Below are 57,209 nucleotides of genomic sequence, written 5' to 3' on the forward strand. Positions count from 1 at the left end.
GCCTTGGCCAGGCTTATATCCAGGTCCAGCACTATATCATAAGGAATTTGATGGTTTTTGACTGTGGTTACGACATAATTAGGGCGGTCATAAAACATGGCGATAGCGATAATTTCCAGACCTTGTTGATGATAATCCTGATATAAACTTTTAAAAAAGGGGATTTCCTTGATGCAACTGGCGCAGTTGCTAGCCCAGAATGTAATTAGCACAACTTTAGTCTGTAAGTCCTTTAGGCGTATCGTCTTATTGCTTATTGTTTTAAAACTGACATCAGGGGCTAGTGCCGGTTTAGACAGACTGTGTGTATAGATGCCCGTTAGCAATATACATATACCCAGCGCAATCAATAGGGCTCTATTTCTGTTGTTCTTCATTAGCGGCATCATTTTGGTGTACTTGATAGGCATTACATAATGCTCTATACAATGGTTCGGGGTTTATTAATTTAGACGTGCCAGAGACCAGAAATGCGGCAGTCATTAAGGGAATAGACAGGTCGTGGCTATGGGTCATTTCCAGTACGACCACAAATGAGGTTAACGGTGATTGCAGCATACCCGCGAAATAAGCGGTAATGCTGAGTAAAATGATCACCGAGGTTGGCGCAATCGGAAACCAGTTCGCCAGGTTTGCACCTAGTCCCGCACCGGTTGCTATGGAAGGCACAAAAGTACCACTAGGAATACCGCTAAAAAAAGTAGCATCGGGGAGTCGCTATTTTTGCGAAAGCTTGTTTTGGGCATCCCAGCCCAAGCAAGCAGCAAAAACTTAACGCGACCACTTATGCCTCCGGCGGCCCCGATTCGTCCTCGTCACCTCGTCCCGACCCAACAAGGGGTCGGAACATAGGCTCCAAATGACTTGACGCCGTGTCGGATGGCCTTTTATTTTGTCTCCACCTTCGCTAACGCTCAGACTCCGACAAAATAACGGCCCTACGGCTATCGCGGACTAAAAATCATCACTTCGCTTAGGCTCCGTTTCCCTGATTTTCAGCGATAGTTGCCAGCATTTTATACAGTGGAAACAGCGGGTCTACTGTCGCTTCTTCCAGCAATATATTTTTGCCAGTTGATAGCCAGTGCCAAAACTTTCACCATGCGATACAAAACCGAGTAAGGCAATAACGCAGCCACATACAAAAGCAACCCTGACGATAGGGAAGCCTCTTTTTTTAATAAAATACTGGCCGCTGATGATGATCTTGCTAAAAATCCCACCGAGAAAGCCGCCAATAATGCCACATAGCGGAATTGCCAGCCAGCCTTCGCCCCAGGGTAAACTGAGTTGATTATCGGTAAAATAAATCGTGTGGTTTAAAATCGAATAGGCGGTCACACCGGAAAAAATAATGGCGGTTAACACCAATGTGCTTATGCGCTCTTCCAGTGTCCGCCCCATTTCCTCAATCGCGAACATAATGCCACCGAGAGGTGCACTAAACATGGCGGCAAACCCCGCAGCGCTTCCTGCCAGCAATAGACCTCTAGCCATATAATGCGCGGGAAATTTAAACGCTCTGCCGAGTGACCCCATTAAGGAGGCTCCAATATGAGTAGCAGGTCCGCCAAAACCGACCGATGCGCCTGATAATAAGCCCATAATCGGCAGGAAAGTTTTGCCGATGGCAATGCGCAATGAAACCAGTTTTAAACGTTCCGCCGCAGTATGCTGAAGTTCTAGTGCGGTTTTAACCTGGGGAATACCACTGCCTTGACTGCCAGGAAAAAAACGAAAGGTTATCCAGGCTGTCAGGGCGAGGCCAAACGGCGCAACGACAAAATTAAACCAGGCATGAACCAGGGAAGCAGAACGATAAAATTCAGAAGCCCACTCGCTGAGTAAAGTCATGGTTGAGATTAATAAACCAATGATGATTGCCCCTAACCAGAAAACCAGTCGCTGCTTCCAGGAGTTTAAGGAAAAAAAAGATTTGCTGTATTCAGACATAGGCAAAGAAATGGATTTATCAGTTTTATGATTATAGCAAAACTGGTAAACTGTAGTGTTTATTTGCCGCACTAGTGCAGCGCTTATTCTTCATCTGATGGATAAGGTTGCCGCATTAACATTTAAGGTAACTATTTTTCCTGGTTTATCCATCGATCAATAGTCGCTACTATAAAGCCAAGGGAAATTATTGAGTATGAAAAAGATTCTTATTTCCGATAAATTAGCCGATGCAGGGGTTAACTTTTTAAATGAACAAGAAGGCATACAGGTTCATATAGATACCGGTATGAGTCCAGCACAGTTATGCGAGACGATAGTTGATTATGACGCGCTATTAATTCGTAGCGATACTAAAGTCACAGATGAAGTGCTACGCGCTGGTAAAAACCTGAAACTAGTCGGGCGGGCAGGAATTGGTGTGGATAATGTCGATATTCCGGCTGCAACAGAGCAGGGGGTTATCGTGATGAATACTCCGGATGCAAATGCAACCACAACAGCTGAGCTGGCGATTGCGCATATGTTTTCCCTAAGCCGTAACTTACCCAAAGCAGATAAATCGATCCGTGAAGGAAAGTGGGAGAGATCGCAATTAGTAGGTGCGGAAGTATCACATAAAACTCTGGCTATTTTGGGCTTTGGTACGATAGGGCGTATTGTTGCACGGCGAGGAGCAGGGCTAGGTATGCATGTTATCGCCTATGATCCCTTTGTTGCCCCAGATATATTCGCTGAGTGCGGAGCAGCAATGGTCACGCTGGAAGAATTGGTGCAGCAGGCAGATTATTTAACCTTGCATTGCCCTTTACTGGAAAAAACACGCGGTGTGATTGGTGAGCAACAATTGGCGATGATGAAAAAATCCGCGATGATTATTAACTGCGCGAGGGGTGGGCTAATTGATGAAACGGCGCTTTATAATGCTTTGAAAAATGACGATATTGCGGGTGCGGCGCTGGACGTTTATGAAAATGAGCCGCCCAAAGATTCGCCACTATTAGAACTGGACAATATCGTTTTTACCCCGCACCTAGGCGCATCAACCAAAGAAGCGCAAGTAGCGGTCAGTGTCGAAATTGCGCGTCAGGCAGTGACTTTTCTTAACACAGGTGAGGCAGTAAATGCGCTGAACTTACCCCGTCTGTCTGCTGATGATCTTAGGAAATCAGCACCCTATATGGAGATAGCGACGAGCCTGGGTAAGGTGTTAGCTGGCTTGGCAACTAAACCGATAGAGCGGATTAAGGTGTCTCTATTAGGTAAAGCAGCGGAAGCCGAGGCACGTTCAGTTTCAGTCGCTGCTTTAGTGGGTTTGCTGCAAAGCCATGTATCAACGCCAGTCAATAGTGTTAGTGCAGAGAATATTGCCAAGCGTCAGGGCATCAGTTTAACTGAGTTAAAATCAGAAGAGATTTCAGGCTATCTGGCTTTAATTGAAGTGAAAGCCTATTGTGGCGATGAAGAGCTTACTTTATGTGGTACTTTGCTGGGTGATAAGCACCCTCGTATTGTGCATATCAATGAATACGAAATTGAAGTGGTTCCAGAAGGTGTGTTACTAGTCACGCAACATGCGGATAAACCAGGCGTTATTGCTGCAATCAGTACAGTATTAGGTAAGGCGAATATTAATATTTCACGGATGCAGGTAGGTGTCGCTGAGGATGGAAAACATGCAATGGCTGTGATCAGTGTGTCTGAAAAAATAGAAGATGAGCAGTTACAGGCACTTTGTGAGATAGCTGCAGTTGAGTCAGCGATACAAATTGAAATGTAAACTATTGTAGAGCGGACTTTAGTCCGCTATATACAGTTTGCTACTAATGGAGCATCAGCCAGAATGAAAACATGCAAAGCTAAAGCCTTACACCTGATTTTCCGGCTAACTGCGTGTGCATTTTATTGCGGACTAAAGTCCGCTCTACCCCATTTTTAAAAGGGCGGATATGAGTTCTGATATTATTTGTTTTGATTGTGATAGTACCTTAAGTGAAATAGAAGGTATTGATGTATTAGCTGAACGTGCGGGTTGCGGTGCAGAAATGGCAGCTTTAACTAATGCAGCCATGAATGGTGAGGTACCTTTGGAGTCTGTTTACGCGCAGCGCCTGAGTTTGATCAAACCTGATCGACAGGCTATAAAGTGGGTAGCTGATTTATACATAGAAGAAATAGTGCAGGGGGTAGAGCAGGTGTTTCAGCAATTACACGACGAAGGCCGGCAAGTCCATATTATCAGCGGTGGCTTGAAACAGGCCATTTTGCCACTGGCAGAAAAATTAAATGTTGTTCCTGAAAACGTACATGCAGTAGAAGTTCTATTTGCCAGTAATGGCGATTATCTGGACTTCAACCAGCAATCGCCTCTAGCGCGAAATGGCGGTAAAGCCGATATATGTACGCAACTGAATCCTGCTAATTTAAAAATGGCTATAGTGGGTGATGGAAATACCGATATGGAAGCCAAAAAAGCAGGCGCTTTTTGCATAGGTTTTGGCGGGGTAGTGGCACGAGAAATCGTCCGGAAGCAAGCAGATGTATTTGTTGAAGACTCCGATCTACAGGCTGTTTTAGCGTATTTGTTATAAAGTTAGCCTTCGCTGAAAATCATGGAAACGTAGCTTAGCGAAGTGGTGATTTTTAGTCCCTGATAGGCGACAGGGCAATTCGCTGATTCGACGTGTGCTAGCAGCACGCGAGAGGAGCAAGAATTGCATTCCGAATAGCCGTCCAGCCAGTGAGGTAGTAATGACGAAGCGGCTTTTGTGCGTAGTCGTTGCGGACGCAGGGCGTTCAGGGCATCTCCCATCCGCTGCGTAGGTGAACGAATTATGGCGACAGGAGTCCCGGAATTTCGTGAGGTAGCATGGCGCGCCTGGTCTTTACAAGTCTAATTTTACAGAAGAAACTGATGTTTTAAAAATATTGTCCGATTGATTGGATTGATATCACTCTACTCCCTTAAGTGACCATCTCCACAAGTTACTCACTTATAGGATGTCAGTTCTATCAGGCCCGGCCCGGCCCGGCCGGGCCGGGCCACGGACATCAATCTTGCCCGTTATTACCGCTCCTAAACCATAATTACCACCAGATAATTTTGTCGAAGCATTAATCAATGCCGATGCGGAATAAATTTGTTGTTCCAACCTTTGAGCTATGGTTATCCTTTGTCTGACGGAATTAACAGGTAGCATCATCTTCCCTTTTTAAAAGCGTTTAGGAACGTATGCTTTTAAGTGGAAGCAGCAATTGCGGGCTTAATTGCGGTAAAGTTCAGGGGTTGAGAAATATTTGCACAGATTAATGTTGAAGATATCAATGGAGTGCCATAACGCAAGGATATTACGGATGATTTCCGCCATTCAGGACTAAGGATGATCTGAGACAAAGTAAACTAATAAATCTTCTTGCGATAGTGTTCTGCTACTTCAAATTCATTATTTTTAAACAGGGGGTTTTAAAAGACCTGAAGTTTCCCAATAACTGAAGTTTCCCAATAATTATTTATGGTAAAATTGAAACTATGCTACAACTATAGTTTCTCAGATAAATAATTTCCAAATTTGGAGCGCTTAAACTTAGGCGGTAACAACGAAATCTTCCCGCAATTTTTGCATAACACAAATCACTTTACTGGCATCATGCATATAAGTGTTAAAAGTTTGCACAACTGAATCATGAAGATCTTCAAAAGTTTTAAAATACTTCATATGAGTCGAATCGCGTTTCGTATTTTTCCATAATTTCTCAATCGGATTAAAATCCGGCGAGAACGCAGGGAGACGTTCTACTGTCAAACGATCTACATTAGCTAACTTAAATTCCTTAATAACACCGCTTCCATGATACGGGGACACCATCTTCAATTAGAATAATCTTGCCTTTATAATAAGCCAGCAATTGTGTTAAAAACTCAACATAGCTTTCACCATTAAAACGCCCAGATGTTTCAGCGTGTTGTAATATCATTGGCTTATAACTCTCGATTAAGACGTTGTCGGCAATAGAATATATCGCTTCCATAAAAAGCTTCTGTGTTGGATATTTCTCATTTTTTAAGCTTTTAAGAATAGCTAAAAATTCTTGAGGCAGCCCAGCTTCTTTTAAAAGTCTAAGTGACTTTGGTTTTATCTCATAAGCCAATGATTCTCGGTATTGAAAACTCCCTCCTTCGAGTTCGATCGTACCAACCCTTTTCGAATCCCTGATGTTTTCACTGTGGGTTGCTCTCCTATTGGAGCCCAGGTTCGTGCCAATGAACCCCACATAGCAAATGACACCTCATCACCGAATAAAACGACACTCTTTTCTTCTACCGCCTTTTCCATAATGGCAGGCAATGTTTCTTCCAGCCACGTTTTTCTTTCAAGCTCGTACTTTTCTTCTTCTTGGCGATCAGTCACAAAACGAGCTTTTTGATAACTGAAGCCCAGTTTTTTCATTAGGCTTGATAAATAGTTCAAGTTATAACGAACTTCAAATTTTAACCAAATAAGCTCGGCAATCATCGCAGTATTCCATATTCCACAATGAAATCCATTGTCTTCTGGGCCTTTCTTTATCAACTCAACCAATTTATTTTTCTGGTCTTTAGTTAACTTTGACTTCCGACCACGTCCTTGATAGTGTTGCCCTATTAACCAACCGACACCTTTATGCATGAATGTTTTCAGCCAATTTATAATGGTTTTTTCACAGACTCACATTAGGCGTGCTATTTCTTTGATTCCCATGCATTCACTGAACCAGAGTAGAGCTTGAGTTAATCGATATAAACAAATATTACTTAGCTTGAGAGCTGTCGCCATATTTTTTTTTAGTCGGTCTACAATTGACTTTGAAAAAGTGAGGGATACCATTTTTGACTGTTTCCGTTAGTGTTGGGACGAAAATTATAAGTCAGTTTCCCCTCTGTCGTTTTTGTTTGTTCGGAAATTAATTTTCTGAAAGTCTATAGTTCCGCTATGTAGTCAATGACTTCTGTTGTAACATCCTTTAATACTTTTTTATCATTCCATACATCTTCAAAATTTTGGGCGTATTGCTGGGTTGTATCTAAATCATCCGTTTTGATGATTTGGTTTAAAATAGTATTGTCCTTTTGATAACCTAACCCAGCACTGGTGAATTCATTGATCCCCATATAAACAAAGTTACTTTCATCATTTTTTAATCTTAAATGAGGCTGTATGTATTGATTTACTGCATTTGTCTTGAAGGAAACCTTTTGTTCAATCCATTTTTTACATTCTTGTGCAATGGCTTTTCCTGTGAGTTCATTTTTTAAGTTTATCTCAAAATCAGAACCACTGATTGCTTTTTTTCGATGATTAGAATTGATTTGAAACTGTCTTTGCTCTCTTTTGTTTTTATCTAGCTCTATAAAGGTAGGGTCGGTGAATATAAACCTTAGCTGCTTAATTTTATCGAGTTCTTTTTTTAATGCTGCATACCCATAGATAGAGAATATACCTGCTGCAATATCAACTTTACTACCCGTAGTAATGGTTTTCTTAAAGTCATCGCCAACTTTATCGGTCTTGTTATTAAAACTTTCTATCACAGTGAATAATGTCCTGTTTAATTTCCATCGACAAAGGTATTATCCTATATCACTATCACCAAGATAGCGGTAAATACTATATTTTGAAAGGATGTATGCTTTCAAAATTTGCCTGATATTCTCATATTTGACATGCTAATAAACGGCAAAGGGTCGTTTGTAGGTTATACTCGATGTTCAAGTTTTTTAACTGATTGATTTTATTGATAATTTTACTGACAAAGAAAGCATCAACATCATTGTAAATCAATCACTTATAAAACAAAGCCGGAAAAATTTACTTTTCTTAGCCCAGTTATAGCTGAAAACTTGAACATCGAGTTATAGGATCTTAACCCATCTTCGTCACTTTCATCTTTCTAAGCCATTGATTCATCGGTTTAAGCGATTTTTTGTCGAAAAATTCTCTTTAAAATCAATGGTGTTTTTTTTGAAAGTTTTGTAGTGCCATTTATATTATTTTTGTCGATAAATTCATTGACTTTTGTCAAAAAAATCATCATTATTTGAGTGTAATTTACATGCGACAAAAATACTCTAAAAAATCCAACGTTTTATACAAAAACACAAAATCTGTAGTGCCAACTGGCTACTTTTTAAAATTTCAACCAATTGATTTATAACAACTACATCATCAATAGTGACGAAGATGGGTTAATAAACCAATATTTCTAATCTCATCGGCTCCACTCCGACTTTTATGAGTAAAAAACCACGTTCTAAGAACGTGGTTTTGATTGCACCCTAGAAGGCTAGTCCATTGCCGCCTATTATTAATTTTACGTCTTAATTTAGGACTCTAAGTCCTTTTCTATTTTCTCTTGAAACTTTACATACTGAAGTTTCCCAATAATTATTTATGGTAAAATTGAAACTATGCTACAACTATATGAAAAAAATAGTCTTTTCATTCGCTGTCAGCCCCGGACGGGCTGATAGTCTCCAGAAGGCGCAGGGAAATTTGCCAATCCGAAGTGCGCGATAGCGCGCGAGGGAGGCTAAAATTTTATCCCGAATAGCCGTAGAGCCATTTGTGGTAGCCATGACTGAGCTGCTTTGTACTCAGTCTGTGGCGGACGCAGGGCGGCTGGAGCATCTCCTATTCGCTGCGTAGGTGAACGAATTACGGCGACAGGAGTCCCGGAATTTCGTGAGGTAGCATGGCGCGCCTGCGTTTCAAATGCTATTGCCTAAGGGGAATTAAGTAGGGGTTTGCTATAAACATGGCAAAACCACCTAAAATAAACCTCGATACACCAGCATTGTGTATTTCAGCTACTCAATAATTGGGAAACTTCAGTTTATGTGGATTAGATAGCTTCAGTAGAAAACCCAGCAAGAAAAGTTATGGAAAATGAATTGAAAAAGACCCATCAGTATCATCTGGATTCCTTGCGGGGTATTGCAGCACTTGTTGTTGTTCTTACGCACTATATTGGCGCTTTTTTCCCTTATTCTGTTGTTGGCAAGCAGGGAGAGTATCAGCAGCATTATCTATTCGAAGACCTGTTTTTTTATCCGCCGCTTGGCCTGATGACTGCCGGGCATATGGCTGTGTGCCTATTTTTTATTCTGAGCGGTTACGTTCTTAGCTATAATTATCTGGGTGAAGCGAGGAATGTTAAGAAATTAACTGGGGCAATATTAAAACGCCCGATTAGATTGGCAGGCGTAGTTTTATGCACTCTCATTATAAGCGCATTTCTTTGGCGTGGAGGATTGTACTTTAATGAGCAACTTGCTGATGTAAGTTCGTCAAAACCTTGGTTCTTCAGTCTATGGAAAGGACACTTATCAATCAAAGAGTTTCTGATTAATATCAGCAGTTCACTGTTTGAAAAGGCAGCAAAATACAATGTTTCTCTCTGGACCATTCAGGTAGAATTATATGGATCAATACTGGTATTTTTAACGTTATTTTTTTGCAGTAATTTTAAATACAGATGGCTGATTTTTGCTGCCTTAATTCTGATTTTAGTAAAAAGTTTTTATCAGGGTTTTTTTTTAGGAATATTGATTGCCGACCTTGTTAAACATAAACCGATCTGCCTGTCGGTAAGGTTAAAGAAAAATATGGCTTTCTTCTTTGGGGGAGCATTTCTTTATCTCGGTGGATACCCGCACTACGCAAATATTGAATATATAAATAGCACTGTGTATCATTTTTTACCCGCTGATACGGGATATGACGGTGGTTATCCTATGCTTGCGGCCCTTTTTCTGTTTTGCTTTATCTGTTTGCACGATAAGGTAAAAATATTGCTCAATATGCGGTTGTTGAAATACCTGGGGGAAATATCTTATGGCGTCTATGGTGTGCATATTTTAGTTATTGGCTCATTGTCTGCCTGGCTATTTTTGAACTTGTATAAATATATAGGCTATATTCCTTCATTTTTTGTTGTCCTTAGCTCGGGTCTATTTGTCATAATATGTTTAGCTCACTTAATCACTGTTTATGTGGATAAGCCAGCCATCAAGCTTGCTAATTTCGTCGCTAGAATATTCGTAGAATATTTCTATTTGTTGTTACTGAAGTGCAAAACGTTTATTTGATTTTTTAGCATTTCACCTATCTGGATAAAATATGCCAGAGAAAATTGTTATTTATGGATTGAGTGCATTTTCTGAAATGATGTACCATAACTTTACTCGATATAGCCAAACGACTGTTGTTGCTTTTTGTGTGGATGAGGAATATATGCGAGAGACAGAATTTTGTGGCCTCCCCGTGGTTTCTTTTCAGCAGGTGACAGAGCTGTACCCAGTCGAGCAATATGAAATGTTTGTTGCGATTGGCTTTAGTCGTATGCGTAACCGTGCCTTAATGTTTGACAAAGCCAAGGTTAAAGGTTATTCACTGGTGAATTTTATTAGTCCAAAAGCCATCATTCGTGAAGATCTGATTATTGGGGAAAATAATGTAATTCAATCCAGTGTCGATATTGATATGTTCGTCACTATTGGCAATAACAATGTGTTTTGGACAAGTTCTATTCTTGGGCACAATTTAGTCGTTGGCAATCATAATTACGTGTCGGGTAACTGTGGCTTGGGTGGCAACTGTGTTATTCAGGCGCGCCATGCTACCTCACGAAATTCCGGGACTCCTGTCGCCATAATTCGTTCACCTACGCAGCGGATGGGAGATGCCCTGAACGCCCTGCGTCCGCAACGACTACGCACAAAAGCCGCTTCGTCATTACTACCTAACTGGCTGGACGGCTATTCGGAATGCAATTCTTGCCTCCCTCGCGCGCTACTAGCGCACTTCGGATCAGCGAATTGCCCTGTCGCCTACCAGGGACTAAAAATCATCACTCCGCTTAGGCTCCGTTTCCCTGATTTTAAGCGATTGCCTACGATAGAAAGGATATTATGATGGCTGACAATTTGCCGAATCATGTGTACTCCTGCGATTATTGTTAAAAGCGTTTAAATAAATTTGCCAGGGAATATAGAGTCCGTAATAATCCCTGACACAACCACTCTGTCTTTACTCTCTGTTCTTGCCTTGTCTAAAGCTTTACTGGCCTTATTAAGTAAATTAAGTTTAACTTTAGCAGGTTTTAGCTAAGTACTACCAGAAGTTTTGTAAATAGCAATACCAATGGAAATTGTCAATGTAACTAAAAATTCTGCTGCGCTGAACTGTATCTCTTTCACAGTCTGTCTAATACTTTGCGCAATCTCCTGCGCCTGTCCCTGATCAGTATTTGCCAGCAGCACGATAAATATTTCTCCCGTATAACGCACTAAAATATCATTATTGTCTAGCTGTGCGCGAAAACAGCAGCCACCGCTATTAAAACCTGGTCAGCTACTGCACGACCATATTCATCATTTAGCTGCTGAAAACCATCTATGCCTAGATAAAAACAGGATAATGGCTCGGTTGCACTATGCGCCCGGATAATTTCGTCATCCAGGCGCTGCTCCAGAAAGTGACGATTATTCACCCCGGTCAAGCTATCAACCATGCTGTTGCGGGTGAGCGCCTCAAAATTCAATTGATTCTCCAGGCAAACCCCGACTACAGCGCTCATATATTCAATATAGTCAGTTGCCATTGAGTCCTCAAATTGTTGCGGGTCTATGCTACCCATATTCAATGTCCCCAGATATTTTCCTCGACGTAACAATGGAATAATGGCAATGCTAGCCGGTTTACGTTTATCGTAGGCAAAAAAATCAGCACATTTTGCGGTTTTATAACTGCCTACGTAGGGTCTGGATGATAGCCCGAAAGTTGCTTGTAAAAGCTTATCATCAGGTAAAATAATCAACTGTGGCTTACTCAGTAAATCAAAACCACCTTCCTGTAGGAAATATTCCAGCTCTCCCTTTGCATCAATAAGACATAAGCCAATATAATCAAGGTTAAAAAGGTCTTGAGCGGTTAAAATATAGTCAAGCATTTCCACCAGAGATTCATGCTTGAGCAGCTCCTTTTCAAACACTTGAAACCGCTGTAATGTAGAGCTATTAGCATGTACACTTCCTAACATACTCTCAAGCTGGCTTTGCAGGGTCATTAAGTCCGATGTTAGACCTTCTTCCAAAATAAATTCCCGACATTTAAAAGCGGTAAATACAAGACTACCAGTTTCAGCAAAAAACGTAAAATATAAATCAAATGACAGAGTCAATAGCACAGCAAATTGCGGCATTACGCCAGCAAATTCATGCGCATAACAATGCCTACTACACCCGGGATGCGCCTACTGTCACCGATGCAGAGTATGACAGACAAATCAGATTACTACGCGAGTTAGAGGAAAAATATCCAGAATATGCAGCAACGGATTCCCCCAGCCTTTCAGTCGGTGGACCGGTGTTATCTTCTTTTAGCAAAATACGCCATGAAATACCTATGCTATCACTGGGTAATGTTTATTCGGAAACTGAACTTAATGAGTTTATCGAGCGTATCCATAATCGCCTGAACAGCACGCAAGAACTGACTTTTTGCGTAGAGCCTAAACTAGATGGACTTGCTATCAGCCTGTTATATGAACATGGTAAACTAACTAGGGCAGCTACTCGAGGTGATGGCAGCATAGGCGAAGATGTCACGCATAATGTTAAAACCATTACTAATATCCCGCATACACTACAAGGCGATAATATCCCGGAACGGCTGGAGGTGCGTGGCGAGGTTATTATGCCAATTGCCGATTTTCTTGCGTTTAATCAACAGGCAACAAACAATGACAGTAAGAGCTTTGTAAACCCAAGAAATGCGGCGGCGGGAAGCCTGCGCCAACTCGACTCGAATATTACCGCGCAAAGACCGCTGGCCTTTTATAGTTATGGTATCGGCATTATAGAAGGCGGCAGCCTAGCTGATAGCCATTATCAGAGATTACAGCAATTAAAAGAATGGGGCTTACCTCTAACGGCTGAAGTCACACTACAAAAAGGCGCAAAGGGCTGTCTTGCCGCTTACCAACAGCTATTAGAAAAACGCCCCACATTAAACTACGAAATAGATGGGATCGTTTATAAAATTGATGCAATTGCATTACAGGAGCAACTAGGCTTTGTTGCTCGCGCCCCCCGCTGGGCAACCGCACATAAATTTCCTGCCCAGGAAGAACAGACAACACTACTCGATGTAGAGTTTCAGGTAGGCAGAACCGGAGCCATAACCCCGGTTGCGATACTGCAACCGGTATTTGTCGGCGGAGTAACTGTCAGTCGCGCAAGCCTGCATAATGCCGACGAGATAGCGCGGCTAGAATTAAAAATTGGACACACCGTTATTATCAGACGCGCGGCGGATGTTATTCCACAAATAGTTAAAGCGATAGCTGATACCAAGACAGGCAGCGAAACACAAAAAGACATTATCTTTCCAGTTAAATGTCCCGTCTGCGACTCTGAAATTGAGCGCATAGAAGGCGAAGCCATCGCCCGCTGTACGGGTGGTTTATATTGTGCTGCCCAGCGCAAACAGGCAATAAAATACTTTGCTTCGCGCAAAGCCATGAATATAGACGGGCTAGGAGTGAAAGTCGTCGAACAATTAGTCGATGAACATTTGATCAATACTCCAGCTGATTTGTTTACCCTCACAGCCGAACAACTTATCCCACTTGAACGCATAGGGGCTAAAAAAGCCGAAAAACTGCTCAATGCGATACAGCAATGCAAACAAACCACACTGGCAAAATTCATCCTGGCACTCGGCATACGCGAAGTAGGCGATGCGACAGCAAAGAACCTGGCAGAACATTTTCTAACCCTGGATGCGATACAAAATGCCTCTATAGAAGATCTTGAACAGGTCGATGATGTCGGTGCTATAGTCGCAAAGCATATCGTGACATTTTTTCGCCAGCCGCATAACCTGGAAGTCATTCATGCCCTTCTGGCAGCAGGAATACAATGGCCTGAAGTTCAGGCAAAAGCCGAACAAAAATTGCCTCTGGCGGGTAAAACATTTGTCTTGACAGGAACCTTAGCCCACACCAGCAGAAATGATGCAAAACAGGCATTACAAGCTTTAGGGGCAAAGGTGTCTGGCAGTGTTTCTAAAAATACAGATTATGTTGTCGCAGGAGAGTCAGCCGGGTCTAAATTAAGTAAAGCCCAGGACTTGGATATTACCATTTTAAGCGAAGATGGCTTACTCAACATCTTGAAAGATAACCCTTAGATCAAAACAGCCATAAGCAGGCTAAGGTTTTTTTCCATTTACCTTAATAAACCTAAAAAAACCATCAATATCATGGTTATGCTCTAAAGCATAAGATTCACGTAATTCCCTTGTTTCTTTTAGAATTGGATCAGACCACATATTAGTTACTCCTCAAGTAATTCAGTTGGTGTGCAAATAATAGGTGGCTCAAAGCTCATTTCTCGGCACACTTGTTCAATTTTTGGACGCATTATTGCATTGGCAATATGCTTGCAGTTCCATGTGAGTAAGAACTCAACACCATGAGTAGCTGCTACCGCAACATGGAAAGCATCAATTTCAGCTTTTGTAGGTAATGAACCCTGAGAAATCAAAGATCTTGCCAGTTTCGCCGTTGTATCTAAGACTTCTAACTCAGCTATGCCTTCAATTGCAGCAAGTCGCTTTGCCGCTGCATTTTTATCTCCGCGAGATGCTTCAATAACTGAAGTTTCCCAATAATTATTTATGGTAAAATTGAAACTATGCTACAACTATATGAAAAAAATAGTCTTTTCATTCGTTTCAAATGCTATTGCCTAAGGGGAATTAAGTAGGGGTTTGCTATAAACATGGCAAAACCACCTAAAATAAACCTCGATACACCAGCATGGTGTATTTCAGCTACTCAATAATTGGGAAACTTCAGTTGAATATTAATGTAATGATCATAACTACCTGGCACCTGTTGGGTGAGTATACTCCGCTTTACGGTTTATGAATAAATCTGCGCACAAAATACTGCATCATAACTCTTGCCAATGGCTAAGGCCATTGTCTGCAAGTTCTACCTTGTCTTTCGCACTCAGATTTGTCACAAAATCCGTGCTCAACTGTGGTTTCCAGGATAATGAATCAGCGGCTTATTGAGCTAGAACAAAAAATAGGCGTATCACACTTAGCAAAGATTGATGAGCCATTTATTACCAATCAGGGGCTAGAGCGGGATGATTTATTACACCCGGTTATTTCCGGCAATAAATGGCGCAAACTAAAATATATTCTGCAACATGCGGTGTCACTCAATACCCGCAAGATTATTTCTATGGGGGTGGGCATATTCAAATCATCTGTATGCCCTGGCTTATGCGGGTCACGAATTAGGCATAGAAACTTTAGGCATCATCAGAGGCGAGCGCCCCGAGACGTTGAACCCCAGCTTAAGCGATATGCAGGCATGGGGAATGGCTTTGGAACTTGTCTCACGTAGCGATTATCGGCAACTCAGAACATATAAGCAAAATAATGCTTTCCCCGGATTAAGCCCTGGCGAATATTGGTTGCCTGAAGGAGGCGCGTTAAATCTGGCATTGCAAGAAGTTGCTGAATTAGTGGCAGAGATCGATATAGATTACGATGTGCTTTGCGTGCCCTGTGGTACAGCAACAACAATGGCAGGGCTTGTCAATGCAGTTGCCGGGCAGAAACAGGTGCATGGGTTTGCTGCCCTAAAGGGAGCAGGTTTCTTAAAGGATGAGCTAGATAATTTTTTAGCACACAGTGCTGGGAGTTCTTTCGACTGGAGTATACATTTACAGTATCATTTCGGTGGTTTTGCTAAAATAAGCTCTGAACTACTACACTTTATACAACAGTTTGAGCAAACGCATAATATAAAATTAGAGCCTGTGTATACAGGTAAAATGCTGTATGGAATTTATGACTTAATCAGGCTGGGCTATTTTAAGTCGGGACAAAAAATAATTGCTATACACACGGGGGGATTACAAGGCAATCGTGGCTTTGTATCTGTACCGATTTAGATGTAAATAAGGCACAAGAGTAGATAATACGATGGCTGAAAAAAAACAGACGGTAACAGAAATAGACTTAAGTGATCCCACTTTATATTACAACAGAGAGCTAAGCCTGTTAGAGTTTAACGACCGGGTTTTAGCGCAAGCAAAAGATGAAAATATTCCCTTATTAGAGCGCCTTAATTACTTGTGTATTTCCTGTTCTAACCTGGATGAGTTTTATGAAGTCAGAGTTGCCAGTGTTATCCAGATAGCGGAAATGGATCCCCATGTCACCGCGAATGATGGCCTGAACGCGCAGGAACAATTGCAGGTTATAGCTGTTAAGGTGCATGAGCTGGTCGCTGAGCAGTATCGGGTGCTGCATGAATTAATGATTCCGCAATTAGCGGCAGAAGATATCCGCTTTATTCGCCGTGCTGACTGGACTGAGCAACAGCAGCAATGGATAAAGACTTTTTTTCATGAAGAATTACAGCCGATTTTAACACCGGTAGGTCTGGATTCTGCACACCCATTTCCACGTATCTTAAATAAAAGTTTAAATTTTATTATTACCTTAACCGGGAAAGATGCCTTTGGCCGTAATAGTGGCCGTGCCATTTTACAGGCACCTAGAGCGCTGCCTAGAATTATTCCTCTGCCCGCTGATGAAACGGGTGGCGGGGAACATGATTTTGTGTTTTTATCCTCGATTATTCATGCCTTTATTGATCAATTATTTAATGGTATGAACGTGAAATGTTGTCATCAATTTCGTGTGACGCGTAATAGCGACCTGTATGTTGATGATGATGCGATAGATGATTTGCTGAATGCGGTAGAAGGCGAGCTGGCGATGCGTAATTATGGTGATGAAGTACGCCTTGAAATTGATGGCAAGTGTGCCGAGGATACGACTAACTTTTTAGCAGCGCGATTTGGTATTACGGATGATCAGGTTTTTTTAGTCAATGGCCCGGTGAATTTAAGTCGAGTTCAGGAGGTCGTTGCTTTAGTTAACCGTCCTGATTTAAAGTTCGGGCTTTATAAAGCATCGATACCGGCGCAATTATCACGTAATAAAAATTATTTTGATGCCATAAAAAAACAGGATATATTGCTACACCATCCTTATGAGTCATTCACACCCGTGGTGGAATTTATACGTCAGGCTGCAGTAGCCCCTGATGTCTTGGCAATAAAACAGACCTTGTATCGAACCAGTGTAGACTCACCTATTATCAATGCCTTGCTCAAGGCGGCGAGAGCGGGAAAAGAAGTCACTGTGGTCATCGAGTTACGTGCCCGGTTTGATGAAAAGGCTAATATTACCCTGGCTGCCAGATTACAAGATGCGGCAGTGAATGTTGTATATGGTGTCGTAGGTTATAAAACGCATGCCAAAATGTGTCTGGTAGTACGCAAAGAAGGCAAGAAGTTTAGGGACTATGTGCATTTAGGTACGGGAAACTATCACCCGAAAACAGCCCAGTTCTATACGGATTACGGCTTGTTCTCATCCAGTAAAGAACTAGGTGAAGATGTCAGAAAAGTTTTTGTGCAGCTAACCAGCCTGGGTAAAGTAATCAAGTTAAATAAACTGCTACAATCTCCGTTTACTCTGCATAAGGGGCTGCTTGCTAAAATTGAGCGTGAAATTGATTTTGCCAAAAAAGGCGAGCCTGCAAAACTCATTTTTAAAGTCAATTCCGTGGTCGAAGAGCAGGTGATTCAGGCACTCTACAGAGCGTCACAGGCTGGGGTTGAGGTTAGGCTTATTGTGCGTGGAATCTGTTCATTAAGACCGGGTATTAAAGGGGTATCTGATAATATTGAGGTGCGCTCGATTATTGGCCGCTTTCTTGAGCATACCCGGGTTTATACATTTGAAAATGGTGGCAGCCAAGAGGTTTATGCATCCAGTGCTGACTTGATGAACCGCAATATGTTCAGACGCGTAGAGATTGGTTTTCCAATAGAAAATAAGCGCTTAAAACAGCGGGTGCTGAGTGACCTGGAATGTTATTTGCGAGACAATTCCCAGGCCTGGATTATGCAAAGTGATGGCAGTTATATGCAGTGTGTGCCTAAAGGTGATGTTTTCCGTGTGCAAAATGAGCTAATGGAGCAGTATTGCGTGAAATAGCCAGTCTATCCCCGTATAAAGTAAAACTACTGTTATGATAGAAACCAGTGAAGAATATATTGACTGAAGTTTCCCAATAATTATTTATGGTAAAATTGAAACTATGCTACAACTATATGAAAAAATAGTCTTTTCATTCGTTTCAAATGCTATTGCCTAAGGGGAATTAAGTAGGGGTTTGCTATAAACATGGCAAAACCACCTAAAATAAACCTCGATACACCAGCATTGTGTATTTCAGCTACTCAATAATTGGGAAACTTCAGTTGCCTATATAAAACCCCATAAATTAGATAATATTATGCTGGCGTTGCATGGGATTAAAAAATTAACGGGAATCAGCGTATTAAAGAGCTTGAAGAAAGTTTAAAAAAAGAAGCACATCTGCCAGTGAAAAAAACATCTAAGTGGCAGAAAATGGTACAGGAAATTGAAGAAAAAGCATTTGATTTAGGTGATTATACGGATGTATTTAATCGGGATAGAGAGGAATTTAGACAATCAATTACCTTTGATGAATAAGTAAAAATGAAGTACCTATTCGATTCTAATGTTGTTTCCGACATCTATAACATTTCGTCCGTTAACCACGCTGTAGTTATAAAAAAATTACTTAGCTTGAAAGAAAATGATGAAATATTTGTTTCTATTTTAACGATATACGAATTTGAATATGCCTTTGCAAACTCACCAGAACATAAGAAGGTTGAATTACAGGCGACGATTCAGCAGATTCAGCAGATTCAGCAAGACTTTGTTGTTTTGCCATTGACTCCATCTGAAGCTAAGATTTTTGGTGATTTGAAAAAGCAATTTAAAGAATTAAGAAAAGCTAAACGGGAGACGCTTAAAAAGCATACTCTGGATTTAATGATAGCTGCCAGCGCAATAGGTCAGGGTATTGTTTTAGTCAGTGCTGATAAAATATATAAGGATATTCAGTTTCTTGATTCTGAGCTAAAGCTTGATTGTAGTTAAGGTATATCATACATGGTCACGGCTTACTAGAACTCAGTTGTTCCTTGCTAACTATCTTAGTTAATGACAGTGACTCCGCCGGTAACAAGAAAAATTTGTAAATAAGATATTAATGCCTCCCATATTAAAAACTCTCTTTATTATTCTAAGCTATCTATGTCTGTTTGCCTGCAATGAACAGGTGCTGAATAATCCATATCCCGCGTCAGCAGATAAAGGCCTGGCAGTTTTATATTCTTCTTTTTCTGAGCGTCCCCGGCACCTGGATCCGGCAAAGTCCCATAGTTCCAATGAATATGTTTTTATCGGCCAGATTTATGAGCCGCCGTTTCAGTACCATTACCTAAAACGTCCGTATGAGCTAGAGCTGTTAACCGCAACGCAAATGCCCGAAATTATTTACTTGGATAGTGCAGGCCAGGTTTTAGCGGAAGATACCCCGGCTGAACAAATCGCCTTTTCAGATTATATTATTGCTATTAAGCCGGATATCCAGTATCAGCCTCATGCTGCGCTAGCCAGGAAAAAGCAAGGTGGATATTTGTATCATCAGCTTACACCACAGCAATTATCCCGGATAACGCAGCTAAGTGATTTTACCCAGACCGGTACGCGTGAATTAACTGCGGCTGATTATGTACACCAAATAAAGCGCCTGGTACATCCTCAAATTTCCTCACCCATAGCCGAGCTGATGAAACAATATATTGCGGGTTTGAGCGATTATGCCCTAACCATAAAAGATCAGCCACGTACTGCGCTGAAAGATTTCGCGATTAGCGGTGTCGAGGTCATAGATAAATATCGCTACAAAATACGCATAAAAGGTAAGTATCCGCAATTTATCTATTGGCTGGCTATGCCATTTTTTGCGCCGATGCCGTGGGAGGCGGATGCCTTTTATAGCCAGCAAGGGTTGATTGATAAAAATATTACCCTGGACTGGCAGCCACTAGGCACAGGTCCTTTTATGCTGGAAGAAAATAACCCAAACCTGCAGATGGTGATGCTTAAAAATCCTAATTACCATGCCGCCTTTTACCCACATGAAGGTGAGCCAGGCGATAGGGAAAAGGGTTTGTTAGACGATGCGGGTAAGCGCTTACCCTTTATTGACAAAGCCGTTTATCGGCTGGAAAAAGAAACCATTCCTTACTGGAACAAATTTCTACAAGGGTATTATGATGCCTCGGGTATTGCATCCGATAGCTTTGACCAGGCGGTGCAATTTACCGGTGATGGTGAGCTAGGTCTAACGCCATCAATGTTGGATAAAGGCATGCAGTTACAAACCGCAGTAACCAGCTCTATCTTTTACATGGGCTTTAATATGCTGGACTCAGTGGTCGGTGGTGATAGCGAACGGGCACGTAAATTACGCCTGGCAATATCCATCGCTATCGATTATGAAGAATATATTTCTATTTTTATGAATGGACGAGGGGTCACAGCACAAGGGGTCATTCCACCCACAATCTTTGGCTTCAGTGAAGGAGAGCAGGGCATTAATACCTATGTTTATGACTGGGTTGGCGAACAGGCCCGACGTAAACCCTTACAGGAGGCCAGACATTTAATGCAAGAGGCAGGTTATGCAGAGGGTATCGATGCCTCAACCGGTGAAGCATTGATTTTATATCTGGATACAGCAGCCAGTGGTCCTGATGATAGAGCGCGACTAAACTGGTATCGTAAACAGTTTTCCAAGCTGGGTATACAACTGGTAATACGGGCAACGGATTACAACCGCTTCCAGCAGAAAATGCTCAATGGCAATGCGCAAATTTTTATGTGGGGCTGGAACGCGGACTACCCGGATCCGGAAAACTTCTTCTTCCTCTTATATGGTGCAAATGGCAAGGTTGAGCATGGGGGAGGAAATGCAGTAAATTATCAGAATAATGAGTTTGATCGCCTGTTTAAGCAAATGAGTAATATGGAAAATAGTCCAGAGCGCCGGGCGATGGTAGAAAAAATGCAGGAAATCATTCGCCATGATGCCCCCTGGGTGTATGGGTTTCATCCAAAAAGTTTTTCCTTATTTCATAGCTGGTATCATAATTTAAAGCCTAACTTAATGGCTAATAATAAACTAAAATACCAGCGTATAGACCCACGGCAACGCGAGCAACTAAGACAGCAATGGAACCAGCCAGTATTATGGCCGATTATCGGACTGGTTTTTCTTATGGTTTTGCTGGTTCTGCCGGCAGTACGCAGCTTTCAACGCCGTGCAAAAGAGACGATTAAGTAATGTTTAATTATATCCTGCGACGTTTTATCTATGCCTTTCCCTTATTACTAGGGGTCAATATCCTTACCTTTGTGCTGTTTTTTATCGTCAATAGCCCAGATGATATGGCGCGTATGCAACTAGGTCAGAAGCATGTTACCGAGCAGGCGATTGATAACTGGAAGCAGCAGCGTGGCTATGACTTGCCATTATTGTTTAATCCGACCAAGACTGGGCTGGATAAAATTAAAGCCACCATTTTTTACCAAAAATCCCTGCGCTTATTTGCCTTTGATTTTGGCATTTCAGATAGTGGCAGGAATATAGACCAGGATATACAGCAACGTATGTGGCCCAGTTTAGCAGTGGCTTTACCCTCGCTGATAGTCGGTTTAATTGTTAATATCAGCGTTGCCTTAATGATGGTGCTATTTCGGCAGAGCTATCTGGAATTTAGCATAATCGTGCTGTGTATTATTATTATGTCGATTTCTTCTTTATTCTATATTATTGGTGGGCAGTTTATTATCGGTAAATTACTGATGCTGGTGCCGATCTCTGGTTACGATACCGGGATCAATGCCTACAAATTCCTGATACTGCCCGTGCTTATCAGCGTAGTGTCTGGCGTAGGGGCAGGGGCGCGTTGGTACCGTACCTTATTCCTAGAAGAAATAGAGCAGGATTGTGTGCGTACTGCGCGGGCAAAAGGACTGACAGAAACACAGGTGCTTTTTAAACATGTACTAAAAAATGCCATGATTCCAATTCTTACGGGCGTGGTGGTTGTGCTGCCATTACTCTTTATGGGGAGCCTGATTACCGAGTCATTCTTTAGTATTCCAGGCTTAGGCAGTTATACGATAGATGCGATTAATAGCCAGGATTTTGCCATCGTTAGGGCCATGGTATTTCTAGGCTCTGTACTATATATCATAGGCTTATTGCTAACCGATATTTCCTACACACTGGTTGATCCGCGCGTGCGGTTGAGCTAGGCCAGGGCGGGATGTCTTGCTCTGAGCGGAAAAGGTGACACCATTTATAAGTTTTTAAAATCATAACCGAAAGCCCTTATTTCTGGTACCAATTCCCTGCTATCTCATAATCGAATAAATCAAACGGGAGCTAATGGAGCAACGATGAGCAGAGCTAGGAGCAAAGGGGGCATGGATCAAGGGGGGCAGAGTCGATTGATACAGCCTTTTTCTTTTAATAACTCAGAGCTCCTATCTCACTCCGCGCGACTTTGGCTCCTTTGATTTATTTGACATGCTAAATTACTAGGGCTATTGTATCTACAATTAGATATACGTAGAGAGAAGCTATCATGGAAACAGAAATAAAAAAATGGGGCAATAGTGCTGCTGCCAAGTAAAATTCTCGTTGCTGCTCGCATTAGCACCGGTAGTTCTATTTCAATCGAAGTAAAAGGTCGAAAAATCATTATAGAGGAAATTGCAGAGCCGAAAGCAAAGCGACTTAAATTTCCTTTTAGTGAACAAGCATTACTGGAAGGGCTAACTCCCGAATTAGCTCATGCTGATGAAACATATAGGAATAATTTTGTTATTTGAGTATCTGTCAGGCGTACATATTTCATGTCTTTAATAAAAATTTTGTGACGTAATACAGTCTTTATTCTTTATAAAATTCACGTTCTAATTGTTTGAGTGAAGAAGTTTCCAGGTTTTTTTCTGGCACGTACATCCCCCATAGCTGCCTGAGTTTCTTTATTGGGTAATGTAACATTAAAAGGTAAGCCTCGTTTAGCAACAATTAGGTTGGTAAAGATATTAACAGCTTCACTAAAGTTTAAGCCAAGATCAGCAAGGATTTGTTTTGCTTCTGCCAGTTTTTTTTGGTCTAAACGTAAGCTTGTTTGTGTTTTTGTACTCATATTGTAGAATCCTTGGGTAACATAAATATATAGCATACCATATGGGTTGCTATTTTCTCTAGAAAAGTATCTTCCCAAGGGAAACTCGGGAGCTTTAGCAAGATCAAGAAGGTAGGGGTCAGCCAGCTTGATTTAGTAGGTACAGCAAAACCATCCAGCCATTTTAAAGTGGTTTAGAATGTATACTTTAATTGACGCTTATATTCATCGAGCTGAAGTTTCCCAATAATTATTTATGGTAAAATTAAAACTATGCTACAACTATATGAAAAAATAGTCTTCTCATTCGTTTCAAATGCTATTGCCTAAGGGGAATTAAGTAGGGGTTTGCTATAAACATGTGCAAAAAACCACTAAGAATAAACCTCGATCACCAGCATGGTATTTCAGTCCAGCACCGCTCAATAATTGGTTAGGTTGGTAAAGATATTAACAGCTTCACTAAAGTTTAAAGCAAGATCAGCAAGGATTTGTTTTGCTTCTGCCAGTTTTTTTGGTCTAAACGTAAGCTTGTTTGTGTTTTGTACTCATATTGTAGAATCCTTGGGTAACATAAATATATAGCATACCATATGGGTTGCTATTTTCTCTAGAAAAGTATCTTCCCAAGGGAAACTCGGGAGCTTTAGCAAGATCAAGAAGGTAGGTCAGCCAGCTTGATTTATAGTAGTACAGCAACCATCCAGCCATTTTAAAGTGGTTTAGAATGTATACTTTAATTGACGCTTATATTCATCGAGCTGAAGTTTCCCAATAATTATTTATGGTAAAATTAAAACTATGCTACAACTATATGAAAAAATAGTCTTCTCATTCGTTTCAAATGCTATTGCCTACGCGCGTTGAATAGGCTTTAGTAATGCCTAAAACATAGTCAATATCTAAAGGCCCTACGCCTGTTCCCGTTGCTGCACCACCTGCTGTAGTATTGGAAGATGTAACATAGGGGTAAGTACCATGATCAATATCTAGCAATGCACCTTGCGCACCTTCAAATAATATATTACTGCCTTCAGACTGATAGCCATGTAATTTTTCGGAAACATCAATCAACATGGGTTTTATATGCTCGGCTAATTCCAGAGAATCGGCCAGCATGGTATCAAAATCAACTGCAGGTACTTTATAGTACTCAGTCAGCATAAAATTATGAAATGCTGTTAATTCGCGTAATCTTTCAGTGAATAGTTCAGTATTTAACAAATCTGCTGCGCGTATGCCACGCCGCGCAATTTTATCTTCGTAAGCTGGCCCAATTCCGCGCCCTGTCGTGCCTATCGCTTTTGCACCTTTAGCCACTTCCCGAGCCTGGTCTATGGCAACATGGATTGGCAATATCAGTGCGCATGCTTCACTAATTAATAGACGCTCACACACCGGAATGCCTGCTGCTTCCAGTATTTTAATTTCCTTAAGCAAGGCCTCAGGTGATAACACTACGCCATTGCCGATTAAACATTGTACGTCTTCACGCAGGACACCCGAAGGGACTAAATGTAAAACCGTCGTTTTGCCATCAATCACCAATGTATGTCCGGCGTTATGTCCACCTTGAAAGCGCACCACTGCTTTTGCCTGATCGGTTAGCAGATCTACTAACTTGCCTTTGCCTTCATCGCCCCATTGCGTGCCGATCACTACAACATTTTTACCCATAACAGTTCCAGATTAATTTAACGGGACAAGAACCCAGTTCTTATCAATTTTTTCTAATTTTTGCTGACCAGCAAACGGCTCTGCATTATCCTGCTGGCCAGATAACTGCTTGATGACTATGCACCCAGTCGCGCGTAGATCGCGTATTTTATCATCCAGCGTACGATCGCCGGGAGCGTATGGTGCGAAAACTTTAACCTGGTCATCTGCTACCTTATCCTGCTTAGTCAGTGCTGCCAGAACTTTTAGGTCTGCACTAAAGCCGGTTGCCGGTCTGGCATTGCCAAAAATTTGACCGATATTATCGTAACGTCCGCCACGCGCTATTTCCTTACCAACTTCAGGAACAATCGCGGCAAACACCATGCCTGTATGGTAATGATATCCACGCAATTCTGCCAGGTCGAAACTGATGGTTAATTCAGGATAGTAACTGTGCAGAATATCCGCTAGTTCTTCTAGTTGTGTGAGTGCCTTGTTAACACTTGCATCTACCGAAGCAAACACAGCTTTTGCTTTAGCTAATACCGATTTATCGCCATTTAATTTAGGTAATGCGAGAAACACTTTCTGTATGTCTGAGCTTACCGCATAGCTGTCTATAAGCTCACTCAATTCACAATTGGCCTTACGTTGCAAGACCTCGAATAATGCCAGCTCTTGCTCCTCAGTCAAATTCGCCTGTGCCACCAGTCCACGGTAAATACCCACATGACCTAAATCCAGATGCACATTTTTCAACCCCGCCATTGCCAGAACTTCCAGCATCAACTGAATCACCTCGGTATCACTATCTATACCGGAATGACCAAATAGTTCCGCGCCAATTTGCATCGGAATCCGGGTTTTATACAAAGCACCACCACGTGTATGCAGTGTCGTACCTTCATAGCAAAGCCGCGAAACTTGCTGATGACTTAAGCTATGCGCATCAATTCTTGCGACCTGTGGGGTCATATCCGCACGTATGCCTAACATTTCACCGCTAAGTTGATCAGTTAACTTAAAGGTCTGCAAGTTCAAGTCATGCGCTGATCCGGTAAGCAAGGAATCCAGATAGTCAATAAATGGCGGAACTACTTTTTCATAACCCCAACACTCGAATACATCAAGCAACTGTCGCCGTAAAAATTCCAGGCGTTGCGCATCTGCAGGCAAAATTTCTTCAACACCATCTGGCAGTAGCCAAGGGTCTCTTTGTAACATGATATTTATCCAGTTCACACAAAAACGCCCCATATAAATGGAGCGCTTATTCGATCAATTCAAGTCAGTTCAATTACTTCATCTTCTTGAAATATTTAAAGAAATCTGAATCTGGCTCAGTTACCATAAGATTTCCCGAATTAGCAAAGGTTTCTTTATATGCTGCCATGCTCCGATAAAAAGCATAAAACTCTATATCTTCTCCGTAAGCCTTAGCATAGATTTCAGATGCAGTCGCATCACCCTGTCCTTTAGCAACCTCAGCATCACGGTAGGCGTTCGCTAGAATAATTTCTTTCTGCTTATCCGCATCCGCACGGACACGCTCTGCTGCTTCTGAACCCTGAGATCTAAATTCACGAGCAACACGGGCACGCTCTGCTTCCATACGACTGTAAACTGATTGGCTGACCTCTTTAGGCAAATCAATACGTTTTACTTGTACATCCACAATTTCAATACCCAAATTGGCAGCGGCACTGGCTGTATTAGCAATCAATGCTTCACGTACAGCACGACGGTCAGTAGAAACCAGCTCTTTAATATCCCGCTTACTGAACTGACTACGGAATGCATCTTTAATAATTTGATCCAGACGCACATTAGCCTGATAAGTATCACCTGCCACCGAGGTATAAAACGTTGTGACATCGCCGATGCGCCATTTAACAAATGAATCAACAATCACATTCTTCTTTTCAGCAGTCAAGAACCGCTCTGGTGATGAATCCAGGGTTAAAATACGTGAATCAAATTTCTTAACATTATTAATGAAGGGCATTTTAAAATGTAAGCCGGGCTTATAGTCCGACTTCATAATTTCCCCAAATTTAAATTTTATGGATTTTTCTGTTTCGCTAACAGTAAAAACACTCATCATAATAACGGTAAAAACTACCCCAAGAGTAACTAAAATTTTATTTGCTGTCATGTTTAGCGCCCTCTCGGCATACGTCCACGACCTGTAGGCCGAGGTGTGTTATTGGGGTAAGGTTGCGTTACCGTTGGTGTAGACTGGTAAGTATTAACCAGTTTTTTCATTACCTTAGACTTACTACCCAATTTATCTAGCGGTAAATACATAAGATTATTACCACCTTTAACATCAACCATCACCATATCCGTACTAGACATCACCGACTCCAGGGTATCCAGATAAATACGCTTGCGAGTAACTTCCGGCGCTTTTTTATATTCTTTTAATATCTGCGTAAAACGACTCACATCCCCTTCCGCCGCTGAAATAATACGTGACTTATAACCTTCCGATTCCTGCATCAGTCTGGCTGCCGCTCCACGTGCCTTTGGCACGATATCATTGGCGTAGGCTTCTGCTTCATTAATCAGGCGCTGTTTATCTTCACGCGCTTTAATAGCATCTTCAAATGCACTTTGTACCTGGTCAGGTGGCTGCGCATCCTGTAGGTTCACACTGGTTATAATAATACCAGAATCATAAGAATCCATAACCCGCTGAATTTCAGTCTTAATATCAGCAACAATCTGACTACGACCTTCGGTTAACGCAAAGTCCATGGTATTTCCACCAATAACACCACGTTCAACACTTTCGGTCACCTGTTTTAAAGTTGCTGTCTGGTTAAGTATATTAAATAAATATTTTTTAGCATCACTCACCTGGTACTGAACCGCTAAACGTACATCAACAATATTTTCATCTTTAGTCAGCATTAGTGCTTCCTGGGCAACCGTTCCTTTACGGCCACCACCAGAACGATAACCAACCTCTAAAGAACGCACCTTGGAGATATTAACAATATCGACACTTTCAATCGGTGCTGGCAATTTCCAGTTCAAGCCAGGTTGCGTGGTCGTAGTATATTTGCCAAAGCGCAATTCAACACCGCGATTTCCCTCATCCACAACATAGAAACCACTCGCCAGCCAAAGTGCAATTGCACCCAGCGCTAAAAACCCCAGGCCTTTTAACGACGGTGAAGAGTCATTATCACCTCCGTCTGCGCCTTTATTACCACCAAACAAGCCGCCTAATTTATCCTGTAGCGAACGTATCGCCTCATCTAAATCGGGAGGACCATTGTCCTCATTACGCCCACTCCAAGGGTCTTTCTTCTTATCGCCACCCGGCTCATTCCAAGACATTCTCTAACTCCACGCTAATACTGCAAAAATGTTCAGCCCTTGCAGGCTATCAATATAATACTTATCTAAGTTCAACCCATTTTTCCAGGATAAAACTTTTTTCAACTGACTAATTATCCTAAAAAACGCATTGTTTAACAATGCTGGCTATACAACTTCTTCCACATCTATACCACCAAGGATGCCCATATATTGCTGATCAATTTCTATCAGCAAGTCCCAGCCTCCCAGTTCGGTAAAATCTTCGCGCATGATATTGGCTACTGAAAACAACTTGGCACGCACATCCCCCTGACTTGGCAGTAAATGGCATAAACGCGTCACTTTAGTTGCGGAGAAAAGCTCCGCCAGCGCCTGTAACAGCAAATCCATACCGGCTCCAGTTTTTGCCGATAAACAGACACGTACAGGTAAGCCCTGCTCATTACGGTCGATACGCGGTTTAAAGTCGTCCAGTAGATCTATTTTATTATATACTTCCAACTGTTGATTAGTATCCGCACCAATTTCTTTCAACACGCGATTCACTTCAGCAATCGTTTCTGCGCGATACTCATCATTGGCATCAATGATATGCAACAATAAATCAGCCTCTGTTGCTTCCTGCAATGTCGACTTAAATGCCGCAACTAATTCATGGGGTAAATGGCGTATAAAACCCACGGTATCAGCTAAGACAACTTCTGATGCGTTGGGTAATTTAAAGCGCCTTAAGGTTGGGTCCAGTGTCGCAAATAACTGATCCGCCGCATAAATATCTGCACCAGTCAGGCTATTAAATAAGGTAGACTTCCCGGCATTCGTATAACCCACCAAAGACAATCCGGGAATTTCCGAACGCTTACGCCGGGCGCGCCCCTGGTGTCGTTGCTTGACTACTTTTGCCAGACGACTTTGTACTAATTTAATTCTTGCGCCTACCTGACGCCTATCATCCTCTAGCTGGGTTTCCCCGGTACCACGCATCCCGATACCCCCTTTTTGTCTATCTAGGTGGGTCCATCCTCGGGTCAACCGTGAAGACAGGTGATTTAACTGTGCTAGCTCAACTTGCAATTTTCCATCATAGGATTTTGCGCGCAAGGCAAATATATCCAGAATCAAGCCATTACGGTCAACTACACGAAACTCTAATGCTGCTTCTAAATTTCGCTCCTGACTCGGCGTTAATACGTGATTAAACAGTACCAAATCGGCTTCTGTTTCTGCAATGACAGCTTTTAATTCTTCTAGCTTTCCCGAGCCTATAAAATACTTGGCATCGGGGTACTTGCGTGTGCCAGTTAACACATGCACGACTTCTGCGCCTGCTGAACTCGCTAATTCCTTTAATTCATTTAAATCTTCCTGGCCTGCATGTAGATTAATATGCACCAGTACAGCTCTTTCCCCTGATTCAGGACGATCAAACAAAATTAATCTCCCTGTCAAAACAGTTACTCAAATTATTCAACTCCAGTGTCTTTATTTAGCATAGTGACTGGCTTACCAGGCACTATTGTAGAAATGGCATGCTTATAAACCATCTGTACCATGGTGTTTTTTAGCATCACTACATACTGATCAAATGAATCAATGCGACCTTGCAATTTGATGCCATTAACTAAAAAAATATATACTGGTGTATGCTCTTTTCTGAGTGTGTTTAGAAAAGTATCCTGTAAATTTTGACTTTTTGGCATATGTCTCTCCCTATTATTATTGTTTTTTAATTAGCCTAAAGCTCGAATCCAGTCACAACTTCAGATGATACCTTACCGATAATTAGCCTGCTTTACAAGATATAAGGACGCAAAGCTGAAATTCAATACTAGTACAGCACCTATTTTGGGAAAATGGTTAGATAAATTAATATATTAATGCTAAATCATTAACTTAAAGGAACTCCTGTCCATCAAAGCAAAAAACAGCTGCTAGACTATTCTGGTTTTAATAAGCGTAATTGATGACTAGCTACGCTAACCCATCTTCGTCACTTTCATCTTTCTAAGCCATTGATTCATCGGTTTAAGCGATTTTTTGTCGAAAAATTCTCTTTAAAATCAATGGTGTTTTTTTTGAAAGTTTTGTAGTGCCATTTATGTTATTTTTGTCGATAAATTCATTGACTTTTGTCAAAAAAATCATCATTATTTGAGTGTAATTTACATGCGACAAAAATACTCTAAAAAATCCAACGTTTTATACAAAAACACAAAATCTGTAGTGCCAACTGGCTACTTTTTAAAATTTCAACCAATTGATTTATAACAACTACATCATCAATAGTGACGAAGATGGGCTAAATGCACCTAACACTTCCAATGCAGACGAACCGGCTAACAATATAATAGTATCTGCAAAACTCATAAATTGCAGCTGAAACTGACTATGATAAAGTCAGGCGCGCCATGCTACCTCACGAAATTCCGGGACTCCTGTCGCCGTAATTCGTTCACCTACGCAGCGAATAGGAGATGCTCCAGCCGCCCTGCGTCCGCCACAGACTGAGCACAAAGCAGCTCAGTCATGGCTACCACAAATGGCTCTACGGCTATTCGGGATAAAATTTTAGCCTCCCTCGCGCGCTATCGCGCACTTCGGATTGGCAAATTTCCCTGCGCCTTCTGGAGACTATCAGCCCGTCCGGGGCTGACAGCGAAGGCCAGCTGTGCTACAGGCGCGCCATGCTACCTCACGAAATTCCGGGACTCCTGTCGCCATAATTCGTTCACCTACGCAGCGGATGGGAGATGCCCTGAACGCCCTGCGTCCGCAACGACTACGCACAAAAGACGCTTCGTCATTACTACCTCACTGGCTGGACGGCTATTCGGAATGCAATTCTTGCTCCTCTCGCGTGCTGCTAGCACACGTCGAATCAGCAAATTGCCCTGTCGCCTATCAGGGACTAAAAATCACCACTTCGCTAAGCTCCATTTCCATGATTTTCAGCGATGGTGTGTTAATCATCAACAGTATTAAGCTAATCACACACCAGGCCACGACCCCTGATATAAAACCATACCAAAACCCTGTATAAAGAATCGGGGAGTCGCTATTTTTGCGAAAGCTTGTTTTGGGCATCCCAGCCCAAGCAAGCAGCAAAAACTTAACGCGACCACTTATGCCTCCGGCGGCCCCGATTCGTCCTCGTCACCTCGTCCCGACCCAACAAGGGGTCGGAACATAGGCTCCAAATGACTTGACGCCGTGTCGGATGGCCTTTTATTTTGTCTCCACCTTCGCTAACGCTCAGACTCCGACAAAACAACGACCCTACGGCTATCGCGGACTAAAAATCATCACTTCGCTTAGGCTACGTTTCCCTGATTTTCAGCGAAGGTAGACAGATAAATGCATTAGTTCCACCGACCAGCTTGGTAATGACCACTTCATCATGTCGCGTCTGCAATTCAGAACGGATAGTATTGCCAATAATAAACAACACCGCAATTGCCAGTAACACAGTCAAAATAAGCACTATACTATTTGCCATCTGCATGATCGCCTGTAATCGCGCCAGCCATTGCATATCTAGTTGTGCAAAATCAACCTCCGGCTCATATTGCAAAACCTCAAGCAAATGCTGGAGCTGATAGGCTTCGCTTAATGAGTCTTGTGGATAGACCTGAATAACCGCAGCAGGTAACGGGTTTTTCTCTAATGCATTCAAAGCAGCACCAAAGCCACTGTATTCGCGGAATTCTGCCAGTGCTTGTTGCCTGGAAATAACACTGACTTTAGCTACCCCTTCATTAGCCTGTATTTTAGCAGCCAATATTCTGGCTTGATCGTCGCTAATTTTATCCTGCAAAAACAAGGATATCTGCTTACCTGTCTGCAGGGAATCAACCAGTTGCTGCGCATTATTAACTAACACATAGAAGCTGCCCGCCAAGGCAATAGCTATCGCCATCACCGTAATTGCCATCGCCGAGGTAAAAGGCGCGCGTAACAGGCGAGATAAACTGGAAATCAGCGCTTGTCGCTGCAATTGCAACTGTGTCAGCGCACGACTTTCAGTGCCGCGCTTATTCGTTTTAGCGACTCTACTGGCCCTTGCTTGCGGCGCTTCTCTAACCTGTCTCATGATTGCTGCGGGAGCAGTCGCCCATAATCTAATTGCAAAACTCTATGCTGCATTTTTGTCACCAGCTCTATATCATGGGTAGCAATCAATACGGTCACGCCTACTTGCTTGAACTGCTCAAATAAATGCATAATTTCAGCAGATAATTCCGGATCCAGGTTTCCAGTAGGCTCATCCTCCAGAATCAATGCAGGCCGATTTACGACTGCTCGCGCTATACCGATACGCTGCTGCTCTCCTCCCGACAGAGCCAGCGGGTATCTATTTTCTTTGCCTAGCAAGCCTACCTTGTCTAATGCAGCGCGCACACGCCTGGCGACTTCATATGATCCTAAGCCAGAAACAACTAAAGGCAATGCGATATTATCAAATACTGTGCGGTCAAACAGCAATTTATAATCCTGGAAAATAAGCCCTAATTTGCGCCGTAAATATGGAATTTGCCGATCGGACAAGCGGTTCAGGTTTTGTCCATCTACCAGTAATTGGCCACGCGAACAGCGCTCAATGGCGGCAATCAATTTTAATAAGGTAATTTTTCCTGCGCCTGAATGACCGGTCAGAAATGCTATTTCTCCTTTCTGCAGATGAAAACTGACATCCAGCAAGGCATCGCCCGCATCCGCATAGCGCTTAAACACATGATCTACAGTGGGCATGATCTAATGCGCATCCTCACCAAATAATGCATCGATAAACTGCTCAGCATTAAAGTCCTGTAAGTCATGTATCCCCTCACCCACACCTAGAAAGCGAATCGGCACACCGATCTGCTTAGCCAGTGCAAAAATCATCCCGCCTTTGGCAGTACCATCTAGCTTGGTCAGTGCAATCCCAGTTAGCTCAACCGATTTATTAAAGTGCTCGGCTTGCGAAAGCGCATTTTGCCCTGTACCAGCATCCAGCACCAGCAAGACTTCATGCGGTGCTGTTTCGTCAACTTTCGCAGTGATGCGCTTGATTTTCTTCAACTCATCCATCAAATTGGATTTAGTATGCAAACGACCTGCCGTGTCGGCAATCAGTACATCAACTCCTTTTGCCTGTGCTGATTGCACAGCATCAAAAATAACCGAGGCTGAATCAGCACCTGTATGCTGCGCGACTACATGAATATGATTGCGCTCACCCCAGACTTGTAATTGCTCTACAGCCGCTGCTCTAAAAGTATCACCCGCAGCCAGCATAACGCTATGACCTTGCTGTTGTAATCTTTGCGCCAGCTTGCCAATGGTAGTGGTTTTCCCCACGCCATTAACACCTACTACTAAAATAACAAAGGGCCCCTGTTTTTCCGGAATCACCAGCGGCTGACTGACAGGTTCCAGTAATTCGCGTAATTGCTGTTTAAGCAATGTAGACAAGGCACTCACATCTTGCAATTGATGCTTCTCTACGCTTTCTTCCAGTCGAGCAATAATTTCTGTGGTGACATCCATGCCGACATCTGCCATTAACAGGCTGGTTTCTATCTCTTCCAGTAAGTCCTGATCAATTTTCCTATTGGCAAAAGTCATCACAGCAAGTGCCGAACCTAAACCTGTACGCGTCCTGCCTAATTGCGATTTTAAGCGTAGATACAGCGATTCAGGCTCAACTACTTCAGGTTCACGCTCAACCAAGTCCGCCTGATCGACTAGCTGTGTCGCACCGTCTTGTTCATCGACTGCTGTATAGCGTCTATAAAATCTTAGCGCAATCAGCGGCAGCATCAAAACTACTGCATTAACACTATGCAACACCACTAACCAGGTAGGCATTAACATTTTGACTATGCCAATACCTGCAGCAATCTGCAGCAATAATAATATGCTGATCGCGATGCCTGCCCTGCGTATTTGCTTAACAGGACTTTTAGTTGCAGACAGCATAATCCACGTCATTAGCGCAAAAACGACAATGGCTAAAATACGGTGCACCCAGTTTATAGCAACTTTTGCAGTAAATGATAAAGGTGCAAACAGGTTAAATGCATTCTGGTAATCAGCCTGCGGCCACCACGAATTTAAGCAGCGCGGAAAATCGCCACAAACTAAAGCTGCATTATTTGCAGCTAACCAGGCTCCCACAGCAACCTGCAGTAGCAAAAGCGCAGCCACGCCGGTTAGCAGCCACTGGCTGTTAGCATTGCTTTTTCTGATATATCCAGCTTGGCTTTTTAAGAACACAGCGTAAGCGATAAACAGACTTAATGCACTGAGTAGGTAAACTACTAAATGGTTCACTGCCTGGCTCGGCAGAAACTCTTGATGCATACTCAGCTGAATTTGCGCAGCCACTAAAGCAACCAACACCATAGTGTAGAGCACGATTTTAAGCCGGGCAGTTTTTAGCAAAAAGCTCGCCATTAACATTGCTGCGAGAAACAACAGCAAGTCAAAGGTACTGATATAGTGTATTAATCCGACCACATCATGCACGTTCAATGTGGTTTGGCTGAGCATTTCAGTCATCTGAGTATAACAACCGGAAATCTCAGTACAGGACATTGTATTGATATGGGTCACTCGCTGATATGTGCCTGATGCCGTCAATACCAACAGCAGCAACCCCACTAGAAAGGTAAATAATCTGAACATATCTGGCTACCCAATTTGAGAAATTCTAAGTAATTTTTTCAAATCACGCTTAACATCGTAGGGATCAAATCCTGGTGGATATTGCATCATAATATTTCCCAGTGGATCCATTAACAGCAAGCTGCCCTGCGCAATTTCCCCACCTAACTGTTGCCTGATTTTATTTGCCAGCGCAGCTGACGGCTGTACTTTTATCAAGCGGTCATCTGCATCCCACCAAGGCTGGAACCCGGGTTCTTGTTTTCCTTGCATAATAATAACCGCACGTCGGGTGCGTGTTAAGTCCTTATTCAGCATTAGACGTAATTGTTTAGTAGCATGAATTGCATCTACACAGACCTTGTGACACTGCTTGCCAGGAATAATATTCAGCATTACCCAATGACCACCTAACTCGCTAATGTTATCTTTGGAAAATTGATCCACCCCGGTGAAATCAGTGCGTTCCATGGTAATTACAGGAATAACCAAATCACCCTTATTAGTTGAACCCGGGCGAAAATCAGGGTCGGTCGTCAAGTACCAGGCAAACGAAAAAGGAATAATCGTCATTAAGGCCAGAATGATAATCGTACGATGGTTCTTCTGTATTTGCTTAGTCATGTTTCTTTGTTTTACAACTTATCCAAAGGATTAATAAAGTTAAAGTAGCTGCTAGCGCAAACCACTGAAATGCATAGGCAGTATGTTTCTCTGGAGGCATACGCGTATGAACATGCCATTCACGAACATAACCATATGGCTCTCCAGCTGCCAGCTGTAGCTGGTAATCTGCAATTGACCGGCCTAGTTTACTGGTGATTTTTTGCTGGTTTATAATTTGTAACTTGCTCGGCCAGCCTTCACTAGGCTGATCAGCACCTTTCAGTACCAGTCCCACTTGTGGGAATTCATTCAGCACCCCGGTAATTGCAATCATTTCTGTAGACGGTATAAAGTCTATCGCAGGCAGTTTGCTCCTGTCCTTATCCATCAACACCCAACCACGATTGACCAAAATAGTCGTTGGATCATGCGCTAGTATAAACGGCGTTAAAACCAGGTAACCCACTTTACCCTGGTGAATCTGGTTGTCTAATAATATCTGATGCTGGACATCGTAATGCCCCTTTGCAATCACTCGTCTATATCTTATCGGCTTATTGTCTGCTAATAATTGTCCGATGGGCTGCGGTTGTTTTTGCATCATGGCGGTTTGATTAGCCAAAAACTCGCGCTTTTCTTCGGCTCTGCTCAACTGCCAAAAACCCAGCCGCAATAATAAAGCAAGCAGCGCGATAAAACCTATCAGTGGTACGATTTTTATTTTACAGCGACTCACTTTACTCTCGGCTTCATGGCTAAATCATGATTCTAGTCCTGAATCATCAGATATTTTATGCTTATCTAATTTTTCTAGGATAATGTTGATTATGTATTAAGATATAAGCATTCTTGTTTACTACCTATCTTAACATTATGCTAAAAATTCTAATTATTCTGGTTTTTTTATCTATTATTGCCAGCCTGGGCATCGCATTGTTTCATTTAATAACTAACAAAGAAACCTCAGCGAAAACTGTTAAAGCGTTAACCTATCGAATCAGCATCTCTCTGGCTTTATTTATCTTACTGGCTATCGCACTTATGTCTGGACTTATCCAGCCTTCAGGAATAGGCATGCAGATGCAATTGCAAAAAGAGAAAATGGCTGAACAAAAGTAATCACAATAAACGGTTACTTATGGTTTCAAGTGCTGCACAGCATAAAATCTGCATTCTGCAGTTACCTTTAAGCCATCTGATAGCGGGATAAAGCCACGCTCTACAGCGGTTTATTTTGACAAAAAAAAAGCACTACCTGTTTGAGGCAGTGCTTTTTTTAGGCATAGCGGTTTGCTTACAGCAAATAAACAAAAATAAACAAGCCTAACCACACCACATCAACAAAATGCCAGTACCAGGCTGCAGCCTCAAAGACGAAGTGATTTTCCGGTGTAAAGTGACCTTTCCAGCTACGGAATAAAACGACCGTCAGCATGATTGCACCGATACATACGTGCGCACCGTGAAATCCCGTTAGCATAAAGAAGGTTGAGCCATAGATTCCGGAACCTAATGTAAGCCCCATCTCATGGTATGCCTCTTGATACTCGATCGCCTGAAACGCAACGAATAAAAACCCTAAAGTAACCGTTGCCGCTAGCCCTCTAATAAGCTCAGTGCGGTTTTTGGCTAATAATCCATGATGCGCCCAGGTACAGGTGAGACCACTAGACAATAGAATCAATGTATTCAGCAAAGGCAAACCAAGCGCCCCCATAGGTTCAAACTCGCCACCCACATTGCCTGGGCCATTTGTCGGCCAGACATAATCAAATGCAGGCCATAACATGCCTGACGAACGCCCTGGTCCGTCACCAATGCCCGCAAGCCAATCTAGTGACAGGTTACGTGTAAACCAGAGGGTGCCAAAAAACACGGCGAAAAACATGATTTCGGAAAAGATAAACCACATCATGCCCATACGGTAGGAAATTCCTACGTGATGGTTATACATACCCGATTCACTTTCATTAGCCTGCATGGTAAACCAGCCAGCCAGCATCAGTATAAAGATCACCAGCCCGAGTATCATGAAAGTAGAGCCTGCTGCATTACCATTCAGGTAATTTGCAAAGCCAGCTAAGGTGACCACCATTCCAGCAACTGCTGCAATCGGCCAGGTTGCCTTATGTGGAATGTAATATGCGCCTGTAGACATCATTATCCCCTATTTATATAGTAGTATCGTAATATGTAAGTCCAAATGTCAGTCTTTTATAGCGTGCAGGTAGAACAGGATCAACCACCAGCTGCACATCAAGGTGTCTGGTCTCGCCTGCTTCAAAAACCTGTGTTGCAAAACAAAAACACTTGGTATTTTTAACGTAGCTCACTGCAGGTCCCGGTGTGACACTGGGATTTGCCTTGGCAAGCATGCGTTTATCTGTTTTATTCCTTACTGTATAAGTCATGCTTATAACTTCACCAGGATGCACTTTTAGCTGGTACTTATCGGCTTTAAATTCTAGACCTGTACCAGATCCTATGGAAGTAATAAACTCAAAGCTAATTGCTCGCTGTGTATCAATTGTATAATTTAGGGCAGAAGATTCTTGCCTGGTTTTACCATTGATACCGGTTATCTCGCACAAAATATCGTACAAAGGTATCAAGGCCACTGCAAATAAAAACATCAGTAACACTAAAAAAAGCAAGGCACGTACTGTTTTTTTATTCCTCTGCTCTACATCCGGATTCACAAAGAAGTAGCTCTTATGACAGCAAAAACATAAATTGTAATCACTACAGCCGCTAAGGCGAGTGCAGTCAAAATATTTTTTGTTTTAGTCTTCATTATTTCATTTACTTTGCCTACTTTATACAAATAGGCAAAGTTTAGTCAACTCCCTAGAAATGTTCAGTTGGAATTTTTTCTGGTGGAGTATCAAAAGTATGGTATGGCACTGGAGATGGCAAACTCCATTCCAGACTATGTTTATGTGCATCTTCCCACACTTCATCACTCACTTTCTCACCAGTACCACCTTTTACTGTTTTATACATAATATACACAAACAGCAACTGACTAAATCCAAAGATAAAGGCACCAATACTGGATACCATATTCCAGTCAGCAAATTGTACAGCATAATCAGGGATACGACGCGGCATACCTGCTAAACCCAGGAAGTGTTGTGGAAAGAACAGGATATTAACCGAGATAGCAGATAACCAGAAATGGAATCTTGCCAATCTTTCATCATACATATGTCCAGTCCACTTAGGTACCCAGAAATACGCACCTGCCATAATGATAAATACGGAGGCTGGTACTAATGTGTAATGAAAATGCGCAACAATAAAATAGGTATCGTGATACTGAAAATCCACTGGTGCCAGCGCCATCATTAAACCAGTAAACCCGCCTAAGGTAAACAGCACAACGAATGCAATGGAAAACAGCATAGGTGTTTCAAAGGTCATCGACCCTTCCCACATGGTTGCTGTCCAGTTAAAGATTTTCACTCCAGTAGGAATCGCAATCAGCATGGTGGCATACATAAAGTACAACTCCCCGGCCATCGGCATCCCCACGGTAAACATATGATGCGCCCAGACGATAAACGACAAAAATGCAATTGCAGCTGTCGCATAAACCATTGAGCTATAGCCAAACAAAGGTTTGCGTGCAAATACAGGAATAATCGTAGAAGCAATACCGAAAGTAGGCAGAATCATCACATAAACTTCTGGATGTCCGAAGAACCAGAAAATATGTTGATAAAGTACTGGATCACCACCACCCGCCGCATCGAAAAAGCTGGTATCGAAAAAACGATCCGTCAATAGCATGGTTACCGCACCAGCGAACACTGGCATAATCGCGATCAACAAGAAAGCAGTAATTAACCAGGTCCAGACGAATAATGGCATTTTCATCAAGGTCATTTTCGGCGCACGCATATTGAAAATAGTCGCGATAATATTAATCGCTCCCATAATCGATGAGATACCCAGTAAATGCACGGAGAAAATTGCGAAAGGTAAAGCCGCACCGGTTTGCAATACTAAAGGTGGATATAAAGTCCAGCCCGATGCTGGCGCTCCACCTTCCATAAATAGTGTGCTAGCTAACATAAGTATTCCGGCAACTAATAACCAGAAGCTCATATTATTCATTCTTGGCAATGCCATATCTGGCGCACCAATCATCAGTGGAATCTGCCAGTTAGCAAAGCCCACGAAGGCTGGCATAACGGCACCAAATACCATCACCAATGCATGCATGGTAGTCATCGAGTTAAAGAACTGCGGGCTGACGAACTGCATTCCCGGCTCAAATAATTCAGCACGAATAATCAACGCCATGCTTCCACCGACAAAAAACATTGCCAATGCAAAGACTAGATAAAGCGTGCCTATATCTTTATGGTTAGTGGTAATTATCCACCTTAGAAAACCTTTTTCAGGTCCGTGATCATGATGATCATCGTGTTCATGTTCAGCTACAACAGCAGACATAATTAATACCTCTTAAAATACTATATAGAATTCGATGCAAAATACTTTTGACAATGAACTATCAATCGTCGTCATCGTCATATTCGGTAGCTGGAATTGCTCCTTGCAACGCTTTAATCGTTGCTGGTTGAATTGAATCACCAACAGAATTACCCAAGCCATTACGGATAAATGTGGATACCGCTGCAAAATCAACAGGATCTAACATTTGCCCAAAAGCAGGCATCATGCCTTTACCATTCAACATCAAATCAACTTGTGCATCCATATCACCTGTGACGAGTGCGCTACCAGTAATAGCAGGAAAAGTACCGGCTAAACCTGCACCATCTGCCATATGACATGAAGCACAGTTGTTTGTATACACGCTCTCGCCTTTTGCAATCAAATCTTCTGCTGACCATTCTTTATCAGCCGCACTTGCGTTCGCTACAGCTTGTTGTTTTTGCTCCACAACCCAGGCTTCATAATCCGGCTTTTCCATGGCGATCACAACAATCGGCATAAAACCATGATCTCTACCGCAAAGCTCAGTACACTGGCCACGATACGTTCCGGGCTTATCGACTGATGTCCATGCCTCATTGATATACCCAGGAATCGTATCTTTTTTCCAGCCTAAATCCGGCACCCACCAAGAATGAATAACATCTGCTGCTGTAAACAGAAAGCGAATTTTTGTGTTAATAGGAACTACTAATGGCTTATCAACTTCCAGTAGATAATTCGGTACGGTTCTGGGGTCTATACCAGAATTCAGCTGTCTGGCTTTATTGCTTGCCTCATCCAGACTACTGAAAAAACGCACCCCGCTATCCAGATATTCATATTCCCACTTCCATTGCCAGCCAGTGACCTTAATGGACATATCCGAATCTTTAGTATCATCCATTTCCAGCATAACTTTAGTTGCGGGAATGGCTAATAAAATCAAAATAACGGTAGGAATAATCGTCCAGATAATTTCTATCTTGGTACTTTCATGAAACAGTGATGCTTTATGCCCTCTAGACTTACGGTGAAAGTATATTGAGTAAAACATCGTACCGAATACAGCGATACCAATGACCACACACACCCAAAATACCAACATATGCAAGCCATAAACATCACGACTAATTGATGTTACACCCTCCATTAAGTTAAGGGTATAGTCCGCCTGAGCTGTTCCTAGACCGAAGGTCATCAGGGCCAGACCTGCGAATAATTGCTTTGTTTTCACCACGGAGAAGCCTCCTCTAATTAATAATAAGCTGATTGAATGCGCTAAAATCGTTGTGACTCGCCTTTATTCCCTTAGCAAAGCTAGCCTTAATATTGTTACCACAAAGAACTTGTTAATTCTAACTCATGAGCCACTCCTAAGCTAGGGATGTTTTGCTCTTTTTATGCTTGATGGTTTATAAGCCCCCGAATTCATATTTTAATTACATCACTAAATTTATCATCAGTGTTCCCCTATCAATTGATGCCGTGAAACTAACCTCGCCACAAGAGAGCTCATAAAGCACTGTAAAGACATTCCTGTTATTATTGCGTTTTGAACTGCCCGAATGGTATACGAGCTGATACGAGATATTCTTGCCTGGAAAAATAATGGATTCACAAAACGATCTCGTTTTTGAGCCTGTTGCTGCCTAATCTCCAGAGCCTCGCTATATTTTTTATCCGATGGATGAATCAATTCTGGCTGTTGTGTTTTTGAAATCTCTTCAAACACGCGCATTAAATTATAGCTCATTGCAGTCAGGCGCATTTGATTTTCAAGTGAGCGGGTATTGGAAGACCAAGCTTTAGTTTCCTTGAAATTACTTTTAGTGTTATTGAATGTCTTTTCAATCGTCCATCGCTTGAAATACAGCATGGCAATGGTTCCAGGGTTAATAGTCATTGGCAAGGTTGTCACAAACCGGTGAAGTTTTCCGGTTTCTGGATCACGGTAATCCACCACGTTAAATTTGATGCCCTTGTTTTCGTACACACTGTATGCTTCAACCCCTGTATTGATCTCATGGCGGGAGTCAAAAGGGATAGACTCAACCAGAGTCGCAATTGAATTTTCTTTTAGCATTGAAATCATGTAATTAGCATGTCGTTTCTGCCGATCACACCAGACAAAGTCGGTGACGGCTTTATCGTAGACATAGAGATGCTTCTGAGAGCTGTTATTTTCCTTGTTTTGCTTTCCAATATGATCTCGTAACACAGGTATTTCTTGATGCCTCTGAGTTCCGTTTGTCACCAGACAAAGAAATCTGAGCAACCCACTTCTGAGATTCAACGCGTAAATCCCCCCCGGCCGCATAAACTTTCCCCTTGCTGTTTTTTTCAGTATGGCAGGCATGATCAATAAAATGTCCATCCGCTGCTTCTATGGTGTATTCGTCAGGTTCTTGGAATTCTTTAAGATAATCAATGCCTTGCGATAGCAGTATTTCAGCGTGAAGATGATAGCTCTGCTGTTCAAATGCCTCAAGCATACTTGTTCGTCTATGCGACTTCAGTGATTTAAAATACGTTGAGTGGGGAAGCAGCTGGCCATGAATCTGTTCATTGGTTTGGAGGAAATGGCGACCACTATCGACTACACTGATACAGCGTAATAACCCAAGGCGAATAAAGTCGATATCCTTCAACTCTGGGCATGAACGAGCCCACAAAGGATGACGCTCTGCTAACAGGGCACGTTCCATACTTTCATTGCAGTGTTGGTGAATATGTTCAGAGAGTGGTAGGTCTTTAAGCATGGGTGATATCCGTTTATGAGGTGATTAAAACGGAAATTTTTAGAAAATCTTTTCGGCAAATGCAAGCTTTATTTGAAATTATTTGTTGTTTTTTTACGGTGCCTACAGAGTGTCTATTTGCTGTTATAAGTGATTAAAATCAAAAAGATGGAAATATTCGAGTGGTGCTACCTTCAGGTAGGTTATAGGCTGCTTTGTTTAGGTACTTCTTCTTTCAATGGGAACACTGATGTAAAATACTCAGGATTTAGCTTTTCCCTAAATGGCAATACTGCCAGCAATGGCATCTCTGTTGCTTGGCATAGAGTTTGGATATTTTCATCTAGCATCAACATATCTTGCTCCATACAGGACGCAATCCATCCCCGACACTCCACTCTACTTTGTTGAATTGCTGCAAAAGTTAATTTTGCCTGATTAATACACCCCAGGCGCATACCCACTACGACAATAACAGGTAACTTCAATTGCTTCGCTAAATCAGCAACATGCTGATGCGCATTTAACGGTACTAGCCAGCCACCCACGCCCTCAACCAGTACAATATCCGCAAGATTTTCAATCTGCTGATATTTATCGACAATTTCATCTAGCACAATTTCGATGCCCGCCTGCTCGGCAGCAATATGCGGAGAAACAGGCAAGGTAAATGCATACGGATTAACATCCTCATAAGGCAAGGCAAAAGATGCATATTGTTGTAATAACAAGGCATCCTCATTTTTTAAACGACCGTCCAGCTCATCGCAACCCGATGCCACAGGCTTCATGCCTAGCACCGTTTTTCCCTGATTTTTAAAGTACTGCATTAAGGCAACCGTACTCCAGGTTTTGCCTATTCCAGTATCAGTTCCGGTGATAAAATAGCCCTGACTCATACACTCCAGCCTGATTTTGCCTGTACATAAATGATTTCATAACTTGCGGTAATAGAGCCATTATCATCGGCCGGGTACGCGGCCAACAAGGCTTGCATATGCCCCTTGCCAGTTAACTGCTTGTTCCGCCCCTGACTGACATTATGCGCACCTATCCCCTTTAGCTCACGCATAAGCGCAATGACACTTTTATATTTCACCTGATAAACCTGTCGCTGTAATTGCACATCAACAAAACCAGCGGCATGCATGTATTGCTTAATTTCGGTCAAACTGCAAAAGTCATTCACATGCGCATAGTCGTCAACTTCGGCCCACGCCGCTTTTAGCTCACATAAAGCACTCTCGCCAAAAGTAGAAAAAGAAAACTGCCCCTGGCTACGCAAAACGCGCCGCACATTAGCAAACAACTCGTGCAGATTCTGGCACCATTGCAGAGCTAAATTAGACACCAGCCCATCAATACTATGATCCGCTATGGGCAATTGCTCCGCATCAGCGCAAAGCAGTGGCACAGCTGAACTATTTAACCTCTGCCGTGTTTTTAACAGCATTGGCAAGGCAATATCCAGAGCGATAATATTTTTTAACAAGGCTCTATCGTACAATTGCTGGGTAAAAAAACCGGTACCACATCCCACATCAACAACCAGCGCTTCATGTGGCAGAGAGAGCTGAGTGATCAATTCACGCCCGACCTGGCGCTGCAATGCTGCCATAGCATCATAACTTTGCGAAGCATTGGCAAACGACTGCCTGACCTGTCTTTTATCCAGCACAGCGCTAGCCATTAGCCCCACTCCTTAAGATAAAACCCTCGAGCAAGAACAGCAACTGCTTTTGATCGCTAATAAACGGCAGATGCCCTGCACCTGGAATAATTTTCAATTCAACTTTTTCAGATAATAGCCGGCATGCTTCAACCGCCGATACTGGCACTAAACTATCCTGTCCAGCAAAAACCATCAATACAGGCAGGTTTAAACTACGCAGCATTTCTCTTTGGTCAACAGTTTGTAATACCTGCAGAGCAGCAAGCAATATTTCTGGATCTGGTGCAGCACATTCCTGCATGGCTCGCTTAATCTGCTTGAGACTTGCCCGGACATCCGCCCTGTCCTGCACCTGCAAGCTCATAAAGCGCAATAAAGTCTGCCTCGCATTTTTTTGTATATTAGCGGCAAACTCCTGTAGAAGCTGTGCAGGCATCCCAGGCCAGGATTCAGTTTGCACAAAATGTGGATTACTGGCAATCAGCACAACAGCCTTTACACGTTGCGGATATTTTTCCGCCAGACGCAAGGCGACATTTCCACCCAGGGACCAGCCTACCAATACACTGGCCTGCCCGGGTAACTGCGCAGACACCGCATCAACAACCGACTCCAGCGTATATGGACTAATATTCTTACTTAAGCCATGACCCGGCAGATCCAGACATATTACCTGACGGCATACTGCCAGCGCCTGGGCAAATTCTCGCCAGATACCTGTATGCATTGCCCAGCCATGCAGCATAACCACAGGCTCACCTTGCCCGTAAATTTCCTGATGCAACTCGCTCATGCAGACATGCCCTGCAATGCACTTAATAACTGATCGACATGCTGCTCATCATGCAGAGCAGAAAAAGTAATACGTAAACGCGCACTCCCCAGAGGTACTGTAGGCGGACGTATTGCGCTAACCCAGAATCCTTGCGCAAATAAATAATCACTGGCCTGAACTGCTTTAAGACTATCACCCAAAACTATCGGCTGAATAGCCGATGCTGATGGCATTAATGCCAAGCCTATTTGCCTGGCACCTGCCTGAAAGCGCCGCACTAACATCTTTAGCTTATCTCTGCGCCAGCTATCTTGCCGCACAAAATGCAAACTGGCTCTTGTCGCAGCTGCAATCGCAGGCGGCAAAGCAGTGGTATAGATATAAGATCTTGCCTGCTGAATTATCGTTTCTATCAGCGCGTCAGAGCCAGCAACAAATGCACCACTCGCGCCGAATGCCTTACCTAAAGTGCCAACCAGCACGGGAACCTGTTGCTGACTTAATTGATATTGCTCGACCAGACCTGCTCCATTTGAACCTAACACGCCAAATCCATGTGCATCATCAACCATTAAATAAGCATGCTGGCGTTGAGCCAATACCGACAACTTATCTAAAGGTGCGAAGTCACCATCCATACTGAACACACCATCGGTCACTATCATGGCTTTTTGCCCTAGCGAATGGGATTGCATTTTTTGCTGTAAATTCTCCACATCGGCATGCAAATAACGCTTAAACCGTGCCCCAGACATTAAGCCGCCATCCAGCAAAGAAGCATGATTTAACCTGTCCTGATAAATCACATCACCCTTGTCCATTAATGCAGTTATGACCCCCAGGTTTGCCATATATCCGGTAGAAAACAATAATGCGCGTTCACGTCCGGTAAAATCGGCCAACTCTTCTTCCAGCTCATGATGTTCGCGCCCATGCCCACAGACTAAATGCGCCGAACCACTGCCTACGCCGTATTGATCTGCGGCCTGTTTAAATGATGCGATGACTTCGGGGTTATTAGCCAGACCTAAGTAATCATTACTACAAAAATTCAGTACTTTACGCCCTTCCACTTGCAAAACCACTCCCTGTGCTGACTCAATCATTCGCCGGGAGCGATATAAACTGGCTTGCTTTAAATCGTCAAGCTTTGCTAGCAAAATTTGTTGATTTACCATGAAGGGCATGAAAGTAATGAAGAAAGAGGCGAAGGACGTAGCGAATTAGCTGATTGGTGTGCGACCAGAACCCATATAAAAACTTTAATAAAACCAAAACTTCAAGTCCTATATGCGCTACATGGCAACAATAACACTCTAACAACACATTGCCGGAAAACGCTGCGCTATTCCGGCCTACTGTTACGCGTAACTCGAACCTGCCGAGCGCACACCTAGACGCTCAAACAAAGCCAGGTCTCGATTAGTCATAGGGTTATCAGTGGTGAGTAATTTATCACCATAAAAAATAGAATTTGCGCCAGCGAAAAAACACAGCGCCTGCATTTCATCGGACATATCGTTACGCCCAGCTGAAAGCCTGACCCGGGACTGCGGCATTAAGAGTCGCGCAACTGCAATCATGCGGATAAACATAAACGGCTCCAGTTCTTCAGAACCCATCAAAGGCGTACCTTCTACCTGTACCAGCATATTAATTGGCACACTTTCCGGGTGTTTAGGTAAATTCGCCAATTCGATCAATAAATTAGCGCGATCATCATCATTTTCACCCATGCCTACAATACCGCCACAGCAAACATTGATTCCGGCATCGCGTACCCGTGCTAATGTATCTAAACGATCCTGATAGGTTCGCGTAGTAATTACTTCTGAATAATAGTCTTCAGAGGTATCCAGGTTATGATTGTAGTAATCCAGCCCCCCCTCTTTTAAGGTTTGCGTCTGCTCATCGGTTAACATGCCTAAAGTTACGCAGGTCTCCATACCCATTGCTTTTACGCCCTGGACCATCTCTACGACACGCGCCACATCTTTATCTTTAGGACTACGCCAAGCGGCTCCCATACAAAAACGAGTAGCGCCCTGGTCTTTCGCCATTTGCGAGGATTTTAAAACGTCATCAATCGGCATTAATGCCTCAGGTGTTAACTCTGTATCATATCTAGCGCTTTGCGGACAATAGCCACAATCTTCTGAACAAGATCCAGTTTTAATACTTAACAGGCTGCTGATTTGCACTTCATTAGGATCAAAATGCGCGCGGTGTACTGTTTGCGCCTGAAATAACAGGTCATTAAACGGCTGATTAAATAAAGCCTTCACTTCGTTTAACTGCCAGTCATGGCGTAATGCTGAATTATTACTTACTAGAATGGATGACATTCTGTTAATCTCCAAGGTGTATTATTAATCCTAAAAAATCAGTTGCTCACGGTTTCTAGCACCAGCTATTGATCCCAAGCACGCCCAAAAACCCCCACTTAACCTATGGTGCAGCTAAGATTCTTTTGAAAGCACTGTGCAACCAACACCATGCACGAGTGTCCGCGCTCAACTGATTTTTCTAGGATTATCAATCAAGCAAAACTAATCAACCTAATATAATGAAAACGGTAAACAACTGGTGCGATATTATACAATATAGTTTGCTAGCGCCTAGCTGTATCTTATGTGAAAATCGAGGAATGCAGCACATGGATCTATGTCAGCCCTGTTATAGCAGGCTATTACGCGTAGCAGATCATTGTTATTGTTGCGCCAAAGAATTTGCAAGTGAGCATGTAAATCAACAGCTGTGCGGGAAGTGCCAGCAACATCATCCTGCTTTTGATAGAACCTACGCCCCTTTTGTGCATCAGGGAGCGATACGTTATCTGATTAATCATTGTAAATTTAATCGCGCATACAAATACGCTCGGGTATTAGGCCAGTTACTTGCAGAGTTTCTGCAGCATAATGCCCAACTGCCAGAGCTGATTATTCCAGTACCATTGCATCCAAAACGCTATCGTCAAAGAGGCTTCAATCAAACACTGGAAATCGCCAAAATCATTTCCCGTCAACTCGCTATACCTATCGATAACAACAGCTGTTTACATGTAAAAAACACACCTCACCAAATTTCCCTGTCAGGCAAACAAAGGCAGCAAAATATTAAAAATGCATTTCAGATGCAAGCCATACCCAGAGCCAGCCATGTCGCCATACTTGATGATGTGATCACCACTGGCGCAACCGCTAATGAACTCGCCAGGATAATTAAAGCCACCGGGGTTAGCCAAGTAGATTTATGGGTCTGCGCTAGGGCATAAAGCGATCAATCACTGCGATAGTCCTTTGTACCGCCCCCTTGTTCTGCTCTACAAACGCACGACCCGCATCTACCAGCAACGCTTTTTTATCTGGCTGACTCAAGATTAACGCCACATTTTGTTCGATATCCGTTTCATTAAAGCATTGCATTGCCCCGTTAACGTCGAGTAATTGCTGCGCTAATAGCTCTGAATTTTTCATATACGGGCCAAATAGCACTGGCACACCCAGCAAAATCGGCTCAAAAATATTATGCCCACCGATTGGCACCATACTGCCCGCGACAAAGCTGCAGTCAGCAAGCGCATACATCAGTTTCAGCTCGCCCATGGTATCAACTAAATAAACATCGGTATCTGCAGTACAAGTTCTGCTCTCAGTCCTGCTTACAATATTAAGTTTTTCTGTTCGGCATAGCTGAATAATATCGCTCGCACGCTTAGGCTGGCGAGGCACTAATACTAGCAATAGCGTTGGAAACCGCTGCTTTAATCGCTGATACACTTTTAAAAACGCCCCGTCCTCTCCCGGATGGGTACTGCCCACTACAAAAATCAAACGCTGCGCAAATAAACCCTGCTTTATTTTCTTTGCCTGCTGCAGGGTCGCATCAGGAATAGCCATGTCTAATTTCATATTGCCTGAGACCGTGATTTTCTCGGCATTTACGCCTATCTGGCGGTAACGTAGCGCATCATCCTCTGTTTGCACTACGACGCCCTTAATATCCGAAAAAATTCTTTGCAGGAAAAACTGGAGCTTCAGATAAGATTTTACCGACTTTGCTGATAGTCTTGCATTTACAATAAATAACGGAATGGACTTTTCTGCACATTGAATAAATAGCACAGGCCAGATTTCGGTCTCCATAATCACCGCTATCCTGGGTTGAAAATGACTATAAAACCGCGCCATTGCATCGGGCAAATCCAGCGGTAAATAAACATGCTCGACTTTATCACCCTGTAATGCGCAAACTCGCTGATAACCCGGCTCAGTACTGGTCGTTATCAGGATTTTATAAGGGTAATGATCATGAAAATAATTGATTAGCACATTAGCCGCTTCCACTTCACCGACGGAGGCGGCATGCAACCAGATTACCTGCTGATTATGTTTTCCGGCATAAAATCCGAAATATTCTTTCCAGCGAGCATGATAGCTTTTCTTTTTTATACTTCTAAAGTATTGAAAAACTATGAGTAAAGGCAGCACAAGATAGAACAACCCAATATAAAAAAAGTACATCAATAAGATCCACAAAAGCGTTAATTAGTTCTGAGGAATGCACCTTTAAATCGGATACAAGATGTGTGATCGGCATAAACGAACGATATACCTAAAGAATACTAAGCCTGCACGCACGATAAAAATCAACGTGACACAGGCGCTATACTTATAAAAAAACCACTGGTCTGACAGTGCAAACCCAGGCGCGCCATGCTACCTCACGAAATTCCGGGACTCCTGTCGCCGTAATTCGTTCACCTACGCAGCGAATAGGAGATGCTCCAGCCGCCCTGCGTCCGCCACAGACTGAGCACAAAGCAGCTCAGTCATGGCTACCACAAATGGCTCTACGGCTATTCGGGATAAAATTTTAGCCTCCCTCGCGCGCTATCGCGCACTTCGGATTGGCAAATTTCCCTGCGCCTTCTGGAGACTATCAGCCCGTCCGGGGCTGACAGCGAGTGACTTTTAAAGCTTGTACTGCACCCACTAAATAAAACTAACAAATGCGCCCATGAAACTATCATGTTTATTAAGCTTCATAGTTAATGGAATTTAAGGGAGTGCTGATCTACTAGCTTTAGTCTTCTGCTACAACCTGAATGTTCATAGTAACAATAACATCAGCATGTAAACTGATATCAATTGCATAATCACCAACCTGGCGAATAATACCCTCTGGCAAGCGTACTTCGCTCTTATCAACCGATGAGCCAGCCGTTGTAATTGCATCAGCAATATCATTTGTACCTACTGATCCAAACAACTTGCCTTCTTCACCTGCTTTATGCGCAATAACAACTTCAACTTTAGTCAGGCTTTCAGCTCGTTTCTGTGCAGCTGATAATTTTTCCGCCGCTGCTTTTTCTAGCTCCGCTCTACGCGACTCAAATTCAGCGATTTTTTCTTTAGTCGCTAAAACAGCTTTTTTCTGTGGAACCAGAAAATTTCTGGCAAATCCTGATTTCACAACAACTTTATCACCTAGATTACCTAGGTTTACAACTTTCTCAAGAAGGATAACTTCCATCTTTAAATCCTCATAGTTATCGGTGTACCGATCTCACAATACAGTTAAGTACTGGATGGGGGGGTTATGTTTTTTCGTAAATTCAGCCATGTATCGCTGATACCAATAATCGCTACCGGCAGCACAATTTGTGGTACAACAAAGATGCTTATATAAAACAACGGTAGTATAAAGCGCTTTGCTTTAAAAGTCGCTATCAGGGCATGCGCAATAGCTGTTCCAATAAAAGCATATAACATAAATAAAATAATACCTATGTTCCATACTAACTCGGAAAATACGCCTGTGGTCACAGAGGCTACCAATAAGATGACTAGCGTCATTATGGTAAAGCGCTGCGGCATGCGTAAGGACAGGTATTCAGCAGCAAAACCGCCCCGATTATACAGATTAGACTGCCACCAGCGCGCCAGTAATAGGCCTAACAATAAGCCGGTCACCGACCCTGTCGCAAGAATCCCCATCATATATTTAGCCAGCATAACAACAGTCTGCTCAATTTGCTCTACAGGGACTTCTGATACCTGTAACATCGGCTGTAACATGATATTCAGAACTTCCAGCCAGAACATCGCTGGATTTTCTACCATCAAGTAAAAACCTGCCACAAAGAGCACACCTAATACTGACGCCATCTCGAATGCAAGCGACAAATGCCGCCCTTCACGCAGTACCACAGATAGCACCCAGACAGGAAGCCACAAAATAAGTGTATAGCCCAGGGCAAATTGAAAATTACCCAGGACAAAAAAACCTAATATAGCAGCAGCCAAACTGGCACTTAACAAGACTAATATGCCTTCATACCCACCACGACGCAATGTAACTAACGCGAGCGTGGCTGAACTTACAATACTAATGGGAGGCATAAGCAGTGAAAGTAATGCAAAAGAAGCTGCAACGGCCATTGCCTGCATCCGCCCCCGCATTATAAAATTTGGTAAAAAATTCACTGAGCCTACCTGATCTTAATTATTCGTGTGCGTCACAAAAAGGCATCAAGGCAATATAACGTGCGCGCTTAATAGCCGTTGTTATTTGTCTTTGATTTTTTGCTGATGTACCGGTAATACGGCTAGGTACAATTTTTCCTGTTTCAGTCACGAATTCACCAAGCAAATCGATATTTTTATAATCGATTGCATTGCTTTCACCTTCCGCACCAAAAGTATAATGCTTTTTGCGTCTCATTTGACGAGCCATAAGTTTAACCTCTATGTCTATTATTAATTGTTATCAGAATCTGTTTTAACTTCAGCGACTTCTTCAGTTTTTGCAGCTACTTCTTCTGGCGCTGCTGCTTCTGTTTTCGCTACAACTTCTTCTGCTTTCGCATCAGGGACTGTTTTTTCAGCTTTAGCTTCAGCTGCTGGTTTTTCAGTTTTAACTTCTTCAACAGCTGCTGATGCAATCACTGAGGCACCAGTCACAGCCGCACTCATTAATAAAGTCATGCTACGTAGCACGGCATCATTAAAGCGGAAATTACTTTCCAACTCAGCAAGAGTTTCCTGGTCACACTCAATATTCATTAATACATAATGAGCTTTTTGCAGTTTTTTAATTGGATAGGCAAGATGTCTACGTCCCCAATCTTCAAAACGATGAATAGTTCCTGATGTGCCCTCAATAGATGCACGATAGCGATCTATCATTGCAGGTACTTGAGCACTCTGGTCAGGATGAACTAAAAAGACAATTTCATAATGTCGCATAATTTTCCTTTCGGGTTAAAGCCTTCTATCATTATTATATAGTAAGGCAAGGAGGGTTTTTGACGCCCCATTTAAAGAACTCGCCATTATATTTTATATTTACTTTCATTGCAAAATAATAGTTTACCCGAGCCTGTCCACAAATAACCCGCTATTGCCTAAAAATTTCTAACATAATGTAACGCATTAAATTAAAGCTAAAACATCATCTGAATGCTACCTATTACAATAAGCCAATGAAAGTATTATACTTTTTATTATTTAATAACTCACTCATCCGGCAATATAATAGTGCTTCACAGCTTTTTTTCAAAAAAACTCCCTCTACTCAATTCCTGACACTCGATGTTCAAGTTTTTGATATTGAGAAGGTAAAATCAGGCATTCTGAGGTTGTTGTAATTTTATCGGTGTAAGCCCATGTTAATGAATGCCCCAGCCACCTTTATCCAAAGCTATATTGACGATTTAAATGATGCGCTCAATCAGCTAAAACCCGGAGCCGCTTTGACACGGATTCAAGCCGCTTGGTTGGGCACTTGTTTAACGGGCATACTGCTCAGGCGCGCCATGCTACCTCACGAAATTCCGGGACTCCTGTCGCCGTAATTCGTTCACCTACGCAGCGAATAGGAGATGCTCCAGCCGCCCTGCGTCCGCCACAGACTGAGCACAAAGCAGCTCAGTCATGGCTACCTCAAATGGCTCTACGGCTATTCGGGATAAAATTTTAGCCTCCCTCGCGCGCTATCGCGCACTTCGGATTGGCAAATTTCCCTGCGCCTTCTGGAGACTATCAGCCCGTCCGGGGCTGACAGCGAATGAACTCTGTTTGCTGGGCTAAGTTTGAGCGAGCAAGCCTTGGAGACTGCAAAGTAGCCGCATTATCCTGGGTGTTTCGTAAAGCAAGTATACCCTGGGACTGGTTGCTACGGGTGAGTGTGGTCTTAATTTTAAAACGTTATGGCATTACTGAAGGTGTGTTGGCCTTTGATGAATCAGACCGAGCACGATCTAAGTCTACAAAACGTATTTATAAAGTTTACAAGCAGAAACACAAAGGCTCCGGCGGGTATGTTAATGGACAAACGATAGTATTATTGCTGCTAGTTACCTCATCCATTACAGTGCCTGTCGGTTTTTTCTTTTATATGCCGGATCCAGCCTTAAAGCAGTGGGATAAAGAAGATAAACGGTTGAAAAAGAGCGGTATAGCAAAAAAAGATCGGCCTATTAAGCCTGAACGTGACAGTGCCTACCCGACCAAAACAGAGATTGCATTAGGCTTATTAAAAGAGTTTAAAGTTGCGCATAGCCTGATTAAAATTAAAGGCGTACTGGCTGATGCGCTGTATGGTGAAAAAGCCTTTATGGACGAAGCCGCTAAAGAATCTGGAGGCTCGCAGGTGATTAGCCAATTACGTAAAAACCAAAATATTGAATATAGAGGTAGAATAAGGTCAGTCGAGAGCTACTTTAATTCGATTAACAAAGGCATTGATCAGATAATACGTGTACGTGGCGGCAAAGAGATTAAAGTGACTGTCAGCAGTGCACGATTGAATCGGGGAGTCGCTATTTTTGCGAAAGCTTGTTTTGGGCATCCCAGCCCAAGCAAGCAGCAAAAACTTAACGCGACCACTTATGCCTCCGGCGGCCCCGATTCGTCCTCGTCACCTCGTCCCGACCCAACAAGGGGTCGGAACATAGGCTCCAAATGACTTGACGCCGTGTCGGATGGCCTTTTATTTTGTCTCCACCTTCGCTAACGCTCAGACTCCGAAAAAACAACGGCCCTACGGCTATCGCGGACTAAAAATCTTCACTTCGCTAAAGCTCCGTTTCCCTGATTTTCAGCGGGTGAGTTCTCACAGTAAAAAACGCTTTGTCATTGCCTTAAAATATGAGGGTGAAAACGACTATCGCTATTTAGTGGCGACAGACCTGACTTGGCGCACACAAGATATTATTCAAGCCTATACGTTGAGATGGCTGATTGAGGTTTTCTTTGAGGACTGGAAGCTTTATGAAGGATGGGGGCGTGAGGCCAAACAATTACAGGCGCGCCATGCTACCTCACGAAATTCCGGGACTCCTGTCGCCGTAATTCGTTCACCTACGCAGCGAATAGGAGATGCTCCAGCCGCCCTGCGTCCGCCACAGACTGAGCACAAAGCAGATCAGTCATGGCTACCACAAATGGCTCTACGGCTATTCGGGATAAAATTTTAGCCTCCCTCGCGCGCTATCGCGCACTTCGGATTGGCAAATTTCCCTGCGCCTTCTGGAGACTATCAGCCCGTCCGGGGCTGACAGCGGAAGAAGGTCGCCCGGGTGAGCTATTGCCGGTAATGGAAGATGAGCATGGTACTTATATTATGAATTCCAAAGATTTACGCGCCATCGAACACGTACAGCGCCTAGTAGAAATCGGGGTGGATAGTTTAAAAATCGAGGGACGTACTAAATCGCATTATTATGTTGCCAGAACAGCGCAGACTTATAAACAAGCCATTAACGATGCACTAGCGAGCAAGGACTTCCAGTCTGAATTGATACAGGCGCGCCATGCTACCTCACGAAATTCCGGGACTCCTGTCGCCATAATTCGTTCACCTACGCAGCGGATGGGAGATGCCCTGAACGCCCTGCGTCCGCAACGACTACGCACAAAAGCCGCTTCGTCATTACTACCTCACTGGCTAGACGGCTATTCGGAATGCAATTCTTGCTCCTCTCGCGTGCTGCTAGCACACGTCGAATCAGCAAATTGCCCTGTCGCCTATCAGGGACTAAAAATCAACACTTCGCTAAGCTCCGTTTCCATGATTTTCAGCGGGCGTACTAGAAAATCTGGCTAACCGTGGTTATACCGATGGTTTTTATCAACAACATCATACCCACGAATATCAAAACTACCTAACACTCGATGTTCAAGTTTTTTAACTGATTGATTTTATTGATAATTTTACTGACAAAGAAAGCATCAACATCATTGTAAATCAATCACTTATAAAACAAAGCCGGAAAAATTTACTTTTCTTAGCCCAGTTATAGCTGAAAACTTGAACATCGAGTAACAGGCTACTCAAAAAGTCATCAGCAACAATTTTGTGGCGAAATCAGGGCCTATGATGCAGATACCGGCCTGGCTGAAATTCTGGTAAAAAATAAATTTTCCGTTGGAGATAAACTGGAGTTTATACATCCTGAAGGAAATCATGATATTATCGTTGAACACATGGAAGATATGTATGGTCATGAAATGCAAGAAGCATCAGGTGGCGGATATGAAGTTAAAATTCCTATCCCATCTTTTCAAACTGAAGTTTCCCAATTATTGAGTAGCTGAAATACACAATGCTGGTGTATCGAGGTTTATTTTAGGTGGTTTTGCCATGTTTATAGCAAACCCCTACTTAATTCCCCTTAGGCAATAGCATTTGAAACGAATGAAAAGACTATTTTTTTCATATAGTTGTAGCATAGTTCCAATTTTACCATAAATAATTATTGGGAAACTTCAGTTTTCAAAATAAACTGGGTTTATTAGCCCGGTATCTTTAATTTAGATTAGGAAAGAATTATGAAAGCTAATGTAGGTGGACTCGATAAGGAACTTAGAATTGCTGCTGGTTTAATTATTATAGCAGCAGGCGCATTCTTTCAATCCTGGTGGGGGAGCCGTAGGGATTATTCCTCTGGCAACAGCGCTGATTAACTGGTGTCCTGCGTACCTTCCATTTAATATATCAACCTGCGAAACAAAAACAACTGATAACTAATAAACAAAATACACGAGTATGGAGTCCAGTATATACTTCACGCGGTCACGGGTGCGGAAAATATAGTAAGCTGATTTTTGTCGAGAGCAAGGCGCTGAAACTAGCGCATAGCTGGCTACGTAACGGTTTCAGCAACGTAGCTATTGGCAAAAACTCAGCCGCTAGAAATCAACAGTCGTGACCGTGCGAAGTATAGTAGCCCATTAATTGATAATACTTCGAGAATTCTGCACTAGTCTCTATGCCTTACCACTCTGCTCACATTTCATGATATTCACAACTGCTGACCTTTGCGACAAGCTTGCTTTTGATACCGATGTTCAAATAGCTGAACCGATTTTCAGATCATTTGGTAGCAAACACAGCTTTTCAGGGAAAATCAGCACCGTTAAAGTATTTGAAGACAATGTATTAATACACACATTATTAGAGCAAAAAGTCAGCCAGCGCGTTCTGGTTATTGATGGCGGCGGCTCTCACCGCTGCGCATTACTAGGTGGAAATCTAGCAAAAATTGCCTTGCAAACGGCTGGCCGGGCATCATTATTTACGGATGCATCCGTGACTCAAACAAAATCAACCAGTTACCCATCGGCATACGCGCATTACACGCTTACCCGCTAAAAAGTCATAAAAAAGGCACCGACGAGCTAGGGGGCACCTGCGTGTTTGCCGGCATCCATTTTAAAACTGATCATTATCTGTATGCAGATAATGACGGTATTATCGTTTCTCAAAATCCATTACTTACTGAAGACCATGAAAATTGAACTTGCAAACCCTAGGGGTTTTTGTGCCGGTGTAGACCGCGCCATTGAAATTGTAGACCGCGCTATTGAAGCATTTGGCGCACCCATTTATGTCCGTCATGAAGTGGTACACAACCGTACCGTGGTTGATGGGCTTAGAGAAAAAGGCGCGATTTTTATCGAGGAATTAAGCGATGTCCCGGAAGGCTCATATCTCATTTTTAGTGCGCATGGCGTCTCTAAAAAAGTACAGAAAGAAGCAATAGAAAGAAATCTGACGGTATTCGATGCAACCTGCCCGCTGGTTACCAAGGTGCATATACAAGTGGCCAAACACGCCAAAGCTGACCGAGAAGTTTTCCTGATTGGA

General features: G+C 42.7%; 67 protein-coding genes and 6 pseudogenes (2 of these 73 only partly in view). 31 read left to right on the forward strand and 42 right to left on the reverse strand.

The features are described from left to right. On the reverse strand, positions 1 to 350 hold the 5' portion of the coding sequence (locus tag K6984_RS11825; protein WP_221895715.1) for a TlpA disulfide reductase family protein. Its footprint begins 124 nt before the window's first position; only the first 350 of its 474 coding nucleotides appear in the window; the start codon lies at positions 348 to 350; its stop codon lies off the left edge, out of view. Between the two features lie 7 nt (positions 351 to 357). Then, positions 358 to 669, reverse strand: coding sequence for a chloride channel protein (locus tag K6984_RS11830; protein ID WP_230988033.1), 312 nt, complete (start codon positions 667 to 669; stop codon positions 358 to 360). A 54-nt stretch (positions 670 to 723) separates the two neighbouring features. On the opposite strand from K6984_RS11830, the gene K6984_RS33360 reads away from it, so the two are divergent. Continuing rightward, entirely contained in the window at positions 724 to 852 is a 129-nt protein-coding gene (locus tag K6984_RS33360) for a hypothetical protein (protein ID WP_263458596.1), read from the forward strand. 186 nt (positions 853 to 1,038) lie between these two features. Here K6984_RS33360 and K6984_RS11835 read toward each other — a convergent pair whose 3' ends face one another. Then, positions 1,039 to 2,025 (reverse strand): chloride channel protein, encoded by a 987-nt coding sequence (locus K6984_RS11835; RefSeq protein ID WP_221895716.1) that lies wholly within the window; start codon positions 2,023 to 2,025, stop codon positions 1,039 to 1,041. 124 nt (positions 2,026 to 2,149) lie between these two features. Between K6984_RS11835 and serA the strand changes: the two genes are divergently transcribed. Then, a complete protein-coding gene (gene serA / locus K6984_RS11840) occupies positions 2,150 to 3,733 on the forward strand; it encodes a phosphoglycerate dehydrogenase (RefSeq protein WP_221895804.1) in 1,584 nt (527 codons plus the stop codon). A 169-nt stretch (positions 3,734 to 3,902) separates the two neighbouring features. After that, positions 3,903 to 4,544: an HAD-IB family phosphatase gene (locus K6984_RS11845; protein WP_221895717.1), complete on the forward strand. Its 642-nt coding sequence runs from the start codon at positions 3,903 to 3,905 to the stop codon at positions 4,542 to 4,544. Between the two features lie 2 nt (positions 4,545 to 4,546). Here the strand turns inward: K6984_RS11845 and K6984_RS11850 are convergent, their stop codons facing one another. Continuing rightward, a complete protein-coding gene (locus K6984_RS11850; protein WP_221895718.1) occupies positions 4,547 to 4,765 on the reverse strand; it encodes a hypothetical protein in 219 nt (72 codons plus the stop codon). On the opposite strand from K6984_RS11850, the gene K6984_RS33365 reads away from it, so the two are divergent. Further along, complete coding sequence (locus K6984_RS33365; protein WP_263458730.1) at positions 4,722 to 4,850, forward strand: hypothetical protein; 129 nt, start codon at positions 4,722 to 4,724, stop codon at positions 4,848 to 4,850. The two genes, K6984_RS11850 and K6984_RS33365, sit on opposite strands and share 44 nt — an antisense overlap. Before the next feature lie 687 nt (positions 4,851 to 5,537). Here the strand turns inward: K6984_RS33365 and K6984_RS11855 are convergent. The 6 genes from K6984_RS11855 to K6984_RS11880 form a co-directional block, all read right to left on the reverse strand. Continuing rightward, positions 5,538 to 5,819, reverse strand: a complete 282-nt coding sequence (locus K6984_RS11855) for a transposase (protein ID WP_230988050.1) — start codon at positions 5,817 to 5,819, stop codon at positions 5,538 to 5,540. Continuing rightward, complete coding sequence (locus K6984_RS11860; protein ID WP_221895720.1) at positions 5,785 to 6,102, reverse strand: hypothetical protein; 318 nt, start codon at positions 6,100 to 6,102, stop codon at positions 5,785 to 5,787. Before K6984_RS11860 ends, K6984_RS11855 begins: the two co-directional genes overlap by 35 nt. Continuing rightward, positions 6,087 to 6,620 carry a winged helix-turn-helix domain-containing protein gene (locus K6984_RS11865; protein ID WP_221895721.1) on the reverse strand — a complete coding sequence of 178 codons (534 nt, stop codon included), beginning with the start codon at positions 6,618 to 6,620 and terminating at the stop codon, positions 6,087 to 6,089. The genes K6984_RS11860 and K6984_RS11865 overlap by 16 nt, the downstream gene beginning before the upstream one ends. A 39-nt stretch (positions 6,621 to 6,659) precedes the next feature. Continuing rightward, on the reverse strand, positions 6,660 to 6,818 hold the full coding sequence (locus tag K6984_RS11870; protein WP_221893723.1) for a hypothetical protein: 159 nt from the start codon (positions 6,816 to 6,818) through the stop codon (positions 6,660 to 6,662). Positions 6,819 to 6,910: 92 nt separating this feature from the next. After that, a complete protein-coding gene (locus K6984_RS11875; protein WP_230988034.1) occupies positions 6,911 to 7,522 on the reverse strand; it encodes a phospholipase D-like domain-containing protein in 612 nt (203 codons plus the stop codon). 885 nt (positions 7,523 to 8,407) lie between these two features. Continuing rightward, a complete protein-coding gene (locus tag K6984_RS11880) occupies positions 8,408 to 8,566 on the reverse strand; it encodes a hypothetical protein (RefSeq protein WP_221895722.1) in 159 nt (52 codons plus the stop codon). Positions 8,567 to 8,578: 12 nt separating this feature from the next. Between K6984_RS11880 and K6984_RS11885 the strand changes: the two genes are divergently transcribed. The 3 genes from K6984_RS11885 (at position 8,579) to K6984_RS11895 (ending at position 10,904) form a co-directional block, all read left to right on the forward strand. Continuing rightward, the gene (locus K6984_RS11885) at positions 8,579 to 8,716 is read left to right on the forward strand and encodes a hypothetical protein (RefSeq protein ID WP_221895723.1); all 138 of its coding nucleotides are present in this window, start codon (positions 8,579 to 8,581) and stop codon (positions 8,714 to 8,716) included. A gap of 153 nt (positions 8,717 to 8,869) precedes the next feature. Then, entirely contained in the window at positions 8,870 to 10,078 is a 1,209-nt protein-coding gene (locus tag K6984_RS11890) for an acyltransferase family protein (protein ID WP_221895724.1), read from the forward strand. A 586-nt stretch (positions 10,079 to 10,664) separates the two neighbouring features. Further along, positions 10,665 to 10,904, forward strand: a complete 240-nt coding sequence (locus K6984_RS11895) for a hypothetical protein (RefSeq protein ID WP_221895725.1) — start codon at positions 10,665 to 10,667, stop codon at positions 10,902 to 10,904. A gap of 191 nt (positions 10,905 to 11,095) precedes the next feature. Here the strand turns inward: K6984_RS11895 and K6984_RS11905 are convergent. Further along, positions 11,096 to 12,192, reverse strand: a pseudogene (locus tag K6984_RS11905) (DUF484 family protein). Between K6984_RS11905 and ligA the strand changes: the two are divergent. Then, complete coding sequence (ligA, locus tag K6984_RS11910; RefSeq protein WP_221895728.1) at positions 12,159 to 14,183, forward strand: NAD-dependent DNA ligase LigA; 2,025 nt, start codon at positions 12,159 to 12,161, stop codon at positions 14,181 to 14,183. The pseudogene K6984_RS11905 and the gene ligA overlap by 34 nt on opposite strands. A gap of 146 nt (positions 14,184 to 14,329) precedes the next feature. Here ligA and K6984_RS11915 read toward each other — a convergent pair whose 3' ends face one another. Continuing rightward, complete coding sequence (locus K6984_RS11915) at positions 14,330 to 14,539, reverse strand: PIN domain-containing protein (protein WP_221895729.1); 210 nt, start codon at positions 14,537 to 14,539, stop codon at positions 14,330 to 14,332. Between the two features lie 675 nt (positions 14,540 to 15,214). Here K6984_RS11915 and K6984_RS11920 point away from each other — a divergent pair. The 7 genes from K6984_RS11920 to K6984_RS11945 all read left to right on the forward strand — a co-directional run bounded on the left by K6984_RS11920 (position 15,215) and on the right by K6984_RS11945 (position 22,877). Next, complete coding sequence (locus K6984_RS11920; protein ID WP_230988035.1) at positions 15,215 to 15,967, forward strand: 1-aminocyclopropane-1-carboxylate deaminase/D-cysteine desulfhydrase; 753 nt, start codon at positions 15,215 to 15,217, stop codon at positions 15,965 to 15,967. A gap of 31 nt (positions 15,968 to 15,998) precedes the next feature. Next, the gene (gene ppk1 / locus K6984_RS11925; protein WP_221895730.1) at positions 15,999 to 18,089 is read left to right on the forward strand and encodes a polyphosphate kinase 1; all 2,091 of its coding nucleotides are present in this window, start codon (positions 15,999 to 16,001) and stop codon (positions 18,087 to 18,089) included. A 390-nt stretch (positions 18,090 to 18,479) separates the two neighbouring features. Beyond that, entirely contained in the window at positions 18,480 to 18,611 is a 132-nt protein-coding gene (locus tag K6984_RS33370) for a hypothetical protein (RefSeq protein WP_263458731.1), read from the forward strand. 6 nt (positions 18,612 to 18,617) lie between these two features. Continuing rightward, positions 18,618 to 19,067, forward strand: coding sequence for a type II toxin-antitoxin system VapC family toxin (locus K6984_RS11930; RefSeq protein ID WP_221895731.1), 450 nt, complete (start codon positions 18,618 to 18,620; stop codon positions 19,065 to 19,067). A gap of 112 nt (positions 19,068 to 19,179) precedes the next feature. After that, entirely contained in the window at positions 19,180 to 21,321 is a 2,142-nt protein-coding gene (locus K6984_RS11935; RefSeq protein ID WP_221895732.1) for an ABC transporter substrate-binding protein, read from the forward strand. Next, positions 21,321 to 22,298, forward strand: coding sequence for an ABC transporter permease (locus K6984_RS11940; protein ID WP_221895733.1), 978 nt, complete (start codon positions 21,321 to 21,323; stop codon positions 22,296 to 22,298). The genes K6984_RS11935 and K6984_RS11940 overlap by 1 nt, the downstream gene beginning before the upstream one ends. A 363-nt stretch (positions 22,299 to 22,661) precedes the next feature. Next, complete coding sequence (locus tag K6984_RS11945; RefSeq protein ID WP_230988036.1) at positions 22,662 to 22,877, forward strand: AbrB/MazE/SpoVT family DNA-binding domain-containing protein; 216 nt, start codon at positions 22,662 to 22,664, stop codon at positions 22,875 to 22,877. 77 nt (positions 22,878 to 22,954) lie between these two features. Here K6984_RS11945 and K6984_RS11950 read toward each other — a convergent pair whose 3' ends face one another. The 8 genes and pseudogenes from K6984_RS11950 to K6984_RS11985 all read right to left on the reverse strand — a co-directional run bounded on the left by K6984_RS11950 (position 22,955) and on the right by K6984_RS11985 (position 30,955). After that, positions 22,955 to 23,200, reverse strand: coding sequence for a type II toxin-antitoxin system RelB/DinJ family antitoxin (locus K6984_RS11950; RefSeq protein WP_221895734.1), 246 nt, complete (start codon positions 23,198 to 23,200; stop codon positions 22,955 to 22,957). A gap of 828 nt (positions 23,201 to 24,028) precedes the next feature. Then, positions 24,029 to 24,856 (reverse strand): annotated as a pseudogene (locus K6984_RS11955) (adenylosuccinate synthase); the annotation flags it as partial. A 12-nt stretch (positions 24,857 to 24,868) separates the two neighbouring features. Continuing rightward, on the reverse strand, positions 24,869 to 26,062 hold the full coding sequence (locus tag K6984_RS11960) for an ATP phosphoribosyltransferase regulatory subunit (protein WP_221895806.1): 1,194 nt from the start codon (positions 26,060 to 26,062) through the stop codon (positions 24,869 to 24,871). 73 nt (positions 26,063 to 26,135) lie between these two features. Continuing rightward, a complete protein-coding gene (hflC, locus tag K6984_RS11965) occupies positions 26,136 to 26,993 on the reverse strand; it encodes a protease modulator HflC (RefSeq protein ID WP_221895736.1) in 858 nt (285 codons plus the stop codon). Positions 26,994 to 26,995: 2 nt separating this feature from the next. Beyond that, positions 26,996 to 28,186 (reverse strand): FtsH protease activity modulator HflK, encoded by a 1,191-nt coding sequence (hflK, locus tag K6984_RS11970; RefSeq protein ID WP_221895737.1) that lies wholly within the window; start codon positions 28,184 to 28,186, stop codon positions 26,996 to 26,998. Positions 28,187 to 28,333: 147 nt separating this feature from the next. Continuing rightward, positions 28,334 to 29,599 carry a ribosome rescue GTPase HflX gene (gene hflX, locus K6984_RS11975; RefSeq protein WP_221895738.1) on the reverse strand — a complete coding sequence of 422 codons (1,266 nt, stop codon included), beginning with the start codon at positions 29,597 to 29,599 and terminating at the stop codon, positions 28,334 to 28,336. A 32-nt stretch (positions 29,600 to 29,631) separates the two neighbouring features. Further along, positions 29,632 to 29,868, reverse strand: coding sequence for an RNA chaperone Hfq (gene hfq, locus K6984_RS11980; RefSeq protein ID WP_221895739.1), 237 nt, complete (start codon positions 29,866 to 29,868; stop codon positions 29,632 to 29,634). Positions 29,869 to 30,802: 934 nt separating this feature from the next. Next, complete coding sequence (locus tag K6984_RS11985; protein ID WP_221895740.1) at positions 30,803 to 30,955, reverse strand: hypothetical protein; 153 nt, start codon at positions 30,953 to 30,955, stop codon at positions 30,803 to 30,805. On the opposite strand from K6984_RS11985, the gene K6984_RS11990 reads away from it, so the two are divergent. Genes K6984_RS11990 through K6984_RS33380 form a run of 3 tightly spaced genes read left to right on the forward strand, consistent with a single transcriptional unit; the run spans position 30,912 to position 31,514 of the window. Beyond that, entirely contained in the window at positions 30,912 to 31,208 is a 297-nt protein-coding gene (locus tag K6984_RS11990) for a hypothetical protein (protein ID WP_221895741.1), read from the forward strand. The genes K6984_RS11985 and K6984_RS11990 overlap by 44 nt on opposite strands. A 21-nt stretch (positions 31,209 to 31,229) precedes the next feature. Beyond that, complete coding sequence (locus tag K6984_RS33375) at positions 31,230 to 31,358, forward strand: hypothetical protein (RefSeq protein WP_263458596.1); 129 nt, start codon at positions 31,230 to 31,232, stop codon at positions 31,356 to 31,358. A gap of 27 nt (positions 31,359 to 31,385) precedes the next feature. Further along, a complete protein-coding gene (locus K6984_RS33380) occupies positions 31,386 to 31,514 on the forward strand; it encodes a hypothetical protein (RefSeq protein WP_263458732.1) in 129 nt (42 codons plus the stop codon). Here the strand turns inward: K6984_RS33380 and K6984_RS11995 are convergent. The 5 genes from K6984_RS11995 to K6984_RS12015 form a co-directional block, all read right to left on the reverse strand. After that, positions 31,485 to 32,162: a cell division protein FtsX gene (locus K6984_RS11995; protein WP_221895742.1), complete on the reverse strand. Its 678-nt coding sequence runs from the start codon at positions 32,160 to 32,162 to the stop codon at positions 31,485 to 31,487. The genes K6984_RS33380 and K6984_RS11995 overlap by 30 nt on opposite strands. Positions 32,163 to 32,254: 92 nt before the next feature. Then, positions 32,255 to 32,917, reverse strand: a complete 663-nt coding sequence (ftsE, locus tag K6984_RS12000; protein ID WP_221895743.1) for a cell division ATP-binding protein FtsE — start codon at positions 32,915 to 32,917, stop codon at positions 32,255 to 32,257. 3 nt (positions 32,918 to 32,920) lie between these two features. Then, the gene (ftsY, locus tag K6984_RS12005; protein ID WP_221895744.1) at positions 32,921 to 34,837 is read right to left on the reverse strand and encodes a signal recognition particle-docking protein FtsY; all 1,917 of its coding nucleotides are present in this window, start codon (positions 34,835 to 34,837) and stop codon (positions 32,921 to 32,923) included. 6 nt (positions 34,838 to 34,843) lie between these two features. Then, a complete protein-coding gene (locus tag K6984_RS12010) occupies positions 34,844 to 35,440 on the reverse strand; it encodes a hypothetical protein (protein ID WP_221895745.1) in 597 nt (198 codons plus the stop codon). Then, a complete protein-coding gene (locus K6984_RS12015; protein WP_221895746.1) occupies positions 35,433 to 36,158 on the reverse strand; it encodes an SURF1 family protein in 726 nt (241 codons plus the stop codon). The genes K6984_RS12010 and K6984_RS12015 overlap by 8 nt, the downstream gene beginning before the upstream one ends. Positions 36,159 to 36,295: 137 nt before the next feature. Here K6984_RS12015 and K6984_RS12020 point away from each other — a divergent pair, with 137 nt between their 5' ends. Then, positions 36,296 to 36,541 (forward strand): DUF2909 domain-containing protein, encoded by a 246-nt coding sequence (locus K6984_RS12020; protein ID WP_230988037.1) that lies wholly within the window; start codon positions 36,296 to 36,298, stop codon positions 36,539 to 36,541. Between the two features lie 175 nt (positions 36,542 to 36,716). On the opposite strand, the gene K6984_RS12025 is transcribed toward K6984_RS12020, so the two are convergent. From K6984_RS12025 to bioB, 11 genes are all read right to left on the reverse strand, one after another. Next, a complete protein-coding gene (locus K6984_RS12025) occupies positions 36,717 to 37,583 on the reverse strand; it encodes a cytochrome c oxidase subunit 3 (protein ID WP_221895747.1) in 867 nt (288 codons plus the stop codon). Positions 37,584 to 37,593: 10 nt separating this feature from the next. Then, positions 37,594 to 38,121, reverse strand: a complete 528-nt coding sequence (locus K6984_RS12030; protein ID WP_221895748.1) for a cytochrome c oxidase assembly protein — start codon at positions 38,119 to 38,121, stop codon at positions 37,594 to 37,596. 148 nt (positions 38,122 to 38,269) lie between these two features. Continuing rightward, positions 38,270 to 39,883, reverse strand: a complete 1,614-nt coding sequence (ctaD, locus tag K6984_RS12035; protein WP_221895749.1) for a cytochrome c oxidase subunit I — start codon at positions 39,881 to 39,883, stop codon at positions 38,270 to 38,272. A 61-nt stretch (positions 39,884 to 39,944) separates the two neighbouring features. Then, the gene (gene coxB, locus K6984_RS12040; RefSeq protein WP_230988038.1) at positions 39,945 to 41,108 is read right to left on the reverse strand and encodes a cytochrome c oxidase subunit II; all 1,164 of its coding nucleotides are present in this window, start codon (positions 41,106 to 41,108) and stop codon (positions 39,945 to 39,947) included. A 222-nt stretch (positions 41,109 to 41,330) separates the two neighbouring features. Then, positions 41,331 to 42,125, reverse strand: coding sequence for a transposase (locus tag K6984_RS12045; protein ID WP_230988051.1), 795 nt, complete (start codon positions 42,123 to 42,125; stop codon positions 41,331 to 41,333). Continuing rightward, positions 42,049 to 42,630 (reverse strand): hypothetical protein, encoded by a 582-nt coding sequence (locus K6984_RS30935; protein WP_230988039.1) that lies wholly within the window; start codon positions 42,628 to 42,630, stop codon positions 42,049 to 42,051. Before K6984_RS30935 ends, K6984_RS12045 begins: the two co-directional genes overlap by 77 nt. Before the next feature lie 182 nt (positions 42,631 to 42,812). Beyond that, positions 42,813 to 43,508 (reverse strand): dethiobiotin synthase, encoded by a 696-nt coding sequence (gene bioD, locus K6984_RS12050; RefSeq protein ID WP_221895751.1) that lies wholly within the window; start codon positions 43,506 to 43,508, stop codon positions 42,813 to 42,815. After that, positions 43,505 to 44,287, reverse strand: coding sequence for a malonyl-ACP O-methyltransferase BioC (bioC, locus tag K6984_RS12055; protein ID WP_230988040.1), 783 nt, complete (start codon positions 44,285 to 44,287; stop codon positions 43,505 to 43,507). The genes bioD and bioC overlap by 4 nt, the downstream gene beginning before the upstream one ends. A 4-nt stretch (positions 44,288 to 44,291) precedes the next feature. Further along, a complete protein-coding gene (bioH, locus tag K6984_RS12060) occupies positions 44,292 to 45,074 on the reverse strand; it encodes a pimeloyl-ACP methyl ester esterase BioH (RefSeq protein WP_221895753.1) in 783 nt (260 codons plus the stop codon). Beyond that, positions 45,071 to 46,243 carry an 8-amino-7-oxononanoate synthase gene (gene bioF, locus K6984_RS12065; RefSeq protein ID WP_420831661.1) on the reverse strand — a complete coding sequence of 391 codons (1,173 nt, stop codon included), beginning with the start codon at positions 46,241 to 46,243 and terminating at the stop codon, positions 45,071 to 45,073. Before bioF ends, bioH begins: the two co-directional genes overlap by 4 nt. A gap of 174 nt (positions 46,244 to 46,417) precedes the next feature. Next, positions 46,418 to 47,401, reverse strand: coding sequence for a biotin synthase BioB (gene bioB, locus K6984_RS12070; RefSeq protein WP_221895754.1), 984 nt, complete (start codon positions 47,399 to 47,401; stop codon positions 46,418 to 46,420). Between the two features lie 221 nt (positions 47,402 to 47,622). Between bioB and K6984_RS12075 the strand changes: the two genes are divergently transcribed. Beyond that, entirely contained in the window at positions 47,623 to 48,330 is a 708-nt protein-coding gene (locus tag K6984_RS12075) for a ComF family protein (RefSeq protein ID WP_221895755.1), read from the forward strand. Here K6984_RS12075 and waaA read toward each other — a convergent pair. After that, complete coding sequence (waaA, locus tag K6984_RS12080) at positions 48,320 to 49,594, reverse strand: lipid IV(A) 3-deoxy-D-manno-octulosonic acid transferase (protein ID WP_221895756.1); 1,275 nt, start codon at positions 49,592 to 49,594, stop codon at positions 48,320 to 48,322. The two genes, K6984_RS12075 and waaA, sit on opposite strands and share 11 nt — an antisense overlap. 133 nt (positions 49,595 to 49,727) lie before the next feature. Next, positions 49,728 to 49,877, reverse strand: coding sequence for a hypothetical protein (locus tag K6984_RS12085; protein WP_221895757.1), 150 nt, complete (start codon positions 49,875 to 49,877; stop codon positions 49,728 to 49,730). Positions 49,878 to 49,889: 12 nt separating this feature from the next. Between K6984_RS12085 and K6984_RS12090 the strand changes: the two genes are divergently transcribed. Beyond that, on the forward strand, positions 49,890 to 50,033 hold the full coding sequence (locus tag K6984_RS12090; protein ID WP_221895758.1) for a hypothetical protein: 144 nt from the start codon (positions 49,890 to 49,892) through the stop codon (positions 50,031 to 50,033). Positions 50,034 to 50,141: 108 nt separating this feature from the next. Here K6984_RS12090 and rplI read toward each other — a convergent pair whose 3' ends face one another. Genes rplI through rpsF form a run of 4 tightly spaced genes read right to left on the reverse strand, consistent with a single transcriptional unit; the run spans position 50,142 to position 52,306 of the window. Next, positions 50,142 to 50,591: a 50S ribosomal protein L9 gene (rplI, locus tag K6984_RS12095; RefSeq protein WP_221895759.1), complete on the reverse strand. Its 450-nt coding sequence runs from the start codon at positions 50,589 to 50,591 to the stop codon at positions 50,142 to 50,144. Positions 50,592 to 50,635: 44 nt separating this feature from the next. Further along, a complete protein-coding gene (locus K6984_RS12100; RefSeq protein WP_221895760.1) occupies positions 50,636 to 51,508 on the reverse strand; it encodes a DUF2232 domain-containing protein in 873 nt (290 codons plus the stop codon). Positions 51,509 to 51,563: 55 nt separating this feature from the next. Beyond that, positions 51,564 to 51,794 carry a 30S ribosomal protein S18 gene (rpsR, locus tag K6984_RS12105; RefSeq protein ID WP_221895761.1) on the reverse strand — a complete coding sequence of 77 codons (231 nt, stop codon included), beginning with the start codon at positions 51,792 to 51,794 and terminating at the stop codon, positions 51,564 to 51,566. 23 nt (positions 51,795 to 51,817) lie between these two features. Next, on the reverse strand, positions 51,818 to 52,306 hold the full coding sequence (gene rpsF, locus K6984_RS12110) for a 30S ribosomal protein S6 (protein WP_221895762.1): 489 nt from the start codon (positions 52,304 to 52,306) through the stop codon (positions 51,818 to 51,820). Between the two features lie 419 nt (positions 52,307 to 52,725). On the opposite strand from rpsF, the gene K6984_RS12115 reads away from it, so the two are divergent. From K6984_RS12115 to ispH, 10 genes and pseudogenes are all read left to right on the forward strand, one after another. After that, positions 52,726 to 52,914, forward strand: coding sequence for a hypothetical protein (locus K6984_RS12115; RefSeq protein WP_221895763.1), 189 nt, complete (start codon positions 52,726 to 52,728; stop codon positions 52,912 to 52,914). A 79-nt stretch (positions 52,915 to 52,993) separates the two neighbouring features. Continuing rightward, a complete protein-coding gene (locus K6984_RS12120; RefSeq protein ID WP_221895764.1) occupies positions 52,994 to 53,149 on the forward strand; it encodes a hypothetical protein in 156 nt (51 codons plus the stop codon). Then, on the forward strand, positions 53,127 to 54,026 hold the full coding sequence (locus K6984_RS12125; RefSeq protein ID WP_221895765.1) for a transposase: 900 nt from the start codon (positions 53,127 to 53,129) through the stop codon (positions 54,024 to 54,026). The genes K6984_RS12120 and K6984_RS12125 overlap by 23 nt, the downstream gene beginning before the upstream one ends. Positions 54,027 to 54,165: 139 nt before the next feature. After that, a pseudogene (locus tag K6984_RS36155) lies at positions 54,166 to 54,387 on the forward strand (IS701 family transposase); the annotation flags it as partial. Between the two features lie 227 nt (positions 54,388 to 54,614). Then, positions 54,615 to 54,849: pseudogene (locus K6984_RS12135) on the forward strand (U32 family peptidase); the annotation flags it as partial. A gap of 568 nt (positions 54,850 to 55,417) precedes the next feature. Continuing rightward, positions 55,418 to 55,657: pseudogene (locus tag K6984_RS12140) on the forward strand (U32 family peptidase C-terminal domain-containing protein); the annotation flags it as partial. 234 nt (positions 55,658 to 55,891) lie between these two features. Further along, complete coding sequence (locus tag K6984_RS12145) at positions 55,892 to 56,026, forward strand: YgaP-like transmembrane domain (RefSeq protein ID WP_420831662.1); 135 nt, start codon at positions 55,892 to 55,894, stop codon at positions 56,024 to 56,026. Next, a complete protein-coding gene (locus K6984_RS36160; protein WP_420831664.1) occupies positions 56,022 to 56,090 on the forward strand; it encodes a YgaP family membrane protein in 69 nt (22 codons plus the stop codon). Before K6984_RS12145 ends, K6984_RS36160 begins: the two co-directional genes overlap by 5 nt. A gap of 267 nt (positions 56,091 to 56,357) precedes the next feature. Continuing rightward, positions 56,358 to 56,860: pseudogene (gene rraA, locus K6984_RS12150) on the forward strand (ribonuclease E activity regulator RraA). Next, on the forward strand, positions 56,850 to 57,209 hold the beginning of the coding sequence (gene ispH / locus K6984_RS12155) for a 4-hydroxy-3-methylbut-2-enyl diphosphate reductase (RefSeq protein ID WP_221895811.1). 594 nt of this gene lie beyond the right edge of the window; only the first 360 of its 954 coding nucleotides appear in the window; the start codon lies at positions 56,850 to 56,852; its stop codon lies off the right edge, out of view. The pseudogene rraA and the gene ispH overlap by 11 nt, the downstream one beginning before the upstream one ends.

It is taken from the genome of Bathymodiolus japonicus methanotrophic gill symbiont, assembly GCF_019721995.1.
Lineage (GTDB): Bacteria > Pseudomonadota > Gammaproteobacteria > Methylococcales > Methylomonadaceae > Methyloprofundus.

Bases quoted from the DNA above. Each gene is read 5' to 3' on its own strand.
- K6984_RS12075 (WP_221895755.1), top strand. From the start codon at position 47,623: ATGAAAACGGTAAACAACTGGTGCGATATTATACAATATAGTTTGCTA.
- bioB (WP_221895754.1), bottom strand. From the start codon at position 47,401: ATGTCATCCATTCTAGTAAGTAATAATTCAGCATTACGCCATGACTGG.
- K6984_RS11930 (WP_221895731.1), top strand. From the start codon at position 18,618: ATGAAGTACCTATTCGATTCTAATGTTGTTTCCGACATCTATAACATT.
- K6984_RS11845 (WP_221895717.1), top strand. From the start codon at position 3,903: ATGAGTTCTGATATTATTTGTTTTGATTGTGATAGTACCTTAAGTGAA.
- K6984_RS12025 (WP_221895747.1), bottom strand. From the start codon at position 37,583: ATGATGTCTACAGGCGCATATTACATTCCACATAAGGCAACCTGGCCG.
- K6984_RS11940 (WP_221895733.1), top strand. From the start codon at position 21,321: ATGTTTAATTATATCCTGCGACGTTTTATCTATGCCTTTCCCTTATTA.
- K6984_RS11890 (WP_221895724.1), top strand. From the start codon at position 8,870: ATGGAAAATGAATTGAAAAAGACCCATCAGTATCATCTGGATTCCTTG.
- K6984_RS11920 (WP_230988035.1), top strand. From the start codon at position 15,215: ATGCGGTGTCACTCAATACCCGCAAGATTATTTCTATGGGGGTGGGCA.
- ligA (WP_221895728.1), top strand. From the start codon at position 12,159: ATGACAGAGTCAATAGCACAGCAAATTGCGGCATTACGCCAGCAAATT.
- ftsY (WP_221895744.1), bottom strand. From the start codon at position 34,837: ATGTTCAGATTATTTACCTTTCTAGTGGGGTTGCTGCTGTTGGTATTG.
- K6984_RS11880 (WP_221895722.1), bottom strand. From the start codon at position 8,566: ATGGCTACCACAAATGGCTCTACGGCTATTCGGGATAAAATTTTAGCC.
- bioH (WP_221895753.1), bottom strand. From the start codon at position 45,074: ATGAGCGAGTTGCATCAGGAAATTTACGGGCAAGGTGAGCCTGTGGTT.
- K6984_RS33380 (WP_263458732.1), top strand. From the start codon at position 31,386: ATGGCCTTTTATTTTGTCTCCACCTTCGCTAACGCTCAGACTCCGACA.
- K6984_RS12100 (WP_221895760.1), bottom strand. From the start codon at position 51,508: ATGCAGGCAATGGCCGTTGCAGCTTCTTTTGCATTACTTTCACTGCTT.
- K6984_RS12090 (WP_221895758.1), top strand. From the start codon at position 49,890: ATGGCTACCACAAATGGCTCTACGGCTATTCGGGATAAAATTTTAGCC.
- bioF (WP_420831661.1), bottom strand. From the start codon at position 46,243: ATGCCCTTCATGGTAAATCAACAAATTTTGCTAGCAAAGCTTGACGAT.
- serA (WP_221895804.1), top strand. From the start codon at position 2,150: ATGAAAAAGATTCTTATTTCCGATAAATTAGCCGATGCAGGGGTTAAC.
- rpsF (WP_221895762.1), bottom strand. From the start codon at position 52,306: ATGCGACATTATGAAATTGTCTTTTTAGTTCATCCTGACCAGAGTGCT.
- K6984_RS11895 (WP_221895725.1), top strand. From the start codon at position 10,665: ATGGGAGATGCCCTGAACGCCCTGCGTCCGCAACGACTACGCACAAAA.
- K6984_RS12010 (WP_221895745.1), bottom strand. From the start codon at position 35,440: ATGACTAAGCAAATACAGAAGAACCATCGTACGATTATCATTCTGGCC.
- K6984_RS11855 (WP_230988050.1), bottom strand. From the start codon at position 5,819: ATGGTGTCCCCGTATCATGGAAGCGGTGTTATTAAGGAATTTAAGTTA.
- K6984_RS12120 (WP_221895764.1), top strand. From the start codon at position 52,994: ATGGCTACCTCAAATGGCTCTACGGCTATTCGGGATAAAATTTTAGCC.
- bioD (WP_221895751.1), bottom strand. From the start codon at position 43,508: ATGAGTCAGGGCTATTTTATCACCGGAACTGATACTGGAATAGGCAAA.
- K6984_RS11850 (WP_221895718.1), bottom strand. From the start codon at position 4,765: ATGGGAGATGCCCTGAACGCCCTGCGTCCGCAACGACTACGCACAAAA.
- hflC (WP_221895736.1), bottom strand. From the start codon at position 26,993: ATGACAGCAAATAAAATTTTAGTTACTCTTGGGGTAGTTTTTACCGTT.
- K6984_RS11870 (WP_221893723.1), bottom strand. From the start codon at position 6,818: ATGGTATCCCTCACTTTTTCAAAGTCAATTGTAGACCGACTAAAAAAA.
- K6984_RS12125 (WP_221895765.1), top strand. From the start codon at position 53,127: ATGAACTCTGTTTGCTGGGCTAAGTTTGAGCGAGCAAGCCTTGGAGAC.
- ctaD (WP_221895749.1), bottom strand. From the start codon at position 39,883: ATGTCTGCTGTTGTAGCTGAACATGAACACGATGATCATCATGATCAC.
- K6984_RS11935 (WP_221895732.1), top strand. From the start codon at position 19,180: ATGCCTCCCATATTAAAAACTCTCTTTATTATTCTAAGCTATCTATGT.
- K6984_RS11865 (WP_221895721.1), bottom strand. From the start codon at position 6,620: ATGCATAAAGGTGTCGGTTGGTTAATAGGGCAACACTATCAAGGACGT.
- ppk1 (WP_221895730.1), top strand. From the start codon at position 15,999: ATGGCTGAAAAAAAACAGACGGTAACAGAAATAGACTTAAGTGATCCC.
- hflK (WP_221895737.1), bottom strand. From the start codon at position 28,186: ATGTCTTGGAATGAGCCGGGTGGCGATAAGAAGAAAGACCCTTGGAGT.
- K6984_RS30935 (WP_230988039.1), bottom strand. From the start codon at position 42,630: ATGCTTAAAGACCTACCACTCTCTGAACATATTCACCAACACTGCAAT.
- K6984_RS11990 (WP_221895741.1), top strand. From the start codon at position 30,912: ATGGGAGATGCCCTGAACGCCCTGCGTCCGCAACGACTACGCACAAAA.
- K6984_RS11960 (WP_221895806.1), bottom strand. From the start codon at position 26,062: ATGTTACAAAGAGACCCTTGGCTACTGCCAGATGGTGTTGAAGAAATT.
- hfq (WP_221895739.1), bottom strand. From the start codon at position 29,868: ATGCCAAAAAGTCAAAATTTACAGGATACTTTTCTAAACACACTCAGA.
- K6984_RS12020 (WP_230988037.1), top strand. From the start codon at position 36,296: ATGCTAAAAATTCTAATTATTCTGGTTTTTTTATCTATTATTGCCAGC.
- rplI (WP_221895759.1), bottom strand. From the start codon at position 50,591: ATGGAAGTTATCCTTCTTGAGAAAGTTGTAAACCTAGGTAATCTAGGT.
- K6984_RS11950 (WP_221895734.1), bottom strand. From the start codon at position 23,200: ATGAGTACAAAAACACAAACAAGCTTACGTTTAGACCAAAAAAAACTG.
- ftsE (WP_221895743.1), bottom strand. From the start codon at position 32,917: ATGCCCACTGTAGATCATGTGTTTAAGCGCTATGCGGATGCGGGCGAT.
- K6984_RS12145 (WP_420831662.1), top strand. From the start codon at position 55,892: ATGAAAGCTAATGTAGGTGGACTCGATAAGGAACTTAGAATTGCTGCT.
- K6984_RS12115 (WP_221895763.1), top strand. From the start codon at position 52,726: ATGTTAATGAATGCCCCAGCCACCTTTATCCAAAGCTATATTGACGAT.
- rpsR (WP_221895761.1), bottom strand. From the start codon at position 51,794: ATGGCTCGTCAAATGAGACGCAAAAAGCATTATACTTTTGGTGCGGAA.